The sequence below is a fragment of the Streptomyces sp. NPDC043876 genome, from assembly GCF_056435825.1.
Genome location: NZ_JBWKDV010000007.1, coordinates 340,927 through 397,505 on the forward strand (window position 1 = coordinate 340,927; position 56,579 = coordinate 397,505).

Annotated in this window: 51 protein-coding genes and 1 tRNA gene (1 of these 52 running past the window's edge); 26 read left to right on the forward strand and 26 right to left on the reverse strand. The window is 71.3% G+C overall.

All coding sequences use genetic code 11. The features are described 5' to 3' along the window. Together AC0693_RS23330 and AC0693_RS23335 are read right to left on the reverse strand one after the other, a co-directional pair. A protein-coding gene (locus tag AC0693_RS23330; protein ID WP_478802758.1) for a cystathionine gamma-lyase crosses the window boundary here: on the reverse strand, window positions 1–260 show its beginning. 922 nt of this gene lie to the left of the window's left edge; the window shows 260 of its 1,182 coding nt (coding positions 1–260); the start codon lies at window positions 258–260; its stop codon lies beyond the left edge, outside the window. 48 nt (window positions 261–308) lie between these two features. Then, entirely contained in the window at window positions 309–689 is a 381-nt protein-coding gene (locus tag AC0693_RS23335) for a phage holin family protein (protein WP_356403243.1), read from the reverse strand. Between the two features lie 88 nt (window positions 690–777). On the opposite strand from AC0693_RS23335, the gene AC0693_RS23340 reads away from it, so the two are divergent. From AC0693_RS23340 to AC0693_RS23355, 4 genes are all read left to right on the forward strand, one after another. Further along, window positions 778–1,116 carry a cupin domain-containing protein gene (locus tag AC0693_RS23340; RefSeq protein ID WP_478802759.1) on the forward strand — a complete coding sequence of 113 codons (339 nt, stop codon included), beginning with the start codon at window positions 778–780 and terminating at the stop codon, window positions 1,114–1,116. 141 nt (window positions 1,117–1,257) lie between these two features. Continuing rightward, window positions 1,258–1,482 carry a DUF5326 family protein gene (locus AC0693_RS23345; protein WP_356403246.1) on the forward strand — a complete coding sequence of 75 codons (225 nt, stop codon included), beginning with the start codon at window positions 1,258–1,260 and terminating at the stop codon, window positions 1,480–1,482. A 278-nt stretch (window positions 1,483–1,760) separates the two neighbouring features. Continuing rightward, window positions 1,761–2,498 (forward strand): IclR family transcriptional regulator, encoded by a 738-nt coding sequence (locus AC0693_RS23350; RefSeq protein WP_478802838.1) that lies wholly within the window; start codon window positions 1,761–1,763, stop codon window positions 2,496–2,498. A 97-nt stretch (window positions 2,499–2,595) separates the two neighbouring features. Beyond that, window positions 2,596–3,045 carry an SsgA family sporulation/cell division regulator gene (locus tag AC0693_RS23355; protein WP_356403249.1) on the forward strand — a complete coding sequence of 150 codons (450 nt, stop codon included), beginning with the start codon at window positions 2,596–2,598 and terminating at the stop codon, window positions 3,043–3,045. A gap of 16 nt (window positions 3,046–3,061) precedes the next feature. On the opposite strand, the gene AC0693_RS23360 is transcribed toward AC0693_RS23355, so the two are convergent. Beyond that, the gene (locus AC0693_RS23360) at window positions 3,062–4,459 is read right to left on the reverse strand and encodes a YibE/F family protein (RefSeq protein ID WP_469331027.1); all 1,398 of its coding nucleotides are present in this window, start codon (window positions 4,457–4,459) and stop codon (window positions 3,062–3,064) included. 205 nt (window positions 4,460–4,664) lie between these two features. Here AC0693_RS23360 and thiC point away from each other — a divergent pair, with 205 nt between their 5' ends. Next, complete coding sequence (gene thiC, locus AC0693_RS23365) at window positions 4,665–6,452, forward strand: phosphomethylpyrimidine synthase ThiC (protein ID WP_356403255.1); 1,788 nt, start codon at window positions 4,665–4,667, stop codon at window positions 6,450–6,452. 123 nt (window positions 6,453–6,575) lie between these two features. Here thiC and AC0693_RS23370 read toward each other — a convergent pair whose 3' ends face one another. The 3 genes from AC0693_RS23370 to AC0693_RS23380 form a co-directional block, all read right to left on the reverse strand. Next, a complete protein-coding gene (locus AC0693_RS23370; RefSeq protein ID WP_478802760.1) occupies window positions 6,576–7,379 on the reverse strand; it encodes a hypothetical protein in 804 nt (267 codons plus the stop codon). Between the two features lie 146 nt (window positions 7,380–7,525). After that, the gene (locus tag AC0693_RS23375) at window positions 7,526–8,803 is read right to left on the reverse strand and encodes a metallophosphoesterase (protein ID WP_469319619.1); all 1,278 of its coding nucleotides are present in this window, start codon (window positions 8,801–8,803) and stop codon (window positions 7,526–7,528) included. A gap of 175 nt (window positions 8,804–8,978) precedes the next feature. Next, the gene (locus AC0693_RS23380; protein WP_356403261.1) at window positions 8,979–10,094 is read right to left on the reverse strand and encodes a LacI family DNA-binding transcriptional regulator; all 1,116 of its coding nucleotides are present in this window, start codon (window positions 10,092–10,094) and stop codon (window positions 8,979–8,981) included. Window positions 10,095–10,444: 350 nt separating this feature from the next. Between AC0693_RS23380 and hisC the strand changes: the two genes are divergently transcribed. Then, complete coding sequence (gene hisC, locus AC0693_RS23385; RefSeq protein ID WP_356403264.1) at window positions 10,445–11,527, forward strand: histidinol-phosphate transaminase; 1,083 nt, start codon at window positions 10,445–10,447, stop codon at window positions 11,525–11,527. 67 nt (window positions 11,528–11,594) lie between these two features. Here hisC and AC0693_RS23390 read toward each other — a convergent pair whose 3' ends face one another. Further along, entirely contained in the window at window positions 11,595–11,963 is a 369-nt protein-coding gene (locus AC0693_RS23390) for a cyclophilin-like fold protein (protein ID WP_356403267.1), read from the reverse strand. A 187-nt stretch (window positions 11,964–12,150) separates the two neighbouring features. On the opposite strand from AC0693_RS23390, the gene AC0693_RS23395 reads away from it, so the two are divergent. From AC0693_RS23395 to AC0693_RS23410, 4 genes are all read left to right on the forward strand, one after another. Continuing rightward, window positions 12,151–13,656 (forward strand): cytochrome ubiquinol oxidase subunit I, encoded by a 1,506-nt coding sequence (locus AC0693_RS23395; RefSeq protein WP_356403270.1) that lies wholly within the window; start codon window positions 12,151–12,153, stop codon window positions 13,654–13,656. 18 nt (window positions 13,657–13,674) lie between these two features. After that, a complete protein-coding gene (cydB, locus tag AC0693_RS23400) occupies window positions 13,675–14,676 on the forward strand; it encodes a cytochrome d ubiquinol oxidase subunit II (RefSeq protein ID WP_468466986.1) in 1,002 nt (333 codons plus the stop codon). Between the two features lie 62 nt (window positions 14,677–14,738). Then, complete coding sequence (gene cydD / locus AC0693_RS23405) at window positions 14,739–18,371, forward strand: thiol reductant ABC exporter subunit CydD (protein WP_478802761.1); 3,633 nt, start codon at window positions 14,739–14,741, stop codon at window positions 18,369–18,371. A 104-nt stretch (window positions 18,372–18,475) separates the two neighbouring features. Next, entirely contained in the window at window positions 18,476–20,200 is a 1,725-nt protein-coding gene (locus AC0693_RS23410; RefSeq protein ID WP_478802762.1) for a GAF domain-containing sensor histidine kinase, read from the forward strand. Between the two features lie 50 nt (window positions 20,201–20,250). Here the strand turns inward: AC0693_RS23410 and AC0693_RS23415 are convergent, their stop codons facing one another. Next, window positions 20,251–21,132, reverse strand: a complete 882-nt coding sequence (locus tag AC0693_RS23415; RefSeq protein WP_469319622.1) for a Cof-type HAD-IIB family hydrolase — start codon at window positions 21,130–21,132, stop codon at window positions 20,251–20,253. 54 nt (window positions 21,133–21,186) lie between these two features. Here AC0693_RS23415 and AC0693_RS23420 point away from each other — a divergent pair, with 54 nt between their 5' ends. Further along, window positions 21,187–22,089 (forward strand): LLM class flavin-dependent oxidoreductase, encoded by a 903-nt coding sequence (locus AC0693_RS23420; RefSeq protein WP_356403285.1) that lies wholly within the window; start codon window positions 21,187–21,189, stop codon window positions 22,087–22,089. 57 nt (window positions 22,090–22,146) lie between these two features. On the opposite strand, the gene AC0693_RS23425 is transcribed toward AC0693_RS23420, so the two are convergent. Next, window positions 22,147–22,686 carry an RNA 2'-phosphotransferase gene (locus tag AC0693_RS23425; protein WP_478802763.1) on the reverse strand — a complete coding sequence of 180 codons (540 nt, stop codon included), beginning with the start codon at window positions 22,684–22,686 and terminating at the stop codon, window positions 22,147–22,149. 130 nt (window positions 22,687–22,816) lie between these two features. On the opposite strand from AC0693_RS23425, the gene AC0693_RS23430 reads away from it, so the two are divergent. Then, a complete protein-coding gene (locus tag AC0693_RS23430; RefSeq protein ID WP_478802764.1) occupies window positions 22,817–23,668 on the forward strand; it encodes an aquaporin in 852 nt (283 codons plus the stop codon). A 94-nt stretch (window positions 23,669–23,762) separates the two neighbouring features. Here the strand turns inward: AC0693_RS23430 and AC0693_RS23435 are convergent, their stop codons facing one another. From AC0693_RS23435 to AC0693_RS23445, 3 genes are all read right to left on the reverse strand, one after another. After that, window positions 23,763–24,719, reverse strand: a complete 957-nt coding sequence (locus AC0693_RS23435; protein WP_468466975.1) for a MerR family transcriptional regulator — start codon at window positions 24,717–24,719, stop codon at window positions 23,763–23,765. Window positions 24,720–24,829: 110 nt separating this feature from the next. Further along, window positions 24,830–26,593: an SDR family oxidoreductase gene (locus AC0693_RS23440; protein ID WP_478802839.1), complete on the reverse strand. Its 1,764-nt coding sequence runs from the start codon at window positions 26,591–26,593 to the stop codon at window positions 24,830–24,832. 5 nt (window positions 26,594–26,598) lie between these two features. Continuing rightward, entirely contained in the window at window positions 26,599–27,471 is an 873-nt protein-coding gene (locus AC0693_RS23445; protein WP_478802765.1) for a M24 family metallopeptidase, read from the reverse strand. Between the two features lie 223 nt (window positions 27,472–27,694). On the opposite strand from AC0693_RS23445, the gene AC0693_RS23450 reads away from it, so the two are divergent. The 5 genes from AC0693_RS23450 to AC0693_RS23470 all read left to right on the forward strand — a co-directional run bounded on the left by AC0693_RS23450 (window position 27,695) and on the right by AC0693_RS23470 (window position 31,972). Then, window positions 27,695–28,666 (forward strand): ABC transporter ATP-binding protein, encoded by a 972-nt coding sequence (locus AC0693_RS23450; RefSeq protein WP_356403300.1) that lies wholly within the window; start codon window positions 27,695–27,697, stop codon window positions 28,664–28,666. Beyond that, on the forward strand, window positions 28,656–29,543 hold the full coding sequence (locus AC0693_RS23455; RefSeq protein ID WP_356403303.1) for an ABC transporter permease subunit: 888 nt from the start codon (window positions 28,656–28,658) through the stop codon (window positions 29,541–29,543). Before AC0693_RS23450 ends, AC0693_RS23455 begins: the two co-directional genes overlap by 11 nt. Then, window positions 29,540–30,451, forward strand: coding sequence for an ABC transporter ATP-binding protein (locus AC0693_RS23460; protein WP_469319625.1), 912 nt, complete (start codon window positions 29,540–29,542; stop codon window positions 30,449–30,451). The genes AC0693_RS23455 and AC0693_RS23460 overlap by 4 nt, the downstream gene beginning before the upstream one ends. A 16-nt stretch (window positions 30,452–30,467) precedes the next feature. Further along, entirely contained in the window at window positions 30,468–31,187 is a 720-nt protein-coding gene (locus AC0693_RS23465; RefSeq protein WP_356403309.1) for an ABC transporter permease, read from the forward strand. A gap of 83 nt (window positions 31,188–31,270) precedes the next feature. After that, window positions 31,271–31,972 (forward strand): rhomboid-like protein, encoded by a 702-nt coding sequence (locus tag AC0693_RS23470; protein ID WP_478802766.1) that lies wholly within the window; start codon window positions 31,271–31,273, stop codon window positions 31,970–31,972. A 167-nt stretch (window positions 31,973–32,139) separates the two neighbouring features. Here AC0693_RS23470 and AC0693_RS23475 read toward each other — a convergent pair whose 3' ends face one another. The 9 genes from AC0693_RS23475 to AC0693_RS23515 all read right to left on the reverse strand — a co-directional run bounded on the left by AC0693_RS23475 (window position 32,140) and on the right by AC0693_RS23515 (window position 41,843). Further along, the gene (locus tag AC0693_RS23475) at window positions 32,140–32,952 is read right to left on the reverse strand and encodes an HAD family hydrolase (RefSeq protein WP_478802767.1); all 813 of its coding nucleotides are present in this window, start codon (window positions 32,950–32,952) and stop codon (window positions 32,140–32,142) included. Further along, window positions 32,949–34,238: a serine--tRNA ligase gene (gene serS / locus AC0693_RS23480; protein ID WP_478802768.1), complete on the reverse strand. Its 1,290-nt coding sequence runs from the start codon at window positions 34,236–34,238 to the stop codon at window positions 32,949–32,951. Before serS ends, AC0693_RS23475 begins: the two co-directional genes overlap by 4 nt. A gap of 557 nt (window positions 34,239–34,795) precedes the next feature. Beyond that, entirely contained in the window at window positions 34,796–35,731 is a 936-nt protein-coding gene (gene pheA / locus AC0693_RS23485; protein ID WP_356403320.1) for a prephenate dehydratase, read from the reverse strand. Window positions 35,732–35,773: 42 nt separating this feature from the next. After that, the gene (efeB, locus tag AC0693_RS23490) at window positions 35,774–37,045 is read right to left on the reverse strand and encodes an iron uptake transporter deferrochelatase/peroxidase subunit (RefSeq protein WP_478802769.1); all 1,272 of its coding nucleotides are present in this window, start codon (window positions 37,043–37,045) and stop codon (window positions 35,774–35,776) included. Between the two features lie 5 nt (window positions 37,046–37,050). Then, entirely contained in the window at window positions 37,051–38,985 is a 1,935-nt protein-coding gene (locus AC0693_RS23495) for a copper resistance CopC/CopD family protein (protein ID WP_478802770.1), read from the reverse strand. A 22-nt stretch (window positions 38,986–39,007) separates the two neighbouring features. Beyond that, on the reverse strand, window positions 39,008–39,475 hold the full coding sequence (locus AC0693_RS23500; protein ID WP_478802771.1) for a copper chaperone PCu(A)C: 468 nt from the start codon (window positions 39,473–39,475) through the stop codon (window positions 39,008–39,010). Continuing rightward, window positions 39,472–40,122 carry an SCO family protein gene (locus AC0693_RS23505; protein ID WP_356403331.1) on the reverse strand — a complete coding sequence of 217 codons (651 nt, stop codon included), beginning with the start codon at window positions 40,120–40,122 and terminating at the stop codon, window positions 39,472–39,474. Before AC0693_RS23505 ends, AC0693_RS23500 begins: the two co-directional genes overlap by 4 nt. 47 nt (window positions 40,123–40,169) lie before the next feature. Then, complete coding sequence (locus AC0693_RS23510; protein ID WP_356403334.1) at window positions 40,170–40,886, reverse strand: YcnI family copper-binding membrane protein; 717 nt, start codon at window positions 40,884–40,886, stop codon at window positions 40,170–40,172. Between the two features lie 111 nt (window positions 40,887–40,997). Then, window positions 40,998–41,843, reverse strand: coding sequence for a hypothetical protein (locus AC0693_RS23515; protein ID WP_478802772.1), 846 nt, complete (start codon window positions 41,841–41,843; stop codon window positions 40,998–41,000). 234 nt (window positions 41,844–42,077) lie between these two features. Here AC0693_RS23515 and AC0693_RS23520 point away from each other — a divergent pair, with 234 nt between their 5' ends. After that, window positions 42,078–42,569 carry an ATP-binding protein gene (locus AC0693_RS23520; RefSeq protein WP_356403340.1) on the forward strand — a complete coding sequence of 164 codons (492 nt, stop codon included), beginning with the start codon at window positions 42,078–42,080 and terminating at the stop codon, window positions 42,567–42,569. Between the two features lie 79 nt (window positions 42,570–42,648). On the opposite strand, the gene AC0693_RS23525 is transcribed toward AC0693_RS23520, so the two are convergent. Together AC0693_RS23525 and AC0693_RS23530 are read right to left on the reverse strand one after the other, a co-directional pair. After that, a complete protein-coding gene (locus AC0693_RS23525) occupies window positions 42,649–44,115 on the reverse strand; it encodes an aminopeptidase P family protein (protein WP_356403343.1) in 1,467 nt (488 codons plus the stop codon). A gap of 86 nt (window positions 44,116–44,201) precedes the next feature. Beyond that, the gene (locus AC0693_RS23530; protein WP_478802773.1) at window positions 44,202–45,776 is read right to left on the reverse strand and encodes a PP2C family protein-serine/threonine phosphatase; all 1,575 of its coding nucleotides are present in this window, start codon (window positions 45,774–45,776) and stop codon (window positions 44,202–44,204) included. A gap of 407 nt (window positions 45,777–46,183) precedes the next feature. Here AC0693_RS23530 and AC0693_RS23535 point away from each other — a divergent pair, with 407 nt between their 5' ends. Together AC0693_RS23535 and AC0693_RS23540 are read left to right on the forward strand one after the other, a co-directional pair. Further along, window positions 46,184–46,969 carry a bifunctional DNA primase/polymerase gene (locus AC0693_RS23535; RefSeq protein ID WP_468466953.1) on the forward strand — a complete coding sequence of 262 codons (786 nt, stop codon included), beginning with the start codon at window positions 46,184–46,186 and terminating at the stop codon, window positions 46,967–46,969. A 211-nt stretch (window positions 46,970–47,180) separates the two neighbouring features. After that, window positions 47,181–47,729, forward strand: coding sequence for a hypothetical protein (locus AC0693_RS23540; protein WP_469319633.1), 549 nt, complete (start codon window positions 47,181–47,183; stop codon window positions 47,727–47,729). A gap of 279 nt (window positions 47,730–48,008) precedes the next feature. Here the strand turns inward: AC0693_RS23540 and AC0693_RS23545 are convergent, their stop codons facing one another. The 3 genes from AC0693_RS23545 to AC0693_RS23555 form a co-directional block, all read right to left on the reverse strand. Continuing rightward, a complete protein-coding gene (locus AC0693_RS23545; protein ID WP_478738278.1) occupies window positions 48,009–48,983 on the reverse strand; it encodes a DUF5926 family protein in 975 nt (324 codons plus the stop codon). A gap of 179 nt (window positions 48,984–49,162) precedes the next feature. Beyond that, entirely contained in the window at window positions 49,163–49,765 is a 603-nt protein-coding gene (locus AC0693_RS23550; RefSeq protein ID WP_469319635.1) for an ATP-binding protein, read from the reverse strand. Between the two features lie 85 nt (window positions 49,766–49,850). Further along, the gene (locus AC0693_RS23555) at window positions 49,851–50,687 is read right to left on the reverse strand and encodes a glycerophosphodiester phosphodiesterase (RefSeq protein WP_469319636.1); all 837 of its coding nucleotides are present in this window, start codon (window positions 50,685–50,687) and stop codon (window positions 49,851–49,853) included. Between the two features lie 241 nt (window positions 50,688–50,928). Between AC0693_RS23555 and AC0693_RS23560 the strand changes: the two genes are divergently transcribed. The 6 genes from AC0693_RS23560 (at window position 50,929) to AC0693_RS23585 (ending at window position 55,990) form a co-directional block, all read left to right on the forward strand. Beyond that, window positions 50,929–52,551 carry a S1C family serine protease gene (locus AC0693_RS23560; protein WP_478802774.1) on the forward strand — a complete coding sequence of 541 codons (1,623 nt, stop codon included), beginning with the start codon at window positions 50,929–50,931 and terminating at the stop codon, window positions 52,549–52,551. A gap of 69 nt (window positions 52,552–52,620) precedes the next feature. Next, window positions 52,621–53,526 carry a LysR family transcriptional regulator gene (locus AC0693_RS23565; protein WP_356403367.1) on the forward strand — a complete coding sequence of 302 codons (906 nt, stop codon included), beginning with the start codon at window positions 52,621–52,623 and terminating at the stop codon, window positions 53,524–53,526. A gap of 121 nt (window positions 53,527–53,647) precedes the next feature. Beyond that, window positions 53,648–54,202, forward strand: a complete 555-nt coding sequence (locus AC0693_RS23570) for a cysteine dioxygenase family protein (protein ID WP_478802775.1) — start codon at window positions 53,648–53,650, stop codon at window positions 54,200–54,202. After that, on the forward strand, window positions 54,202–55,254 hold the full coding sequence (locus AC0693_RS23575; protein WP_356403372.1) for a YeiH family protein: 1,053 nt from the start codon (window positions 54,202–54,204) through the stop codon (window positions 55,252–55,254). The genes AC0693_RS23570 and AC0693_RS23575 overlap by 1 nt, the downstream gene beginning before the upstream one ends. Before the next feature lie 77 nt (window positions 55,255–55,331). After that, window positions 55,332–55,418, forward strand: a tRNA-Ser gene (locus tag AC0693_RS23580). A 221-nt stretch (window positions 55,419–55,639) separates the two neighbouring features. Further along, window positions 55,640–55,990, forward strand: a complete 351-nt coding sequence (locus tag AC0693_RS23585) for a DUF6344 domain-containing protein (protein WP_356403375.1) — start codon at window positions 55,640–55,642, stop codon at window positions 55,988–55,990. Window positions 55,991–56,579: the final 589 nt, after the last annotated feature.

Here is a 56,579-nt window from a genome sequence, read left to right on the forward strand (position 1 = left end):
GCCGCCATGCCGGAGGCGAAGACGACCGTGTCCACCTCCTCGCCCGGCGCTTCCAGTTCCCCGATGGCGCGTTCGAGGAGGGTCCAGGTCGGGTTGGTGTCGCGGCCGTAGGTGTAGGGCCCTTCGACATCGCCGGGCAGGTGGAAGTGGGCCGCGAAGACCGGGCCCGGCAGCGTCGGTTCGTTCTTCACGGGATCGGGCAGTCCGGCGCGTACGGCCCGGGTGCCGTCACCGAGGCCGGCTCGGTCGTGGGGGTTCACGGGGTGTGCTCCTTCAGCGCGGTACGGATGGCTGCCGGGCGAGCCCGCTCAGTCCTTGTCAGGGAGGACCAGGTTCACGGCCCAGGAGACGATGGAGATGATCAGAGCGCCGACCACGGCCGTCCAGAAGCCCTCGACGTGGAAGCTGAGGCCGAGCTTTCCGGCCAGCCAGGAGGTCAGCAGCAGCATCAGGGCGTTCACGACCAGGGTGAACAGGCCCAGCGTAAGGATGAACAGCGGCAGCGAGAACAGCTTCACCACCGGCTTGACGAGGAAGTTGACCAGGCCGAACACGAGGGCGACCAGGATCAGGGTGAGGGTCCGGTGACCCATGCTGCTGCCGTCGTTGAGCGTGATGTCCGCGACCAGCCAGATCGCCACGGCCAGGGCCGCGGCGTTGGCGAGCGTCTTGACTACGAAATTCGTCATGTGTCTGATCGTTGCAGAGAAGATCCGGCTGGGACATCAGCGCGACAGCGGATGACAGGCATGAAAGAGCACAAGGGGCGCAAGGACGATGAAGGCATTCCGGCTGGACGAACTCGAGGCCGAGCGACTGGCCAATGACGGCGCCTACCTCCAGTTCCTGCGCGAACGGAACATGTCCGTCGGGCTGTACGCGCTGGACGCCGGGCAGAGTGATCCCCAGCAGCCGCACGCCCAGGACGAGGTCTACTTCGTCGTCAGCGGGCGGGCGTCGATCACCGTCGGGGAGGAGACGACGACGGTCGCGCGCGGCGGCGTGGTCTACGTCCCGGCCGGGGTCCCGCACCGCTTCCACCACATCACCGAGGACCTGAAGGTGCTGGTGGTCTTCTCGCCGCCGGAGGGCCGAGCCGGCTCCGGGGCCGGGTGACCCCCGAGTCCCCGGTGTTCCACGGGCCCGGAGCCCCTAGGGGGCGGGTCAGGGGACTCCAAGGGCTCAGCGGCCCCCGTTGCGTTCCCCCGGCTCCTAGCATCGGAGGCAGGAAGCAACGGACCAGGAAGAGGTTGGGACATGGACGGCATCCGGGAGACATTCGCAGGTATGCCCTGGTGGGTTAAGTGGGTCGCCGTTCCGCTGCTGGCGCTGTTCGTCTTCGGCGGTGTGGTCACCAGCATCCTGGGAACGCTGATCCACCTGCTCTTCAACGTGCTGCTCTTCGTCGGCCTGGTCGCGGGTCTGGTCTTCGTCGTCAAGAAGGTCACCGGCGGTTCCAAGTCCTCGTCGAGCGAGTGGTAGCAACCCGCCACGCGGCGGATTAACCCAGGTGAGGGACGGGAACCGGAACACCGCGCACACGCCGGGGCGTGGCGGATACAGTGAAAAATCCGTGCCGTTCCCTGGGAGCTGAAGCCGGTAATCCGCCCTGACCCGCGGTGATTTCACGTACAGCCGAGTGCGACCCCCAGGAAGCGCGGACACGCGGGGGCGGCCCCCGCGGGCGGGCCGCCCCCAAGGCCCGCCGCCACGCCTGGGGGTGAGCTTTGCCATCGGTTCACAATGCCGGTGTGCCGACACTGATCGGCTCGGTACAGCGTGCTCTGCGGCTGCTCGAAGCGGTGGGTTCCCACAGCGAGGGAGCTCCGGCGAAGCAACTGGCGCGCGAGGCCGGTCTCCCGCTCGCCACCGCCTACCACCTACTGCGGACCCTGACGCACGAGGGTTATCTGCGCCGGGAGGGCGGAGTGTTCGTCCTGGGGGAAGCCGTGGGGCGACTGGCTGGTGGCGGGCTTGAGCAGAAACGTCGCACCATGATCCTGGACTCGCTCGCGCATTTCCGCGAGACGGTCGGAGCCCCCGTCTACTTCGCGGTCTACCGCGACGGTGAGATCGAGGTCGTGGGTGTTTCGGACACCCCGGCCGGCCCCGCCTGCGAGGAGTGGGCCGCCTTCCGCGAGACAGGCCACGCGCACGCCATCGGCCAGTGCCTGCTGGCACAGCTCGACGAGAAGGCGCGCAAGGACCATTACGACCGCCATCCGGTCCAGCCCGTCACCCCGTACACGGTTTCGGACATGCACGCTCTCGAGCAGCGGATCGACTCGCTCGGCCGGATGCAGTCGGTTACGGAGCGTCAGGAGTATTCCCTCGGCACGGTGTGTGCGGCGATCCCGATCACGGCCGGAGACATCGTCGCGACCTTGGCGATTTCTCTTCCGTTGCACCTCGAAGGCCGGTTGCCCTATGCGCTCGCTCGGCTACGGAGTGAAGTAGGCGCGCTGTTGAGTAGCCTCTCGTTCTCTATCAGTATCTGAAAACTCACTCCTTGTGATCTGCAAGCGCTTACACCACTCTTGTCAAGAGGGCCTTGAGGGACCATTCCTGGCCACTTCCACGACAGCGGGGTAGGCAATGCGCGAATCGGTACAGGCAGAGGTCATGATGAGCTTCCTCGTTTCGGAGGAGCTCGCTTTCCGGATCCCGGTGGAGCTGCGGTACGAGGCGCGTGACCCCTACGCGGTGCGCCTGACGTTCCACCTCCCCGGCGACGCGCCCGTGACCTGGGCATTCGGCCGCGAACTGCTGCTGGACGGCATCAACAAGGCATGTGGTGACGGCGATGTGCACATCGCTCCGACCGAACCGGAGGAGCTGTCGGACGTGCACATCCGGCTCCAGGTCGGCGCCGACCGGGCCCTGTTCCGGGCGAGCGCGGCGCCGCTGGTGGCGTTCCTCGACCGCACGGACCGCATCGTGCCGCTCGGTCAGGAGCGCAACCTCGGTGATTTCGAGGAAAACCTGGAGGAGGCGTTGGAAAAGATCCTCGCCGAGGCCCGGCAGAACGAGCAGAACGCGGGCTGAATGCCATCACACAGTGTCACCGCTTACGTCGACGACCGCGTCCTCCGCGGCTCGGCCCCGAGGCCGCCGTGGCAGCCGGGGATCCCGACCGGTCGGCGGACACGACCAGTGCGGCCAGTGCCGTGGTCACCGGGACCGAGGCGACCAGACCGATCGAGCCCACGAGCGTCCGTACGATCTCCTCGGCCACCAGCTCGCTGTTGGCCACCGTTCCCACACTGCTGTTCGCGATGGAGAACAGCAGCAGCAACGGCAACGCCGCGCCCGCGTAGGCGAGGACCAGCGTGTTGACCACGGACGCGATGTGGTCGCGCCCGATCCGGATCGCCGCCCGGTACAGCGCGCGGGGACCCATCGTCGGGTCGGCCTGGTGGAGTTCCCAGACCGCGGACGTCTGGGTGACCGTCACGTCGTCGAGGACGCCCAGCGATCCGATGATCACCCCTGCGAGCAGCAGGCCGCTCATGTCGATGTGCGGATAGAGACCGTGGATCAGGCCGGTGTTGTCGTCGGTGTTGCCGCTGAGGAACGCCCAGCCGATGAACACCGAGCCCAGCAGCCCGATCAGCAGCAGTGAGACCAGGGTTCCGAGGACGGCGACCGAGGTCCTGGCGGTCAGGCCGTGGCACATGTAGAGCGCGATCAGCATGATGGCGCTGGCTCCGACGACGCCCACGACCAGCGGGTTCGAGCCCTGGAGGATGGCGGGCAGGATGAAGAGCGTCAGCACGGAGAAGCTGACGGCCAGCGCGATCAGCGCGAACAGCCCGCGCATCCGGCCGACCACCACGACCGCGAGGGCGAAGATGCCGGCCAGCAGCGCCAGCGGGAGTTTCCGGTTCACGTCGATGACGGAGTACTGCAGTTCGCGGGGGGCGGCCGGCGCGTAGGCGACCACGACTTCCTGGCCGTCCTCCAACTGCCGCGGCGCGCCCGGCTGGACGATCTCCACGAAGGTGCGTCCCTGATCGGGGCCGGTGGAGATCTTCACTGTCGCCTTCTTGCAGTCGCCTGCCCGGGCGGCCTCGGCCGCACCGCTCCGGGGGGCGTCGGAAGGGAGCGGGACCTGGGCGGCGTTGACGGACTTGCAGTCGACCCGCTCGATCGACACCACCGCGCCCTGCTGGGTCTGGCGGTCGAAACCCACGCCGGTGCGCTCGTGGGCGGGGGCGCCACCCGGCCACAGGACGACCATGCCGACCAGGACGGCGGCGGCGAAGGGGATCAGGACCGCCGCGATGACCTTGCGCAGGTGCTTCGAAACGGGAGCTGCCGGTCCGTGACCGTGGGAGTGGGAGTGCCCGTGGGACGGTCCGGGGGAGGCCTCGTGCGGCGACCCGTGGCGGGCGTGGGCGTGACCCGTGTGATCCGTGGGTTCCGTGGGCTCGATGGGGGGCTGCGGCGAGGACGTCACCGACTGATCATCGCAAGAGATGAGGGGGCCCACTGTTCAGCACGCCAGGGATGACGCTAGCGTGGGGGCACCTTTGCACAACGCGGGAGCTCGGAGCACCGGGCTGAGAGGGCGCTGATCACCGTACGTGGACACGTACGGGAAGAGGCTGCGTCGACCGCCGAACCTGTTACCGGGTAATGCCGGCGTAGGGAGATCAGGTCTCATGACCATTCAGGACGCACACACGCCTGCCGTCAGCCAGGACAGCGACGGTCGGGAAGAGCGCCAGCCCGGCTGGCACAAGGGGTACGTCGCGGGTTCCCGCCCCGACCTGCGCGTGCCGGTCCGCCAGGTCCACCTCACCAACGGCAAGGACGTGACGCTCTACGACACGTCCGGCCCGTACACCGACCCGCAGATCGAGACCGACGTCCGCCGGGGTCTGGCACCGCTGCGCGAGAACTGGATCATCGGCCGCGGTGACACCGAGGAGTACGCGGGCCGCCCTGTGCGCCCCGAGGACGACGGCATCAAGCACACTTCGCCCCGCGGCGGCCTCAAGAACCTCGACGCCGTTTTCCCCGGCCGCCCCCGCCAGCCCCGCCGGGGCCGCGGCGGCCAGGCCGTGACCCAGCTCGCGTACGCCCGCCGCGGTGAGATCACCCCGGAGATGGAGTACGTGGCGATCCGCGAGAACGTCGCCCCCGAGGTCGTCCGCGAGGAGATCGCGGCAGGCCGCGCGGTCCTGCCCGCGAACGTGAACCACCCCGAGATCGAGCCGATGATCATCGGCAAGCGCTTCCTGGTGAAGGTCAACGCCAACATCGGGAACTCCGCCGTCACTTCCTCGATCGAGGAGGAGGTGGACAAGATGACCTGGGCCACCAAGTGGGGCGCCGACACGGTCATGGACCTCTCCACCGGCCGCAACATCCACACCACCCGCGAGTGGGTGCTGCGCAACTCCCCCGTCCCGATCGGCACCGTTCCGCTCTACCAGGCGCTGGAGAAGGTCGACGGCCGGGCCGAGGAGCTGACCTGGGAGATCTACAAGGACACGGTCATCGAGCAGGCCGAGCAGGGCGTCGACTACATGACCGTCCACGCGGGCGTGCTGCTGCCGTACGTGCCGCTGACCGCGCGCCGCAAGACGGGGATCGTCTCCCGCGGCGGCTCGATCATGGCCGCCTGGTGCCTCGCGCACCACAAGGAGAACTTCCTCTACACGAACTTCGAGGAACTCTGCGACATCCTGGCCGCGTACGACGTCACCTACTCGTTGGGTGACGGCCTGCGCCCCGGTTCCATCGCCGACGCCAACGACGCGGCGCAGTTCGCGGAGCTGAAGACGCTGGGCGAGCTGAACACCATCGCCAAGCGGCACCACGTGCAGACCATGATCGAGGGCCCGGGTCACGTCCCGATGCACAAGATCAAGGAGAACATCGACCTCCAGCAGGAGATCTGCGAGGAGGCCCCCTTCTACACCCTGGGCCCGCTGACCACGGACGTCGCTCCCGCGTACGACCACATCACCTCGGGCATCGGCGCGGCGATGATCGCCTGGTGGGGCACCGCGATGCTCTGCTACGTGACGCCCAAGGAGCACCTGGGTCTGCCCAACCGTGACGACGTCAAGACCGGTGTCATCACGTACAAGATCGCCGCGCACGCCGCCGACCTGGCCAAGGGGCACCCCGGCGCTCAGGAATGGGACGACGCGCTGTCCGACGCGCGCTTCGAGTTCCGCTGGGAGGACCAGTTCAACCTGGCCCTCGACCCCGACACGGCGCGCGAGTTCCACGACGAGACCCTTCCGGCCGAGCCCGCCAAGACCGCGCACTTCTGCTCCATGTGCGGCCCGAAGTTCTGCTCGATGAAGATCTCGCAGGACATCCGTCGCGAACACGGCGGGGACCTGAAGGCGGACGAGATCCAGGCGGGCATGGCGGAGAAGTCCGCCGAGTTCGCCGCGGCGGGCAACCGCGTCTACCTGCCGCTGGCCGACTGACACGGATGGCCCGGCGTCGTCCCCGAGGTCGGTCCGCCTCGGGAACGGCGCCGGGCGCCGGGTGCCTGTCCTCCGTGTTCCACGCGCCGTCGTGTTTCACGTGAAACATCCACCCCTGCGGCATCAGCTCGGCTCGTGCTCCGGTCCGCCGAAGTCGGGACTCGTGAAGTCCGGCGGCGTATAGCCGGGATGGGGGCTCTCGGAACTTCCCGGGCTGCTGAAATCGGGAGCGCTGTAGCCCAGTTGCGGGATGCGCCGGGGCCGGCGGCGCGGTATCGGAGAGCCGGTCCCGGCACTGGGATCCGCCAGCGCGTCCTGGAGGAACGGCATGATGCCCCGCTCCAGCAGTGCGTGCCGCCACGCCTCCCGGGCGCGCGAAACCTCGTCGGGGACGGTCTCCGCCACGTCCACCGTCACCTCGGTCGCGCTGTTGCGGACCGCGGTGACCAGCAGACCGATCGCGGCGATCAGGATCGCCGCCGCCGTGAGGGCGCCGAAGAGCCAACCCGCCGTCAGCATGGTTTCCGCGAAGGCCGGTTCGGGCTCGATCATCTTCAGGGTGTAGCCGACCAGCAGGAAGATGAGCATGGCGGTGCCGGCCAGCACCGGTGCCAGGACCGCCACCACGGCGCCCACCCCCGCGCCGCCACCGCTCGTGTCGTCGTCCGGCGCGTGGGCATGCGTGGCCGCCGTCTCGTCGCGCAGCTCACCGCGGATCTTCACGTAGTGGTCGTACTCGGCCGCGGCGGCGGCCGTCAGCAGCGCACTGGCATCGAGGGCCATGGTGCGCAACTGTTCGGCGTTCAGTCGTTCGCCGAGCGTCGCGAGTTCGGGCCGTTCGTGCGCGGTGCGCAGCGCCTCGTCGAGGATCCGATCGAACTCCGGTCGGTCTTCGGTCAGCAGGTGCGGAGCGCTGGTCATGTGCATCCCCCGATGCTCCGTGGAGACCGGTGAGCCCGTGTGGACCGGGCACCGGCACAAACGGAGGAGAGCCTGCTACGGATAGTGCGATGGTAGAACGCCCCCGCCACGCGGTGACAGGGGCTTTCCGAAATACCCTGCTCCAGGAACCCTCAGTCGGTCAACGGGAGTTGTACGACCAGCAGTTTCCCTGCCATCGTGACCCCCCCGTCCATGGCGATGGCGAGGCCCTCCGCGTAGACGTGGGGGCCGTCGATGGTCTCCGGACCGTGGGTGCGCTCGCCGTCCTCGGTCCCCACTTCGCCCAGCAGGTACGGGATCGGACTGTGCCCGTGCACCACGCGCCCGCCGCCGTAGGTGCCGAGGAGCTCGCGCACGGCCTGGGGGCCGGTCTCCTGGTCGCGGAAGGCGAAGCGCTTGGTGAACTTGCGGAACAGGTCCCACGTCTCGTCCGCGTCGTGCTGGTTGAGCAGTTCGTGGACCTTGTCGTTGACGTCCTCGATGGAGTCGCCGTAGTCGAGGTAGGCGGTGGTATCGGAGTGCAGCAGCAGGTGGCCGTCCTCCAGGGCGGCCGCGTCCAGCCGCGACATCCACTGCAGGTGTACGTCTTGCAGGCGCTCCATGTCGGTGCGCTGGCCGCCGTTGAGCAGCCAGGCGGCCTGGAAGCTGGCGGTGCCCGCGCCGGACACGACCGGGGTGTCGCCGAACCGCTTGGCTCCGATGAGCAGGAGTTCGTGGTTGCCCATGAGGGCCTTGCAGTACCCGCCCGCGGCCGCGGCCTCGGCGGAGAGCCGCATGACGAGGTCGATCACGCCGATGCCGTCGGGACCGCGGTCCGTGAAGTCGCCGAGGAACCACAGGCGCGCGTTCCCGGCGGACCACCGGCCGTCGGCGTCGATCAGGTGCTGGGCGTGCAGTTCGGCGATCAGCTCGTCGAGGTAGCCGTGGACGTCGCCGACGACGTAGAGCGGCCCGGGCCCGTCGGCGGGGGCGTCCTGGGGGACGTACTGGACCTGGACGGTGTCGCCCGGTCCGCCGCGGCTGATGATCGGGAGGTCGCGCTGCGTGGGCGTGTAGTCCTCGGACTCCGCGGCCGGCTCGGAGGGACCGTGCTGTTCCGCGTGTACGGGCGCCGCCGTGCCGCCGGGCGGGCCCGCGTCCGGCGCGGGGGGCGGACCGGGAGCGTGCACCGGGGTGGGGGCGTAGGCGGGCCGCGGCGGCGGCACCGACGCGCCTTCGTCGTAGTACGCCGGGTACTCGCCGTAGACGGGCACCTCGCCGGGTACCGCGGGCGTGGGTGCGTCCGTGCCGTACGCGACGGGAGGGGCGGCCGGAACCCGGAAGTCCCGCAGCGTCTCCGTCCGCATCGCGGGTCCCTGACCGGCCCCCTGAGTCATCGACCCCTCCACCACCGTCGCGCTGCCGTACATCTGCGGACCCTCCTGACCTCCAGGATCGGAGGGTCCGTGATGTCGTGCGCCCATCATAGGAATGCGGCTCGCGCTCTGTGACGCACCAGGGGTGGTGAATCCTGGCCGGAGCCGACCCTTCCTACCGTTTTCAACCGATATGCGTGTTGCGGGATGGTGCGGAAATACCCGGAGGTCAGTCTCCGGACGGGGATCGGGGCGGACTGACGGTGGTGCGCGGCTGCCTGCGCTGTGACGAAGTTCTGACGATCAGTTCGGTCGGGACCACCTGTTCGACGGGTCGTCCGGTGTCGACGCCCTCGATCGCGTCGATGAGCAACTGCACGACGGCGGTGCCGATGCGGCGCGGTTTGAGGGAGAGGGTGGTGATGGGGGGTTCGGTGGAGGCGTACACGGTGGACTCGCTGCAGCACACGAGCAGGAGGTCCTCGGGCACCCGCAGGCCGTAGCGCCGCGCGGCGGCCAGCAGGTCGGTGCCGTTGGGGTCGAAGAGTCCGTAGACGGCGTCGGGGCGGTCGGGCCGGGCGAGCAGCCGGTCGGCCGCCACGGCTCCGGCGCACGGATCGTGGGCGGGGTAGGACTCGTAGACGGGGTCCTGGCCGACGCGCTCGCACCAGCTGAGGTAGGCGGTGGTGGAGAGCCGGGTGTAGGTGTCCGTGGTGGTGCCGGTGAGGAGTCCGATGCGCCGGGCTCCCGCGGCGGCGAGGTGGTCGAGCAGGTTGAGGACGGCGGCCTCGTGGTCGTTGTCGACCCAGGCCGTGACGGGGAGGGTGCCGGCGGGGCGGCCGTCGGAGACCACCGGCAGGCCCTGGCGGACCAGCTCGGTGACGACGGGGTCGTGGTCGGAGGGGTCGATGACGACGGTCCCGTCGAGCGCGACGTTCGACCACACGTCGTGCCGGGAGGTGGCGGGGAGGATGACCAGGGCGTAGCCGCGCGCGAGCGCGGCGGAGGTGGCGGCTCTGGCCATCTCGGCGAAGTAGGCGAACTCGGTGAAGGTGAAAGGTTCATCCCCGTACGTCGTCACGGTCAGGCCGATGAGGCCGGACTTGCCGGTACGGAGGGTTCGGGCGGCGGCGGACGGGCGGTAGCCCAGCCGGTCGGCCACCTCGCGGACGTGGCGGCGGGTGGCGTCCGGGAGCCGCCCCTTGCCATTGAGCGCGTCGGAGACGGTCGTGATCGAGACGCCGGCCGCGGCGGCCACGTCCCTGATTCCCGCGCGGCCCGGACGGCCCGCGGTCCGCCGGGGGGTCTCGGTCCGGCTCACCTGATGCTTCCCTGCTGCTGTCATGGCGAGCCGATAGTAGGGCTCGGGGGCCTGGTTGGTCCGTATGCATATGCAGGCGTTGACAGACACGTTTCTGCATGGTGCGCCACCCCAAATGACCTTGGAATACAAGGCATTTGGTAGCCGTAAGTGATCGTGGCGCTTGTCGTCGGGTCCGAGCATGCCAAAGTGATGAGGTCTCGGACCGGTCTCAACTCACCTGCACGAGGGACGCGCGCCACGGCGCAGGCCACCGGCGCACGCATATATGCACGCGCTCCCCCTCTTTCCTGGCGCCCACCATTCTCGGGACGACGGAATCCTCATAAGGTGAGCAGTATTGAGTTGCACGGGATGGTCGAGGAGGACCTGCGGTGAGCGAGAAGAGCCCGAGGCTGCGCGCCGAGCTGGATGGCATTCCCACGTACAAGCCGGGGAAGCCCGCCGCCGCCGGAGGCCCGGTGGCGTACAAGCTGTCCTCCAACGAGAACCCCTACCCGCCGCTGCCGGGGGTGCTCGAAAGCGTCGTCGCGGCCGCCGGGGACTTCAACCGCTACCCCGACATGGCCTGCACGGCGCTCGTCAACGAGATCGCGGAGCGCTTCGGGGTACCGGTCGAACACGTGGCGACGGGCACCGGGTCGGTCGGTGTGGCGCAGTCGCTGATCCAGGCGACCGCCGGTCCGGGCGACGAGGTCATCTACGCCTGGCGCTCCTTCGAGGCGTACCCGATCATCGTCCAGATCTCGGGCGCGACCTCGGTCCAGGTCCCGCTGACCCCGGGTGACGTGCACGACCTGGACGCGATGGCGGACGCGATCACCGAGCGCACCCGGCTGATCTTCCTGTGCAACCCCAACAACCCCACCGGCACCGTCGTGCGCCGTGCGGAGCTGGAGCGGTTCCTGGACCGGGTGCCCGCGGACGTCCTGGTGGTGCTGGACGAGGCCTACCGCGAGTTCGTGCGCGACACCGAGGTGCCGGACGGGATCGAGATCTACCGGAGCCGGCCGAACGTCGCGGTCCTGCGCACCTTCTCCAAGGCGTACGGCCTGGCCGGCCTGCGGGTCGGGTTCGCCGTGGCGCACGAGCCGGTGGCCGCCGCGCTGCGCAAGACGGCGGTTCCCTTCGGCGTGAGTCAGCTCGCGCAGGACGCGGCGGTCGCCTCGCTGCGGGCCGAGGACGAGCTGCTGGGCCGGGTGGGCTCGCTCCTCGGGGAGCGGACGCGGGTGTACGAGACGCTCATCGCCCAGGGCTGGTCGGTGGTTCCCGAGACCCAGGCCAACTTCGTGTGGATGCGGCTGGGCGAGCGCACCGCCGACTTCGCGGCGGCCTGCGAGAAGGCCGGTGTGGTGGTCCGGCCCTTCGCGGGTGAGGGCCTGCGGGTCACGATCGGTGAGACCGAGGCGAACGACCTCTTCCTGCACACGGCAGAGGCGTTCTTCAAGGAGCTGTAGGGCTGTAGGAGCTGTAGGAGCCCTGGATGCCGAGGTGGCCGAAGGGGCTGGTGGGGCGCGGCGCGGTTTACGCCAGTTCCACGCGGACGGGGTCGCCCTCGCGGACGGTGGCCAGCAGGCGGGGGTCGCCGTCGAACGAGCCCAGGATGTTGCACGGGCTCGCCAGGCGGCTCTCGCCTCCCCGTGAGATGGGCGTGGGGCCGTAGGGGAGCGCGAGCGCGTCGCCCTCGGTCCAGAAGGCGACCGTGCCCGGTTCGACGACCTGCCGGGCGTCCTCCTCGAGCGCGACCGAGACGCCGGTGTCGAAGTAGACCTCCTCGCCCCAGAGGTTGGCGGAGGCGGAAATCGGCAGGGCCTGCGTCAGGGCCTTGGCGGTCGGGGTGTCGTCGAGGGTCGCGGTGAGCTGGCCGGAGGGCCAGGAAATCCGTATCTGCATGGGCGGCATTCAACAATCTGTTGAAGATGTTGGCTAGGGGGACCCCCCTCGGCGCGGTCCCACACCTGTGCGACATAATGCTTGTGAATGTGAACGCGTTCACAAGCGCATCCCCTTCCTCCCTGGATGGGTGGTTGTGAGACGCACGCAGCAGCGGTGACCACGCCGACGCGAAGGAGAAGACGACGTGGACCTGGCTTTGGCACCGGAGACCCTGGCGCGGTGGCAGTTCGGCATCACCACCGTCTACCACTTCCTCTTCGTCCCCCTGACGATCTCGCTCGCCGCGCTCGTCGCGGTCCTGCAGACGGCATGGGTGCGAACGGACAAGGAGAAGTACCTCAAGGCCACCAAGTTCTGGGGCAAGCTCTTCCTGATCAACATCGCGATGGGTGTCGTCACCGGCATCGTCCAGGAGTTCCAGTTCGGCATGAACTGGTCCGACTACTCGCGGTTCGTGGGCGACGTCTTCGGCGCCCCGCTGGCCTTCGAGGCGCTCATCGCCTTCTTCTTCGAGTCGACCTTCATCGGTCTGTGGATCTTCGGCTGGGACAAGCTGCCCAAGAAGATCCACCTCGCCTGCATCTGGATGGTGTCGATCGGCACCATCCTGTCCGCCTACTTCATCCTCGCGGCCAACTCCTGGATGCAGCACCCCGTCGGGTACCGCTTCAACAAGGAGACCGGCCGCGCCGAGCTGACCGACTTCTGGCTCGTGCTGACCCAGAACACCGCGCTCAGCCAGGTCTTCCACACCCTGACGGCCGCCCTGCTGACCGGCGGCGCCTTCATGGTCGGCATCGCCGCCTTCCACCTGCTGCGCAAGAACCACATCCCCGTGATGCGGACCTCGCTGCGCCTCGGCCTGATCGCCGTCGTCATCGGGGGCCTGCTCACCGCGATCAGCGGCGACACCCTCGCGAAGGTGATGTTCAAGCAGCAGCCGATGAAGATGGCCGCCGCGGAGGCGCTGTGGGACGGGGAGCGGAGCGCGCCCTTCTCGATCTTCGCCTACGGGGACGTCGACAAGGGCCACAACAAGGTCGCCATAGAGGTCCCCGGCGTCCTGTCCTTCCTCGCCGACAACAACTTCGACTCGTTCGTCCCGGGCATCAACGACGTCAACAAGTCCGAGCAGGAGAAGTACGGTCCCGGTGACTACCGGCCCGCGATCCCCGTCGCGTACTGGGGCTTCCGCTGGATGATCGGCTTCGGCATGGCGTCCTTCGCCCTCGGCGCGGTGGGGCTCTGGCTGACCCGACGGAAGTTCATGCTCCCACCGGCCCTGCGGACGGGTGAGGACGAGCGGCCGCACCTGGTCCTCTTCAAGAGCGCCCTGAGCCCGCGGCTGACCCGTCTCTACTGGCTCGGTGCGGTCTGGACGCTCGGCTTCCCGCTGATCGCCAACTGCTGGGGCTGGATCTTCACCGAGATGGGCCGCCAGCCCTGGGCCGTCTACGGAGTCCTGCGCACCGCCGACGCCGTCTCGCCGACGGTCTCGCAGGGCGAGGTGATCACCTCGATGGCCGTCTTCACCGCGCTCTACGCCGTCCTCGCCGTGATCGAGGTCAAGCTCCTCGTGAAGTACGTCAAGGCCGGTCCGCCGGAGCTGACCGAGGCCGACCTCAACCCGCCCACCAGGATCGGCGGCGACCACGCCGACGCCGACCGGCCGATGGCCTTCTCGTACTGAGGCCGGGGAGACCACACCATGCAACTCCATGACGTCTGGTTCGTGCTCATCGCCGTCCTCTGGACCGGCTACTTCTTCCTGGAGGGCTTCGACTTCGGAGTCGGCGTCCTGACCAAGCTGCTGGCTCGCGACCGCACGGAGAAGCGGGTCCTGATCAATACGATCGGACCGGTCTGGGACGGCAACGAGGTCTGGCTCCTCACCGCCGGCGGTGCGACCTTCGCCGCCTTCCCGGACTGGTACGCCACCCTCTTCTCCGGCTTCTACCTGCCGCTGCTGCTCATCCTGCTCTGCCTGATCATCCGCGGCGTGGCCTTCGAGTACCGGCACAAGAGGCCCGAGGACCGGTGGCAGTCCAACTGGGAACACGCCATCTTCTGGACCTCCCTGATCCCCGCCTTCCTCTGGGGCGTCGCCTTCGCCAACATCACGCGCGGCGTGAAGATCGACGAGCACAAGGAATACGTCGGTACCCTCTTCGATCTGCTCAACGTCTACTCGATCCTCGGCGGCCTGGTCACCCTCACCCTGTTCACCTTCCACGGCGCGGTCTTCACCTCGCTCAAGACGGTGGGTGACATCCGGGACCGCTCGCGGAAGCTGGCGACCCGGCTCGGTGTGGTGACCGCGGTACTCGCGCTCGTCTTTCTGGTGTGGACCCAGGTCTCCCGGGGCGACACCGCGAGCCTGGTCGCGATGGCCGTCGCGGTGCTCGCGCTCCTCGGGGCGCTCGGCTGCAACCTGGCGGGCCGCGAAGGCTGGTCGTTCGCGCTGTCCGGGATCACCATCGCGGCCGCGGTCGCCATGCTGTTCCTGACGCTCTTCCCGAACGTCATGCCCTCCTCGCTGAACGATGCCTGGAGCCTCACGGTCACCAACGCCTCGTCCACGCCCTACACCCTCAAGATCATGACCTGGTGCGCGGGCGTGGCGACTCCCCTCGTCCTGCTCTACCAGAGCTGGACCTACTGGGTGTTCCGCAAGCGGATCGGTACGCAGCACATCGCCGATACGCACTGAGCCCGGGTCACCGGCCCGTCCGGCGACCCTCCTGCCCGACCCTGCCTTGGGGGATGTTTCACGTGAAACCGATCGACCCGCGCCTGCTCCGGTACGCCCGCTCCACCCGCCTCTTCCTGGGGGCGGTGGTGGCCCTCGGCCTCGCCGGAGCGGGGCTGGTCGTCGGCCAGGCCATGCTGATCGCCGAGATCGTGGTCGGTGCCTTCGAAAAGGGTCTCGACGGCCAGGCGTTGCGGACACCCCTGCTGCTCCTCGCGGCGGTGGCCCTGGGGCGGGCGCTGGTGGCCTGGCTCACCGAGCTGGCCGCCCACCGGGCCAGCGCCGCGGTCAAGTCGGAGCTGCGCGGCCGGCTGCTGGACCGGGCCGCGGACCTGGGGCCGTCCTGGCTGAGCGGGCAGCGGACCGGTTCCCTGGTGGGCCTGGCCACCCGGGGCGTGGACGCGCTCGACGACTACTTCTCCCGGTACCTGCCGCAGCTCGGACTCGCGGTCGTGGTGCCGGTGGCGGTCCTCGCGCGGATCGTCACGGAGGACTGGGTCTCGGCGGCCATCATCACGGGCACGCTGCCGCTGATCCCCGTCTTCATGATCCTCATCGGCTGGGCCACCCAGTCCCGGATGGACCGCCAGTGGCGGCTGCTGTCCCGGCTCTCGGGGCACTTCCTCGACGTCGTCGCCGGGCTGCCGACGCTGAAGGTGTTCGGCCGGGCTAAGGCGCAGGCCGAGTCGATCCGTACCATCACCGACGACTACCGGCGGGCCACGATGCGCACCCTGCGCATCGCCTTCCTCTCGTCCTTCGCGCTCGAACTGCTCGCCACCCTCTCGGTGGCGCTGGTCGCCGTCACCATCGGCATGCGGCTCGTGCACGGTGACCTCGACCTGTACACGGGACTGGTCATCCTGATCCTGGCGCCCGAGGCCTACCTGCCGCTGCGCCAGGTGGGGGCGCAGTACCACGCGGCGGCCGAGGGGCTGGCGGCGGCGGAAGAGATCTTCGAGGTGCTGGAGACCCCGCTCGCGGACGCGGGCGGTACGGCCGCCCCGGCCCCCGTCGCCTCCGCCGAGCTCCGGTTCGAGGGCGTCGCGGTCCGCTACGAGGGCCGCGCGGCCTGCTCACCCGGCCCGGTCTCGCTGACCGTCGCGCCGGGAGAGTGCGTCGCGCTCACCGGTCCCAGCGGGGCGGGCAAGTCCACCCTCCTCCAGGTGCTGCTCGGATTCGTGGCGCCGAGCGAGGGGCGGGTGCTGATCGGGGGCGTGGACCTGGCCGAGCTGTCCCCGGAGCGGTGGCGCGAGCGGATCGCGTGGGTGCCGCAGCGCCCGCACCTGTTCGCCGGGACCATCGCCGAGAACGTACGCCTCGCCCGTCCGGACGCCTCGGACGAGGAGGTCGCGCGGGCGCTGCGGGACGCCGGGGCGCAGGAGTTCGTAGCGGCGCTGCCGAACGGGGCGGGGACCGCGCTGGGCGAGGGCGGGGCCGGCCTGTCCGCGGGCCAGCGCCAGCGGCTCGCGCTGGCCCGGGCCTTCCTGGCGGACCGGCCGGTGCTGCTCCTGGACGAGCCGACGGCCGCGCTGGACGGCGAGACCGAGGCCGCGGTGGTCGACGCCGTACGCCGGCTGGCCGCCGGGCGGACGGTCCTGCTCGTGGTCCACCGGCCGGCGCTGCTGGCCGTGGCGGACCGGGTGGTGGCCGTGGGGGCCGTGGACGCCGCAGAGCCCCGGATCCCGGTGCCGGATCCCGGCCCCGGTTCCGCGCTCCACGCGCCGAACGGGCCGCAGGGGGAAGCCGGAGGATGGATCCTCGGCGAGGCCGACGACGGCGCGGAGCGCCCGGAGCACACGGAGCGCCCTGGGGACGCGGAGCGCCCCGAGCACGGGGAGCCGGCCCGGCGGCGGCCCGGCGGGAAGGCGCCCGTCTCGGCCGGTGGCCGCGGCGGGCATCCGCTCGCGCGGGTACGGGCGGACGCCGCGCGGTGGCAGGGCCGGTTCCGGCTCGGGCTGTTCCTGGGGGCGCTGGCCGTCGGGTGCGGGGTCGGTCTGATGGCCGTGTCCGGCTGGCTCATCTCCCGGGCGTCCGAGCACCCTCCCGTCCTCTACCTGATGGTGGCCGTCACCGCGACCCGGGCCTTCGGACTGGGACGTGCCGTCTTCCGCTACGCGGAGCGGCTGGTCTCCCACGACGCGGTGCTGCGGATGCTCGCGGAGCTGCGGGTCTCCGTGTACCGGCGGCTGGAGCACATCGCGCCCGGCGGGCTGCGCGAGCGGCGGCGCGGCGATCTGCTGACCCGTCTGGTGGCGGACGCCGACGCGCTCCAGGACTACTGGCTGCGGTGGCTGCTGCCGGTCGGTACCGCCGTGCTCGTCGGGCTGGGCTCGGTCGGCTTCACCGCCTGGCTGCTGCCCGAGGCGGGCGCGGTCCTCGCGGTCGGGCTGCTCGCCGCCGGGGTCGGCGTGCCGCTGGTCAGCGGTGCCTGCACGCGACGGGCGGAACGCCGGCTGGCGCCCGCCCGGGGCGAACTGGCCACGCGGGTGACGGACCTGCTCTCGGGCACCGCCGAGCTGACCGTCGCCGGAGCGCTGGGCGGACGTAAGGAACGGGCGCGGGAGAGCGACCGGGTCCTCACCCGGATCGCCGCCCGCGGGGCCGCTGCCACCGGGATCGGCGGTGGGCTGGCCGCCCTGGTCTGCGGGCTGACCGTGGTGGCGGCCGCCGCCGTCGCTGCGGGCGCGGTGGCCGACGGCCGGCTCGGCGGGGTGGCGATGGCCGTCGCCGTGCTCACCCCGCTCGCCGCGTTCGAGTCGGTCAACGGACTCCCGCTGGCCGTCCGCTACCGCCAGCGGGTCCGGCGCAGTGCCGAGCGGGTGTACGAGGTGATCGACGCTCCGGCGCCGGTCGCCGAGCCGGAGCGGCCGGGCCCCGCGCCCGCGTCCCCGTTCCCGCTGCGGCTGACCGGGCTCGGCGCCCGTCACCCCGGGCAGGAGCACGACGCGGTACGGGGGATCGACCTGACGCTCGACGCCGGCCGCCGGGTCGCCGTCGTGGGGCTCTCCGGTGCGGGCAAGACCACGCTGGCGCAGGTGCTGCTGCGCTTCCTGGACGTGCGCGAGGGCGCGTACACCGTCGCGGGCGTCGACGTACGGACGCTGGACGGGGACGACGTACGCCGGTTGGTCGGCCTGTGCGCGCAGGACGCGCACCTCTTCGACAGCTCGGTCCGGGAGAACCTGCGCCTCGCGCGGACCGGGGCGAGCGAGGAAGAGCTGCGCGAGGCGCTCGCCGCCGCCCGGCTGCTGGAGTGGGCGGACGGGCTGCCCGACGGGCTGGACACCCTCGTCGGCGAACACGGCGAACGGATCTCGGGCGGGCAGCGCCAGCGGCTGGGCCTTGCCCGCGCGCTGCTGGCCGACTTCCCGGTCCTGGTCCTGGACGAGCCGGCCGAGCACCTGGACGTGGCCACCGCGGACGCGCTGACCCGGGACCTGCTGCGCGCGACCGAGGGGCGGACCACGGTGCTGATCACGCACCGGCTGGCCGGGCTCGACGCGGTGGACGAGATCCTCGTGCTGGACGGCGGCCAGGTTGTGCAGCGCGGCCCGTACGACCTGCTCGTGGGCGTCGAGGGACCGTTGCGGCGGATGGTGGACCGGGAGCGGGAGGGTGACCTGGCCGCGACGGGCCGCCGGGGAACGGCGTGATCGGGCGGTGGGACGGCCTGGACCGGCGGTCCCCGGTGAGTCGGGCCGACTTTCCCCGTCGGCCCGACTTTCCCCGCCAAAAGGGACTAACTAGTCTCAAGGGCATGTCAGTGCAGGAGTCGCAGGAACCGCGGGACACGTCGGACCCGCTGGAGGCCGCCACCAAGGCCACCCGCAGTCTGCAGGGCCTGTCCACCGAGCTCACCGCCCGGGTGCCGCAGCTGCTGGAGGCGATGCGGTCGGTCGGCACCGGCCTCGAACTGCACTCCACGCTGGACCGCATCTGCGAGACCGCCGCGGAGCTCGCGGACGCCCGCTACGCGGCCATCGGCGTCGTGGACACGGAGGGCCGCGGCCTGTCCGATTTCGTCACCCACGGCGTCGGCCCCGAGACGGCCCGGCTCATCGGGCACCGCCCCGACGGCAAGCGGGGCCTGCTCGGTGCGCTGATCCGGCACCCGGACCCGGTCCGGCTGGCCGATCTGGCGGACGACCCGCGCGCGGCCGGGTTCCCGGCGGGCCACCCGCCGATGAAGACCTTCCTGGGCGTACCGATCCGGGTGCAGGGGGAGATCTTCGGCAATCTGTACCTCGCCGAGAAGAACGGCGGCGTCGAGTTCAACGACTACGACGTCCACATGGTCCGGGTGCTGGCGACCGAGGCGGGCATCGCGATCGGCAACGCGCGCCTGTACGAGGCGGCCACCCAGCGCGAACGCTGGATCGACGGCTCGGTGGCCGTCACCACCGCGCTCCTGTCGGGCGGGGACGCCGACGACGCGCTCGCCGTCGTCGCGGAACAGGCCCGCCGGCTGGCGGACTCGGCGGCCGGGATCGTGATGCTCCCCGCCGAGGAGGGCGGGATGGAGATCGTGGCGGTCTCCGCCGACCACCCCGGCACCTCGCTCGGCGTCCTCATCCCGGGGGAGAGCCCCGTGGTGGACAAGCTGCTCCGCGGCGAGCCGGTGTTCGTCGACGACGCGTCCTCGGATCCCCGCACGATGGGCCGCCTGACCAGCCAGTACGGGCCCTGCATGATGCTCCCGCTGCACAGCGGCGGGCGGGTGCTGGGTGCGCTCGTGACGCCGCGGGCGCGCGGGAAGCGGCCGTTCACCGAGGCCGAACGGACGCTCGCCACCCAATTCGCCTCGCAGGCGGCGCTCGCGCTGATGATGGCCGAGGCGCAGCGCGACCGGGAGCGGCTCGCGGTCTTCGAGGACCGCGACCGGATCGCCCGTGACCTGCACGACCTGGTCATCCAGCGGCTGTTCGCCACCGGGATGATGCTGGAGGGCGCCCAGCGCCGCTCCATCGTTCCCGAGGTGCGCGACGGGGTCGGCAAGGCCGTCGACGAGCTGGACGTGACGATCCAGGAGATCCGCACCGCGATCTTCGCGCTCCATCAGGGCCCGGCGGAGGCCCCGTCCGGGCTGCGCACGCGGGTGCTGCGCGAGATCAACATGGCGGCCGTGCCACTGGGCTTCAAGCCCGCGCACCGCTTCGTCGGGCCGGTCGACGCGGTGGTCGGCGAGCTGGTCGGCAAGAACCTGATCGCCGCGCTGCGCGAGGCGCTGTCGAACGCCTTCCGGCATTCCGAGGCGGAGCGGATCGAGGTGGTGCTGGACGCGACGATCACGCTGGCGGACGGCCGGCCCGGCGTCCGGCTGGAGGTTGCGGACGACGGAGTGGGCATCCCGGAGGGCGGTCGGCGCAGCGGGCTGCGGAACCTGCGGCGCCGGGCGGAGTCGCTGGGCGGCTCGAGCTCGTACGGCCCGGGGATCGGCGAGGACGGCGGCGGGACGACCCTGGTGTGGGAGGCCCCGCTGTAGTCGGTGTGCCCCGGACGCCGTACCCGCGCGCCGCCGGGGCCGTGCGCTCGTCAGTCCCGGCGGGGCAGGTCCGCCAGGATCCGCTCGATGACGAGGGCGACCCCGTCCTCGTTGTTGGCGACCGTACGTCCGGACGCGGCCGCGATCACGGCCGGGTGGGCGTTGCCCATCGCGTACGAGGTGCCCGCCCAGCTCAGCATCTCGACGTCATTGGGCATGTCCCCGAAGGCGACGACCTCGGCGGGGGAGATGCCGCGCTCGGCGCAGCAGTGCTCCAGCGTGCTGGCCTTGGAGACGCCGAGGCCGCTGATCTCCAGCAGCGCGGTCGGACTGGAGCGCGTAATCGCGCCGTGCTCTCCCGCGACGGCGCGCGCCAGGGTCAGGAACGCGTCCGGGGACAGCTCGGGGTGGTGGGAGAGCAGCTTCAGCACGGGCGCCGCCGCCGTGGACGGGTCCTCGTACAGCAGCTTCTCGGCGGTGGCGACCGTGGCACCCGGGTCCTGGTAGAAGGGCGGGTACGTGGGCTCGTAGTGGATGCCGGTGGTCAGCTCGACAGCGAACGAGCTGCCGGGGGCGGCGGCGCGCAGCGCGTGCACGACGGCCAGCGCGTCGGCCCGGGGCAACTCCCTGACCTGGACGAACTCCCGTCCCGCGTGCAGATCGACCACGGCCGCGCCGTTCGCGCAGATGGCCAGGCCGTGGCCGTGCACGTGCTCGGCGACGACGTCCATCCAGCGGGCCGGGCGGCCGGTGACGAAGAAGACCTCGATGCCCGCCGCTTCGGCGGCCGCGAGGGCGGCGACGGTCCGGTCGGACACGGACTTGTCGTCGCGCAGCAGGGTCCCGTCGAGGTCGGTGGCGATGAGGCGGGGCGTGGGGGTTGGCCCGTCCGGGCGCTGGGGAGCCGAGGTCACGGCTCCATCTTCGCCCATGGACCCGTCCGGCCGGACCAGGGATGCCGGACGGATCCCCGTAGGCTCTCGGGCATGAGCCTGCGTCTGAGCACTGTGATCCTTCCGGTACGTCCCTGGCACGACGGCGGCCGTGACCAGTGGCTGCGAGCCGAGGAACTCGGCTTCCACGCCGCCTACACCTACGACCACCTCACCTGGCGGACCTTCCGCGACGGTCCGTGGTTCGGTGCGGTGCCCACCCTGACCGCCGCGGCCGCCGCGACCGGGCGCATGCGGCTGGGCACCCTCGTGACCTCGCCGAACTTCCGGCACCCGGTGACCCTCGCCAAGGACCTCATGTCGCTGGACGACATCTCCGGCGGCCGGATCACCCTGGGCATCGGGGCGGGGGGAAACAGCTTCGACGCGACCGCGCTCGGGCAGGAGGCGTGGACCCCGCGCGAGCGGGCCGACCGGTTCGCCGAGTTCGTCCCGCTGCTGGACCGGCTGCTGTCCGAGGAGGCGGTGACGTACGAGGGCACCTTCTACTCCGCGAACGAGGCCCGCAGCATTCCCGGCTGCGTCCAGCGGCCCCGGCTGCCCTTCGCGGTGGCCGCGAACGGACCGCGCGGGCTGAAGCTGGCCGCCCGGCACGGGCAGGCCTGGGTGACGACGGGCGATCCCAAGCTGTTCGAGACGGGCACGCCGGAGCAGTCGGTCGAGGCGCTCCGGGGCCAGATCGAGAAGCTGGGCAAGGCTTGCGCCGAGATCGGCCGGAACCCGGAGTCGGTGGAGAAGATCCTGCTGACCGGCTTCACCCCGGAGGCGAACACGATGCTGCGCTCGCTCGACGCGTTCGTCGACTTCGTGGGACGCCACCGTGAGCTGGGCTTCGACGAGCTGGTGATCCACGCGCCGATCCCGGACACCGAGTTCGCCGCCGACCAGGACGTCTTCGAGAAGATCGCCACCGAGGGGCTCGCGCAGCTGGGCTGAGGTGAGACGTGGCGGGGTGGGGCCGCGCCGGGGCGCTCGCCCCGGCCGCCCCCAGCACTAGGGCAGGCGCAGGAACTGCGGGGGGACGGCGTCCCCCAGCCACACCCCGTTGGCGCTGATCCGGAACACGTACCCTGCCACCCGCATTGCGCCCGCGTCCACGGCGAGGACGATCGGCCTGCCGCGCCGGGCGCCCACCCGGGTGGCTGTCTCGCGGTCCGGGGACAGGTGGACGTGGTGGCGCCGCATGGGGCGCAGGCCCTCGGCGCGGATCGGGCCGAGGGCGGCGGCGACGGTGCCGTGGTAGAGGTATGCGGGCGGTTCGGCCTCGGGCAGCTCCAGGTCGACGTCGACGGTGTGGCCCTGGCTGGCCCGGATGCGGGTGCCCGCCACGGCGAAGCGCTGCTTGTCGTTGGCGGCGACGACGTGGTCGAGTTCCGCCCGGGTGAACGGGAAGCGGTGCTCCGCGGCCGCGCGCAGCAGGTCGTCGATCTCTACCCAGCCGTGGGCATCGAGCACCAGCCCGATCCGTTCCGGCTGGTGCCGCAGGTGTTTCGAGACGTACTTGGACACCTTCACGGCGCGTTTCTCGTCCATGGAGGTCAGGTTGCCCGGTGGAGGGCGCCCTGCCAAAGGCTTTACGTCCCCGGGCTCCGCCGAGACGCCTCTTCCGTGTTTTCGGTATACGGAATACTTTTTCCGTTGTACTCGACTCCCGGGAGACACCATGACCGCATCGGCGATCACCGCGCCAGCAGTGACCGCACCATCCGACGCCGCACCCGCCGCCACCGGATCCACCGTCGTCACGACAGCCTCGCTGTCGCGCCGCGCCGCAGCCGAGCTGATCGGAACCTGCGGGCTCCTCGTCGTCGTCATCGGTTCCGGCATACAGGCCGCGGCCCTCAGTCGGGACGCGGGCGTCGCCCTCGTCGCCAACTCGCTCGCCTCCGCGATCGGCCTCGGTCTGATCATCACCCTGCTGGGGCCGCTGTCCGGAGCGCACCTCAATCCCGTCGTCAGCCTCACCTCCTGGTGGGCGCGGCGCGGCGGGGGCGAGGGCCTGGCCGGGCGCGAGGCCCTCGTCTACACCGCGGCCCAGACCGCGGGCGCCGTCGGCGGCGCGGTGCTTGCCGAGGCGATGTTCGGGCGTGTGCCCGGCACCTTCGCCACGCAGGTCCGGGGCGGCGGGCACCTGCTGGTCGGCGAGGTCGTCGCCACCGCCGGGCTGGTCCTCGTCATCCAGGGGCTGGGGCGGATCGGGCGGCCGAAGCTGATCCCGGCCGCGGTGGCCGCGTACATCGCCGCCGCGATCTGGTTCACCTCCTCGGGCTCCTTCGCCAACCCGGCGGGCACGGTCGGGCGCGCCTTCAGCGACTCCTTCACCGGGATCGCGCCGCGGTCACTGCCCGGATTCGTCGCGGCGCAACTCGTCGGCGGGGCCGTGGGCCTGCTCGTGGCGAGCGTGCTCTACGGGCGCCGTACCGCGCCCGCCGCCGACGCCGACCCGGCAGCCTCCGCCGCGCCCGCCGACACCGCCGACGGCACCACCACGAACGCCGGCGCACCCACCGGCTGAGCAGCCACCGGACGGGATGTCCACAGGGTGGACCCACTTGTCCACAGCCGTTTCGGCGGGTTTTGTCGGCAAACGGGTGACCCGCCTGTGGAAACTAACCGCCCCGCCGCGCCAGCTCGTTCATGGTCCGCGCCTGCAACTCCCGCTCCGTGGCGGCCCGGACGAAGGCCGCCACGTGGTCGGCCCCGACCAGCTCCTGGACCGCCCGTACGGTCTCGGCCGGCAGCACCACGGGAGCGGGCCCCGGCGGCTGCGGCGGGCCGGCCGCGCCCAGGTGCCGCTGGAGGTGCCGGGTCGCGAGCAGCCGCATGGCCCGGGCCAGCTCGGCGTCCACCGTCTGCTGGGCCAGGGGACGCAGCCTGCGCACCATCGCGGCGGCGGCGGTCGCCGCCGCGTCCGTCAAGGTCAGTTCGACCGCGCAGGCGGGGTCGACGGCGGCGGTGGCGTCGGTGTGGTGGCCGAGGTAGCGGGCGAAGACGTGCTCGGTCGTGAACTCCAGGAAGCGCGAGGCGATGTGCTCCACCTGGCCGCGCAGCTCCCGCAAGTGGCCGGTGATCGCCGGCAGCGGCACCCCGGCCGCGTACAGCTCGGCGGCCACCGCGAGTTCCTGCGGCGACGGGACCAGGAACTCGTCCGCCCGTCCCGGGATCCGCTCCAGGACGCCCAGCTCGCAGGCCTCGTCCACCGCCGTGTCGTCCGGCGTGCCGCCGAAGCGCTCGTCCAGTTCGGCCCGGCTGATCCGGGCCGCCTCCTCGTCCGTCCACGGACCGTGCACCTCGGCGACCAGGCCGAGTACGCCGCCCAGGCCGCGCCCGGCGTCCCAGGCCTCCAGCAGCTCCTTGATGGAGGCCAGGGTGTAGCCGCGGTCCAGCAGGTCGGCGATCTGGCGCAGCCGCGCCAGATGCGTGTCCCGGTACACGTTGGACCGCCCGCGCCGCTCCGGCTTCGGCAGCAGGCCGCGGTCCTGGTACGCCCGGATCGTGCGCACCGTCGCCCCGCTGTGGTGCGCCAGGTCCTCGATCCGGTACTCGGCTACCGCCTGATCGGACAATCCCACTCCCTACGACAGGCCCACGCGCGGTGAGCCCTCCTGCGAGGGATGGTACGACCGCCGGAAGGAGCGGGATACGGCTGCGCCCGGCTCTCTCCGGGTCGCCCCGCTCACAGCCGCGGCTCCAGCTTCGCGAAGGCCCGCAGCGCGCCGGGCGCGAAGCGGGACATCCACAGGGCGCCCTTGGACTCGGGCGTCACCGGCACGACCGCCTGGTTCCTGACCACGGCCAGCAGGATCGCGTCCGCGACCTTCTCCGGCGGGAAGTTGCGCAGCCCGTACAGCCGCGAGGACCGCTGCTGGCGGCGCTTCTCCTCCGCCGCGTCCACCCCGGTGAACCGGGAGGTGGCGGTGATGTTGGTGTTGACGATGCCGGGACAGATCGCCGAGACGCCGATCGACTTGTCCGCCAGTTCGGCGCGCAGGCACTCCGACAGCATCAGCACCGCCGCCTTCGAGGTGCTGTAGGCGGGCAGGCTCTTGGTGGGCAGATAGGCGGCTGCGGAGGCGGTGTTGACGATGTGACCGCCCTGCCCGCGGTCGGCCATCTGCTTGCCGAAGATCCGGCAGCCGTGGATGACGCCCCACAGGTTGACGTCGAGGACCTTCTTCCAGTCCTCCGAGCTGGTCTCCAGGAACGGCCCGGAGAGCCCGATGCCGGCGTTGTTGACCAGCACGTCGACGATGCCGTACTCGGCGGCGACCTTCTCCGCGAGCTTCTCCATCGCCTGCTCGTCGGCGACGTCCACGCATTCGCCCCAGGCCTGCGGGGCACCCACCAGACGGGCCATCTCGGCGGTCCGGGCGGCCCCTTCACCGTCGCGGTCGACGGCCACCACCCGGGCGCCCGCCTCGGCGAACGCGAAGGCGGTGGCCCGCCCGATGCCGCTGGCGGCGCCGGTGACCAGGACGAGCTGTCCGCCGAACCGGTCGGCATGCCTGCCCGGAGCCTTCTGCTCCGGTGCCCGGGTCGCGGGCTCCTCCCGGGAGGTGACGAACGCGCCGATCCAGGCCGCCAACTGGTCGGGCCGGGTCCGCGGTACCCAGTGCTTGGCCGGCAGGGTCCGGCGCAGCAGATCGGGCGCCCACTGCTCCAGGTCGTCGTAGAGCCGCTCGGACAGGAAAGCGTCGCCGGTCGGGGTGATCAGCTGGACCGGTACGTGCGCGTACGCGTCGGTACGCGGGCGGCGCATCCTCGGCCGGACGTTGTCCCGGTAGAGCCAGGCGCCGTGCGCCGCGTCGGAGGGCAGGGAGTCGGTCGGGTAGTCGCCCGCCGGTACCTTCTCCAGCCGCTCCAGGATCGCGGGCCACCGCTTGCCGAGCGGTCCGCGCCAGGCCAGCTCCGGCAGGAGCGGGGTGTGCAGCGCGTACACGTACCAGGACTTGGCGCCCTGGCCCAGCAGCTGCGCGGCCCGGCGGGGTGTGGGCCGGGACATGCGCTTCTTGATCCAGTGCCCGAAGTGGTCGAGCGAGGGACCCGACATCGAGGTGAACGAGGCGATCCGCCCCTCCGTGCGCCGCACGGTCGCGAACTCCCAGCCCTGTACGGACCCCCAGTCGTGCCCGACCAGGTGCACCGGCCGGTCCGGGCTGACCGCGTCCGCCACCGCCAGGAAGTCGTCGGTCAGCTTCTCCAGCGTGAAGCCGCCGCGCAGCGGCACGGGCGCGGTGGACCTGCCGTGTCCGCGCACGTCGTAGAGCACCACGTGGAAGTGCTCCGCCAGGCGCTCGGCGACTTCCGACCAGACCTCCTTGCTGTCCGGGTAGCCGTGCACCAGCACCACGGTCGGCCGGTCGGCGTCGCCCAGTTCCGCGACGCACAGCTCGACCCCGCCCGTGCGCACCCAGCGCTCCCGCGCTCCCGCCAGTCGCATCTCGCTCACGCCGCCTTCTCCTCCGCCCAACGCCGCACGTGCGGCAGATCGTCATCGAGCCAGAACGCGCTCTCTTCGGGGTCCTGCGAGTCGGTCACGACCAGGATCTCCTCGAACTTCGCGCCGGTGCCACGGAAGCCCAGGTGCGGCTCCACGGCCCACAGGCCCGGCTGCGGCGGGTGGTCGGAGAAGGAGTACGGGCTCCACAGCGGGGACCATCCTTCGCGGTGCCCGTGCAACGCGTCGCTCGCGAGCCCCTTCAGGGCCTGCGTGCCGAAGCCGAAGGCGGTCGGCGACCAGCGCCGCTCGGCGACCCGGTCCACCTTGTGCGCGATCACGCCGAAGGGATACGCGCGGTGCCGGTTGGCATAGCCCTGGCGGACCATCAGCCGCTCGACGTCCTCGTAGATGTCGCGCAGCGAGCGGCGCTCGCGCACCTGCTCCAGGATCAGCTCGCGGTGCGCCCGCAGGTCCGAGAGCAGCAGGTCGTGCACCGGATTGAGCCCCAGGCAGCTGGAGTAGCCGACATCGGCCGTGTACCCCTTGTAGACGGGAGCCATGTCGAGGATGAACGGCATCCCCGGTTCCAGCTTCCGGTGCGTGGGGAAGAACTGGAGCGGTATCCGGAAGTTCACGAAGGCGGTGCGGTCGCCGAACCAGGCGAAGGGCAGGTGGAACCAGTCCCGCACCCCGCGCTCGCGCAGCCAGTCGCGCTGCATCCGGGCCGCCTCGCGCTCGCTCACGCCGGGCCTCAGCTGCGCCGCGACCGCTTCGGCGCAGGCGTACGCCAGGCGCTGCACTTCCCTGAACCCGTCGAGATCGGTGGCCCGTGGTCCGGCCGCCCGCCCGGTGCTCCGCTGCTTGGTCTCCCCTGACATGCCAGCCGTCCGTCCGTGTAGCCCTACGCGTCCGTAACTTGACACTGATGAATGTGACAATGGTTGGAGACGACGTCAAGGGGCGTGCACGGACCTGTGGAAAAGTCCTGCGATGTGGACGACCCTGTCAGCCTTCCGGCACCTCGTGTACGCCTCAAGGCGGAGACGGGGTCCCGCTCCAAGGCTGACGTTCCGCGCCGGCGCGCGCACTAACGTCACTCCCGTGACTGTCATCGCGACCGAAAGCCTGAGCAAGCGGTACCCCCGAGTGACCGCCCTCGACCGGCTCTCCCTGGACATCGGGCCCGGCGTAACCGGACTCGTGGGCGCCAACGGAGCCGGCAAGTCCACGCTGATCAAGATTCTGCTGGGACTGTCCCCCGCCACCGAGGGCCGCGCCGCCGTGCTCGGGCTCGACGTCGCCACGCATGGCAGCGCCATCCGTGAACGCGTCGGCTACATGCCCGAACACGACTGCCTGCCACCCGACGTCTCGGCCACCGAGTTCGTCGTCCACATGGCCCGCATGTCGGGGCTGCCGCCGACCGCCGCCCGCGAGCGGACCGCGGACACGCTGCGCCACGTCGGGCTCTACGAAGAGCGCTACCGCCCCATCGGCGGCTACTCCACCGGTATGAAGCAGCGCGTCAAGCTCGCCCAGGCGCTGGTCCACGACCCGCTGCTGGTCCTCCTCGACGAGCCCACCAACGGCCTCGACCCGGTCGGCCGCGACGAGATGCTCGACCTGATCCGCCGCGTCTACACCGACTTCGGGATCTCGGTCCTGGTCACCTCCCACCTGCTCGGCGAGCTGGAGCGGACCTGCGACCACGTGGTCGTCGTCGACGGCGGCAAGCTGCTGCGCTCCAGTTCCACCAGCGACTTCACCCAGACCACGACGACCCTCGCGGTCGAGGTCACCGACACCGACGCCCACCCCGACGGGACCTCCGCGCTGCGCAAGGCGCTCACCGAGGCGGGCCTCACCCTCCACGCGGGCGAGGAGCAGGGGCTGCCCGGCGCGGGCCACATCCTCCTCGTCGAGGCCGCGGGCGAGGAAACCAACGACACCATCCGCGACACCGTCGCCGCTCTGGGCCTCGGCCTGGTCCGCATGGAACAGCGCCGCCACCACATCGCGGAGGTCTTCCGCGACCACGACCAGCAGAAGGGAGCCGGTTCCGATGGCGCCTGACACCTCGACCCAGATCCACAACATCGGCTACCGGTCCTACGAGGGCTCCCGGCTCGGCCGCGCCTACGCGCGCACCTCGCTGTACTCGCAGTCCCTCCGCGGCTCCTACGGACTCGGCCGCTCAGCCAAGTCCAAGGTGCTCCCCATGATCCTCTTCGGCGTGATGTGCATCCCCGCGCTGATCATGGTCGCGGTGGCGATCGCGGTGCCGGGCAACACCGACCTGCCGATCAAGTACACGACGTACGCCGTCACCACGCAGGTGATCATCGGGCTGTACCTCGCCTCCCAGGCACCGCAGTCAGTCTCCCGTGACCTGCGCTTCAAGACGGTCCCGCTGTACTTCTCGCGGCCCATCGAGCGCGTCGACTACGTGCTCGCCAAATTCGCGGCGATGGCCTCCGCGCTCTTCATCCTCACCGCCACCCCGCTGCTGATCATGTTCGTCGGCGCGCTGCTGGCCAAGTTCGACTTCGCCCACCAGGCGAAGGGATTCGGGCAGGGACTGGTGTCGGTACTGCTGCTCTCGCTGCTCTTCTCCGGCCTCGGGCTGGTCGCCGCCGCGCTCACCCCGCGCCGCGGCTTCGGCGTCGCCGCCGTCATCGGCCTGCTGGTCATCCCCTACGGCGCCGTCTCCACCGTGCAGGCCGTCGCCTACAACACGGGGTCGGCCGACGCCGTCCAGTGGATGGGCCTGTTCTCCCCGATCACCCTCATCGACGGGGTCCAGACCGCCTTCCTCGGCGGCGCCTCCGCCTTCCCCGGCGGCGAAGGACCCTCGACCGGCGTCGGCATCGTCTATCTGCTGGTCGTACTCGGCCTCATCGTCGGCTCCTACGCCGCGCTGATGGCCCGCTACCGGAAGGCCGGGCTGTGAGCATCATCGACATCGACCACGCTTCGCGCTGGTTCGGGAACGTCGTCGCCGTGAACGACGTGACCATGCGGATCGGCCCCGGCGTGACCGGCCTGCTGGGCCCCAACGGCGCCGGGAAGTCCACCCTCATCAACATGATGGGCGGCTTCCTCGCCCCCTCCACCGGGACCGTCTCCCTCGACGGGGCGCCGATCTGGCGCAACGAGCAGATCTACAAGAGCGTGGGCGTCGTGCCCGAGCGCGAAGCCATGTACGACTTCCTCACCGGCCGGGAGTTCGTCGTCGCCAACGCCGAGCTCCACGGGCTCGACGACGCGGCCGCCCAGCGGGCGCTGGCCACAGTCGAGATGGAGTCCGCCCAGGACCGCAAGATCTCGACCTACTCCAAGGGCATGCGCCAGCGCGTGAAGATGGCCTCCGCCCTCGTCCACGACCCCTCCGTGCTGCTCCTCGACGAGCCCTTCAACGGCATGGACCCGCGCCAGCGCATGCAGCTCATGGAGCTGCTGCGGCGCATGGGCGCCGAAGGCCGGACGGTCCTGTTCTCCTCCCACATCCTGGAGGAGGTCGAGCAGCTGGCCTCCCACATCGAGGTGGTCGTCGCCGGACGGCACGCCGCTTCCGGGGACTTCCGCAAGATCCGCCGCTTGATGACGGACCGCCCGCACCGCTACCTGGTCCGCTCCTCCGACGACCGGGCGCTCGCCGCGGCCCTGATCGCCGACCCGTCGACCGCTGGGATCGAGGTCGACCTCAAGGAGGGCGTCCTGCGGATCCAGGCCGTCGACTTCGGGCGCTTCACCGAGCTGCTCCCGCGGGTCGCCCGCGCGCACGGCATCCGGCTGACGACGGTCTCGCCCTCCGACGAGTCCCTCGAATCGGTCTTCTCCTACCTCGTCGCGGCCTGAAAGGAGCTGGCACACCATGTACAACCCCACCGTTGCCCGGCTCACCTACCGAGCCCTGCTCGGCCGCCGCCGCGCGCTGATCCTCTTCGCGCTGCCCGCGCTGCTGATCATCATCTCCATCGCGGTGCGCACCTTCACCGGCGTGGACGACAAGGTCGCCGCCGACCTGCTCGGCGGGTTCGCCCTCGCCACCATGGTCCCGCTGATCGGCGTCATCGCCGGTACGGGTGCCATCGGCCCGGAGATCGACGACGGCTCGATCGTCTACCTGCTCGCCAAGCCGGTGAAGCGGCCCACGATCATCATGACCAAGCTGATCGTGGCCGTCGCCGTCACCATGGCGTTCTCCGCGATCCCCACCCTTATCGCCGGGTTCATCCTGAACGGCAACGGCCAGCAGATCGCCGTCGCCTACACCGTCGCCGCGCTCGTCGCCTCGATCGCCTACAGCGCGCTGTTCCTGCTGCTCGGCACCGTCAGCCGGCACGCGGTCGTCTTCGGTCTGGTCTACGCCCTGATCTGGGAGTCGCTCTTCGGCAGCCTGGTCTCGGGCGCCAAGACCCTGAGCGTCCAGCAGTGGGCGCTCGCACTGGCCGAGCGCGTGGCCGGTCCCGGGTACGTCGACTCCTCGGTCGGACTGACCACGGCGGTGATCCTGCTCGCCGTCGTCACCGCGGGCGCCACCGTCTACGCCGGTCAGAAGCTGCGCCGCCTGACCCTGGCGGGCGAGGAGTAGGGCCCGCCGCCCGTCGCGCGAAGCTGTGCCCCGCCCGGCCCACGTGCCGGGCGGGGCACAGCTTCGCGCGTCATGATCGGGGCATGCAGCCGCACACCGAGCCCGAGCGATCCAGGCCCCTGCGGTCCTGGATCCGGGCCTCGCCGGGTACGCACGCCTGGCTGCTGATCATCGCCGTCACCAGCGTCATCGTGGCCATCGCCCCCGAAGGCGTCGACCACTTCCTGTTCCACCGCAACAGCAGCAACATCCAGCAGCTCGTCAAGCACCCGTTCCAGGCCCTGGTCGGCAGCGCCTTCTGGATCGAGAACCCGGCCTCGCTGGCCCTCTACGCCGTGCTCTTCGAGGTGTTCCACGCGTCCGTGGAACGCTGGCTCGGGACCCTGCGCTGGCTGGCGATCGTCGCCACCGCCCATGTGGTCGCCACCCTGATCAGCCAGCAGCTCGTGCTGACTGCGATCCGGGACCACCGCGCTCCGCGCAGCATGGCCCACGTCGTCGACATCGGGGTCAGCTACGGGCTGGCCGCTGCCGTGGGCGTCCTCACCTACCGGCTGCCGAATCCCTGGCGATGGCTCTACCTGGCCGGCACCGTGGCCTTCTTCGGGCTCCCCCTGGCCACGGGCGGGACCTTCACGGACGCCGGGCACGCCATCGCGCTCTCCATCGGCCTGCTCGCCTGGCCGCTCACCCGGAACCCGCATCCGCACGGGCATGGGCACGAGCACGGGCATGGTCACGGGCACGCAGACGCGCACGCTTCTCATGTTTCACGTGAAACATGAGGAGGCTGACGCGGAGCCGGCCGGGCCCGACCCACGGTTATTCGCTGGTAGAAGCCACCGGCCGGGGGCAGAGTGACAGTGCGGGGAGCAACAAAAAGGTCCGGGACGGCCACTTCGAGCGCGCCTCGCGGCGCGGGCCGTTCCGGACCTTCTCGCGGTCGTTCCGCTCAGGCGGCGCCGAGCAGGTGCTCCAGCACCACCGCGATGCCGTCGGCCTGGTTCGAGGTGGTCACCTCGTCGGCCACGGCCTTCAGCTCCGCGTGCGCGTTGGCCATCGCCACACCGTGTGCGGACCACGCGAACATGGGGATGTCGTTGGGCATGTCTCCGAAGGCGATCGTTTCCGCCGCCTTCACCCCCAGCCGGCGGGCGGCCAGCGACAGGCCGGTGGCCTTGCTCAGACCGAGCGGCAGGATCTCCACGATGCCCGGACCGGCCATCACCACGTCCACGAGGCTGCCGACCGTCGCGCGGGCGACCCGGACCAGTTCGTCGTCGCCGAGGCCCGGGTGCTGGATGTACAGCTTGTTCAGCGGAGCCGTCCAGACCTCGGTGGTGTCCCGCAGGTACACCGCCGGAAGGCCTTCCTGCACCTGGTAGCCCGGCCCGAACAGCACTTCGCCGTCCAGCCCGTCGCGGCTCGCCGCCAAGGCCAGGGGGCCGACCTCGGCTTCGAGTTTGGCGAGCGCCAGACCGGCCAGCTGCCGGTCCAGCGTCACCGAGGTGAGGAGCCTGCCCGCTCCGGCGTCGTACACCTGAGCACCCTGCCCGCACACCGCGATCCCCTTGTAGCCGAGATCGTCGAGCACGTGCCGGGTCCAGGGCACGGCCCGGCCGGTGACGATGATGTGCACCGCCCCCGCCGCGGTGGCTGCGACCAGTGCTTCGCGGGTGCGTTCCGAGACCGTGTCGTCGTCACGCAGCAGCGTGCCGTCGAGATCGGTCGCGACGAGCTTGTACGGGAACGGTGCCGGGCTCACTTGGCGATCGGCTCCAGGACTTCGCGACCGCCGAGGTACGGACGCAGGACCGGGGGCACCCGTACCGAGCCGTCGGCCAGCTGGTGGTTCTCCAGGATGGCCACGATGGTGCGGGGTACGGCGCACAGGGTGCCGTTGAGCGTGGACAGCGGGCGCATGGCCTTCTTGCCGTCCTTGGTCTCGCGCATGCGCACCGACAGGCGGCGGGCCTGGAAGCTGTCGCAGTTCGAGGCGGAGGTCAGCTCGCGGTACTTGCCCTGCGTCGGGATCCACGCCTCGCAGTCGAACTTGCGGGAGGCCGAGGACCCGAGGTCACCGGTGGCGACGTCGATGACCTGGAAGGGCAGTTCGAGAGCGGTGAGCCACTGCTTCTCCCAGCCCAGGAGACGCTGGTGCTCGGCCTCGGCATCCTCCGGCGCGACGTACGAGAACATCTCGACCTTGTCGAACTGGTGGACGCGGAAGATGCCGCGGGTGTCCTTGCCGTACGTACCGGCCTCGCGGCGGAAGCACGGCGAGAACCCGGCGTAGCGCAGCGGCAGCTGGTCCGCTTCCAGGATCTCGTCCATGTGGTACGCCGCCAGCGGTACCTCGGAGGTGCCGACGAGGTAGTAGTCGTCCTTCTCCAGGTGGTACACGTTCTCCGCGGCCTGGCCGAGGAAGCCGGTGCCCTCCATGGCGCGCGGGCGGACCAGCGCGGGGGTGAGCATCGGGATGAAGCCGGCCTCGCCTGCCTGCGCGATCGCCGCGTTGACGAGAGCGAGCTCCAGCAGGGCGCCGACGCCGGTGAGGTAGTAGAAGCGCGAGCCGGAGACCTTCGCGCCGCGCTCGACGTCGATGGCGCCGAGGGACTCACCGAGCTCCAGGTGGTCCTTGGGCTCGAAGCCCTCGGCGGCGAAGTCGCGGATCGTGCCGTGGGTCTCCAGGACGGTGAAGTCCTCTTCGCCGCCGACGGGGACGTCCGGGTGCACGATGTTGCCGAGCTGGAGCAGCAGCTTCCTGGCGGTCTCGTCCGCCTCGTTCTGCTCGGCCTCGGCGGACTTGACGTCGGTCTTGAGCTGTTCTGCCTTCTTCAGCAGCTCGGCGCGCTCGTCGGGCGAGGCCTTGGGGATGAGCTTGCCCAGGGACTTCTGCTCATTGCGCAGCTCGTCGAAGCGCGAGCCGGAGGACCTGCGGCGCTCGTCGGCGGAGAGCAGGGCGTCGACGAGGTCGACGTCTTCTCCACGGGCGCGCTGCGAGGCGCGGACACGGTCAGGGTCTTCACGGAGCAGCCGGAGGTCAATCACCCCACCAGGCTACCGGCCTGACTTCCGGGGCTTGAACCGATATAACGCTGCGTGTCGCTATGTCCTGAATGCCGCGAATGCAAAACTCCTGCCGTGTGGCCGGAAGCCGACCTTCCCACCGGGCCGGTCCCCGCCTGACGATGGGCCTGTAAACCGGCCCGAATCCCCGAAAAGGGGCGCCTCGCGCGGCTGTGGACGGGCGGCTGAACAGCGGCGAAGCGGCCTCTTGTCCACAGGAATTGCGTTCCGGGACGTCTTATCCACAGGCTGTGTGCCGTATCTGTGGACACGAAAGGAGATCGCTCCCGATCGTCGGCAAGCCGGAGCGAATCAGGGTTCAAACCCCCCTCACACACTCATTCGGGTGGGAATGGCTCGCCCCAAAGAGTTGATCAGTGATACGGAGGTGACGCCGTTCACCTTCCGCTCCCTAGCGCGAAACCTGAGCCCCCGACCGATTTGTCGACCTTGTCGTGCCGCACTGTCGACTTGTCCCCAGGTCTTCAGCGTCCCCTGTGGATAACTCTGTGGATAAAGCGCGTCTCGCTGTGAGCGGTCTACGCCCGGCCGTCGAGGCAGCGGGTCAGCCAATCGGAGGCGGCCGTGAAATCGCCATCCGAGGTGCCGGGCCGCGCGTCGCGCACCTCACTCAGAGCGACGCCCGCGCGCGGGTAGGAGCCGAGGAAGCGTACCTGCGGGCACGTGCGCTTGAGCCCCATGAGTGCCTCGCTCACCCGCCGGTCGGAGATGTGGCCCTCGGCGTCGACGGCGAAGCAGTAGTTGCCGATGCCCTCGCCGGTGGGCCGGGACTGGATCAGCATCAGGTTGACCCCGCGGACGGCGAACTCCTGGAGGAGTTCGAGCAGGGCGCCGGGGTGGTCCTCGCCGAGCCAGAGCACGACGGAGGTCTTGTCCGCGCCGGTCGGAGCCGCGGGCCGGGCCGGGCGGCCGACGAGGACGAAGCGGGTTTCGGCGTTCTCCGCGTCGTGGATCTCGGTGACGAGCGGTTCCAGTCCGTAGGTGGCGGCGGCGAACTCACCGGCGAAGGCCGCGTCGAAGCGGCCCTCCTGGACGAGGCGGGCGCCGTCCGCGTTGGACGCGGCGGATTCCCACAGGGCGTCCGGCAGGTTCGCCCGCAGCCAGTTGCGCACCTGCGGCTGGGCGACCGGGTGCCCGGTGACGGTCTTGACGTCCGACAGCTTCGTCCCCGGCCGCACCAGCAGCGCGAAGGCGATGGGCAGCAGCACCTCGCGGTAGATCATCAGCGGCTCGCCGGAGGACAGCTCGTCGAGGGTGGCGGTGACCCCGCCCTCCACCGAGTTCTCGATCGGAACCAGCGCTGCCGCCGCCTCCCCGTTGCGTACGGCGTCGAGCGCCGCCGGGACCGACACCATGGGAACGAGTTCCCGGGTCGCGGCTTCCGGCAGTGTGCGCAGGGCGGCTTCGGTGAAGGTGCCCTCGGGACCGAGATACGTGAAGCGGGTGGCCGACATGTGATCAGCCTAATGCCGCGGCCCCCGGCCCCGGGGTGCTGTTCATCCTTCGAGCAGGGGCTGGCCCACGTACTCCTCGGGCCGGGGGCCGCGCGGGACGGCGTACAGCCCGCTCGCCTCGTGGCGGATGAAGTCGGACAGGGCGTCACCCCGGTCGAGCTTGCGCTGGACCGGGACGAAGCCGCGCAGCGGGTCGGCCTGCCAGCAGATGAAGAGGAGGCCGGCGTCGGGAGTGCCGTCCGCGCCGATTCCGTCGTGGTAGGAGAAGGGGCGCCGGAGCATCGCCGCCCCGCCGTTCTGCGCGGGCGCGGAGATGCGGGCGTGGGCGTTGGAGGCAATGACCGGCTTCCCGTCCGGACCGATCTTGTCGAGGTCCGGCTTGGTGGTCTCCGTGCCACCGGTCAGCGGCGCCCCGTCGGCCTTCTTCCGGCCGATGACCTGCTCCTGCTTGGCGAGCGACTGCTTGTCCCAGTCGTCGAGGAGCATCCGGATGCGCCGCACGACGGCGTACGACCCTCCCGCCATCCACGCGTGTTCGGCGGGACCGGGTCCCGTGGCGGGCACGAAGATCCGCCGGTCGAAGTCGGCGTCCGACGGCTTGGGATTGCCCGTGCCGTCGATCTGGCCCAGGAGGTTGCGGGCCGTCATCGCCTTGGCCGTCGCCCCGGGGGTGCGGTTGAAGCCGTTCATCTGCCAGCGGACGCGCGCGGCCTCCCCGGCGTCCTTCTGGAGGGTGCGCAGGGCGTGGAAGGCGACGAGCGCGTCATCGGCGCCGATCTGGATCCACAGATCGCCGTTGCCGCGCTGGGGGTCGAGCCGGTCCGCGGAGAACTCCGGCAGCGGGTCGAGCGCCACGGGCCGCCGGGCGGTGAGGCCGGTGCGGTCGAAGAAGGAGTGGCCGAAGCCGAAGGTGACGGTGAGGGAGCAGGGTCCGGCGTCCAGGGCGATCCCGGAATCGGCGGCCCCCGCTTCCTGACCGGCCATCAGCCGACGCGCGCTGTCGGACCAGCGGCGCATCAGCGCGACGGCCTCTTTGCGGCCCGCGCCGGGGGCCAGGTCGAAGGCCAGCACATGGCCCTTGGCCTGGAGCGGGGTGGTGATGCCCGCTTGGTGGTCGCCGTGAAAGGCGACCGCGGTGGCGCCTAGGGCGGCGGACGGGCCGGCTGCGCCGCCGCTCCCTTCGGACCCGGCGAGCGCGGAATGCGCCAGGGCGCCACCGGTGGCGCCGAGTGCGAGACCGGCGGCGCCCGCGGCGCCCACGGTGCCCAGCAGGCGGCGTCGGGAGATCTCGATGTCGGGGTTGCTCTCGGTCACGCTGTTCAGCCGATCTTGACGGTCTTCTGGACGGTCGTCTGGTCGATGTCGGAGGTACGGACGCTCACGTCGATGCGCCATTCACCCGCCAGCGGCAGCTGGACGCCGGAAGCGCTCCAGTGTCCGGGGGCGGCGTGGTCGGGGGCGAGCGGCAGGGGTCCGATGTCCTTGGCGGGGAGGGTGAAGGCGACCTTCACCTCGGGGATGTCGAAGGGGCGGCCGTCGGGAGCGTCCACCCAGACGTGGAGGCTGTTGGCGCCGACCCTGCCCGGATCCAGCTCGATCCGGACGCTGCCCTTGCCGTTCTGGCCGCCGGTGTCGAAGGGCAGGGTGACCTTGACCGGCCGGTTGGGTACGGCGGTGACGGAGCGGCCGCTCTCCAGTTCGGCGGCCCTGCCGGGCTCCGTGCCCGTCAGCAGGGTGGCGACGGCCAGCAGCACGACGGCCACTCCCGCCTCGGCGAGCACGGAACGACGCAGACCCGCGCGGTCGGGGTCGGCCTCCCGGCGCTGCCTGTCCCGCGCGTTCTCACGGGCGGCGCGCTGCCGGGCCAGCTGGGCGGCACGCTTGGCACTCGGCGGCACCGTGACCGAGGCCTCTGTTTCACGTGAAACATCGGCCGGGGCGAGGACCTGCGCGATGTGACCGCTCGTGTCGTCGGCCAGTCGGCCGGTCCACTTGCGGGACACGGAGGCGACGGCGACCAGGATGGCGACCAGGCACACCTTGACGAGCAGGTACCGGCCGTACTCGGTCCCGGTCAGCGCGGACCAGCTGCCGAGCTGACGCCAGGACTGGTAGACGCCCGTGACGGTGAGGGCGAGGACGCTGACGAAGGCGACCCGGGAGAAGCGCCGGACCGCCGCGCGCTCGATGTCGGGGACCTTGTGCAGGGCGACCAGCAGGGCGGCCAGCCCGCCGAGCCAGGTGGCGACGGCCAGCAGGTGGACGATGTCCACCGGCATCGCGATGCCCGGCTGGATACCGGTGGAGGCGTGTTCGGACAGCGACCAGGTGGCGGCGATGCCACCGGCGACCACGGTCCCGCCGATGGCGAGGCCGAAGGTGAGGTCGCTGGTGTCCTTGGCGTTGCCGTCGCTCTCGTCGCCGCCCCGTACCGTGCGGGCGAAGGTGCCGAAGAGGACCGCCATGAAGAGGGCCACGGCGCCCAGCAGCAGGAGCCGCGACACCAGGGACGCCCCGGTCTTGGTCTCCAGGACGGCCTTGAGCCCGGCGAGGTCGAAGACGTCGGAGAAGTCGCCCGACCCGGTATAGGGGTTGCGCAGCACCAGCATGGCCAGCGTGGCCGCGGTCAGCGTGACCCAGGCGCGCAGGACGAGCTTCTGCAGCGGCCGCTCGGCGGCGCCCCGGCGCCAGCACAGCAGGATGAAGGCCGCGCCGCCGACGAGCACCGCGAAACCGCCGTAGGCGGCGTAGCGCGCGAGGCTGTAGGCGATGCCCACGGGGCCGCCGCCCGCCACCTGGGTGGGCAGCGAGACGCTGGTGGCGGAGGGGGCGCCGATGGAGAAGGTGAAGGCGCCGGAGACCGGGTGACTGTCGGCGGAGACCGCCTGCCAGGCCACCGTGTACGTGCCGTCGGGCAGTCCGACGTGCAACGCGGTGCCGTAACGGATCGTGGAGCCGCTGCACAGGTCGCGCAGTTCGCCGGTGTCGACCCGCTTGCCCTGCGGGTCCATGACCCGGATCGAGTCGCCGTTCATGGCGACGGCTTCCGAGAACGAGAGCGTGACCTGGGCGGGGGCCGTGGCGACCACCGCCCCGTCCCGGGGATCGCTCGCGGTGAGCGCGGCATGCGCCGAGGCCGGTCCGGCCGCGGTGAACAGGGCCGCGACCAGGGCCGCGAGGACCAGCAGGAGCCGCGGCAGCCGGGCTGCCGCGGTCGTGCGGGCCGTGGAGGGGGCGGGGGCGGTGGCCGTCATGGCGTGTCAGTCCCTCGGTCCGTCAGCCGGCGTTCTGCGGGTTGTACGTGCGTTCCTTCACGTCCAGCTCGACCTTGACCGGGTCGGCCTTCTCGAAGCGCAGCTCGACGGTGACCTTGTCGCCGACCTTCGGCTGGTTCTTCAGGCCCATGAACATGACGTGGTCGCCACCGCGGGCCAGCTTCAGTTCGCCCTTGGCCGGTACGTCCAGGGCCTGGACCTGCTGCATCTTCTGGTTCTTGGTCTCGTGGATCGTCACGTCGCCGGAGAGGTCGCTCGTGACGGCGGTGAGCTTGTCCGCCGTCCCGGAGCCGTTCTTGATGACCATGAACGCGCCGGCCATCTGGGCGTCGACCGGTTCGGGCATGTAGCCGCCGCTCACGGACAGCTTCGGCTTGCCGTCGCCGGAGTCGGAGGAACAGCCGGATATGGCGAGGGCTGCCGACAGGGAGAGGGCGGCGGCGAGGGTGCGGGTGGTGCGGCGGTTCACGGGTTCTCTCCCTTGATGATCTTCGGCAGGTCCTTGGTGTAGTCCTCGACGGTGGCCGACTCCCCGTAGAGGACGTAGCCCTCGTCGGTCTTGGGGGAGAAGGCGATGACCTGCGCGCCGTGCATGGAGACGATGGCGCCGTCGGCCTCCTTCTTGGCGGCCTCGATGCCGATGCCGAGACTGCGAGCGCCTGCCTGGATGGTGGCGAAGTCCCCGGTGAGCCCGGTGAAGGCGGGGTCCTGGGCCTTGAGCCACTTGCCGAGGGACTCGGGGGTGTCCCGGTCGGGATCGGTGGTGACGAAGACGACCTGGAGGTTGTCCTGGTCGGCCTTGGGCAGCGCCTTCTTCGCGACGGCGAGGTTGCTCATCGTCAGCGGGCAGACGTCCGGGCAGTTGGTGTAGCCGAAGTAGATGAGCGTCGGCTTGCCCTTGGTCTGCTCGCGCAGGCTCCACGGCTTGCCGTTGGTGTCGGTCAGCACCAGGTCCGGCTTGGCGAAGGGGCGGTCGAGAACGGTGCCGGGCTTGCTCTTGGCGGGGGCGTTGACCTCCGCGAGCGACTTGCTCTTGCCGTTGTCACCGCCGCAGGCGGTGAGGGCGAGTGCGGCCGCCGCCACGAGGGCGGCGACCGTCACACGTGCGGTGCGCATGGGTGGTCCCTGGGATCGGGGGTGGTTCGGATGGCTGCGTACGTCGGTCAGGACGTGCGGCGGCGCGAGGCGACGCCGAAGGCGACCCCGCCGAGGCCGACGACGATGCCGGCGATGCCGAGGGCGCGCGCGGTCGTGTCGGAGCCCGAGGCCGCGGAGTTCTCGGCGCCGTCGTGGTGCTCGGTGTTCTTGGCCTCGTCGGCCTTCTTGTCACCGTCGTGGTGGTCGGCCCCGGTGGCCGCGGCCGTCAGCTTCAGCACGGGCGCCGGGTTCTGCGGCTCGGCGGCGCCGTCCTTGGCCTCTTCGATCCACCGGACGACCTCGTTGTTGTCGTACGTCTGGACGGCCTTGAAGACGAGCTTGTCGACGTCCGTGGGGAGCTGGCCGACGGAGAGCGGGAACTGCTGGAACTTGCCGGGCTCGATCTTGCCGCCGGTCCAGGTCACCTTGGTCACGGCCTCGTTGATCTGCTTGCCGTGCACCGTGAGCGGCTTGTCGAGCTTGCTCTTCTCGACGCTGACCGTCCAGCCCGGGACGTCCTGCGGCATGACGGACGAGAGGGGGTGGTCGGTCGGGAAGCTCACTTCGAGCTTGTTGGTCGAGGCGGCGTCGCGCTCGTTCGGGACCTTGAAGTTGATCGTCGCGTAACCGCCCTTGGCGGCCTCGCCCGGCTGGACGCCGACATGGGCGAAGGCGGTGCCGGACAGGACGAGGACGGTACCGGCGGCGAGGGCGGCGGCGAAGGAGACGCGCGAGGTCTTCATGGCAGGAACACTCCGTGGGAAGCAGGGGTGACGGTGGCTCCGGCGCTCGGGTGCGCGCGGAGTTCGCGGCACCGGTGCTCCCCCGGGTGTCCCGGGGAGGGAGGTGCCGCGTCAGGCTGCGAGGGAGAGGGCCACGGGCGGGCCCCGCCTGATCACCGTGTGCTGGAGTGCCGTCCGGCCGGGTGCCAGGGCCCGGTCCGGGGTGGTGCGCGGCGCGCGGGGGACCCGTACGGACGTACCCGCGAGCCCGGCGCCGAGGGCGAGGACGAAGGCCAGGGCGGCGCGCAGGGCCCGGACCGGGGCGGTCGCCGCGGCGAGCCGGGAGAGTTCGACGAGCCGGAACAGGGCCGCGTCCCCGCGGCCCAGCAGCCAGCCCGCGGCCAGCGCGGCCAGCAGGTGGCCCAGCACCATCGGCAGGCTGAACAGCCCGGTCGAGGGGGCGGTGGCCGCCTGGGCCAGGTGCGCGTGGGCGTCGTGGCCCGCCGCACCGAGCGCGGCCGGGTTCAGCCCCGCGGTCTCCAGCACCTGCCGGGCGTCGGCCGGGCTGAGCGGTACGGAGTTGCCCCCGCAGATCAGCCGGGCGGCGAACGCCGCGAGCGAGGCGTCGGAGGCGGCCTGCGCGGAAGCGCCCGCGGTGTCGGCCGCGGCCGAAGCGGAGGCCGCGGACGCGGTGACGGAGGCGGCGCCGTGCTGGCCGAGGCCGAACAGCGTGTGCAGACCCAACTGGCCCACGGCGAGCGCGCCGGCGAGGCCCGGCAGCGTGCGCCGGCGTCCCGCCAGCGGAACGGCGACGGCGAAGACGGCCAGGAAGCCCGCGCAGAGCGTCCACCAGGGAACGGTGGCGCAGGAGGCGAGGGCGTGCCCGACGGCGGACAGCACGACGCAGACCGCGGTGAACACCGCGGCCCGCAGGGTCAGGAGCCCGGCTCCTGCACGCGTCGTGTGGGGGGCAGTCATGGCCGGGCCATCATCGCACTGTGCCGGGGCTTCCCATACGGCAGGTCCGGAAGGTCCCTTGAGTCCCCCTGGACGCGGTGCGCCCCGGGATGCTCCGGTGGGGGACGGCGCCGCGGCCCCGTGCTCGCACCCCCGCCGCATACAACGGTGTCCGGGCGGGTCGCATCGGCCGAACGAGCGCTCTGACGGGCCTTCGGGGCTTACCCGGTGCTGCGGACGGCAATAGGTAACGGTATGAGCATCTGGTGGTCCCTCCACTTGAGGCGCGAGGCCGCGAGCGTGCCGCTCGCCAGGCGGCTGTTGATCGGGACGATGGAGACCGCCGGGGTGGACCCCGACATCTCCTTCGACCTGTCGGTGGCGCTGAGCGAGGCGTGTGCGAACGCGGTGGAGCACGGCGGACCGGTGGCCGGGGCGGTGGCCGGCGGCCGCGCCGAAGGCGACGTGCCTGCTCCTCCCGCTCCGGCGGCCTGTGCGGCGTACCGCGTCACGGCCTTTCTCGACGGCGACCGCTGCCGGATCGAGGTGGCCGATTCGGGCCCGGGCTTCCCGCCCGCGACGGTGTCGCGCCGCAGACCCCCGCTGGCGGAGCACGGCCGGGGTCTGTCCCTGATCGCCGAACTGGCCGATCACGCCCGGTTCCGCAACCGCCCGGGCCGGGGAGCCGTCGTCAGTTTCGACAAGGTCCTCAAGTGGCGCGACGGAGCGCTGCTGGAGGCGTCCTGACCCGCCGATGGGCGGGGTCCCGGTACAGGGGACCCCGCCCATCGGCGGTGGTACGGGAGGCGGCGAAGGCCCGGGGGCGCTAGCCCTTCAGCGCCGCCATCCAGCTTTCGACCTCGTCGGACCGGCGCGGAAGGGCCGCCGACAGGTTCCGGTTGCCGTCCTCGGTGACCAGGATGTCGTCCTCGATCCGCACGCCGATGCCGCGGTACTCCTGCGGCACGGTCAGGTCGTCGGCCTGGAAGTACAGCCCGGGCTCGACGGTGAGGCAGACGCCCGGCTCCAGGGTGCCGTCGACGTAGGCCTCCGTGCGGGCGGCCGCGCAGTCGTGGACGTCCATGCCGAGCATGTGACCGGTGCCGTGCAGCGTCCAGCGACGCTGCAGGCCCAGCTCCAGGACCCGCTCGACCGGGCCCTCGACCAGACCCCACTCGACGAGCTTCTCGGCCAGCACGCGCTGTGCGGCGTCGTGGAAGTCGCGGAACTTGCCGCCGGGCTGCACGGCGGCGATCCCGGCCTCCTGGGCCTCGTACACCGCGTCGTAGATCTTGCGCTGGATGTCGGTGAACCGGCCGTTGATCGGCAGGGTGCGCGTGACGTCGGCCGTGTACAGGGAGTGGGTCTCCACACCGGCGTCCAGCAGCAGCAGCTCGCCCGAGCGGACGGGGCCGTCGTTGCGGACCCAGTGCAGGGTGCAGGCGTGCGCGCCCGCGGCGCAGATCGAGCCGTAGCCGACGTCGTTGCCGTCGACGCGGGCGCGCAGGAAGAACGTGCCCTCGATGTAGCGCTCGCTGGTCGCCTCCGCCTTGTCGAGGACCTTCACGCAGTCCTCGAAACCGCGGACGGTGGAGTCGACGGCCTTCTGCAGCTCGCCGATCTCGAAGGCGTCCTTGACCACGCGCGCCTCGGAGAGGTTCACGCGCAGCTCGCCGTCGCGCTCGGCGGTGACCTTGTCGGCCAGGGCCGCCTCGATGACCGCGTCGTGCCCGCGGACGACCCGGACGGGGCCGGTGGCCTCGGTCAGGGCGTCGGCCAGGGTGCGGACGTCCTTCGCGGGAATGCCCAGGAGCTGCTCGGCCTCGGCGAGGGAGTGGCGGCGGCCGACCCACAGCTCGCCCTGGCCGGACAGCCAGAACTCGCCGTTCTCGCGGTCGGAGCGCGGGAGCAGGTAGATGGTCGCCTGGTGGCCCGTCTCGCCGGTGGGCTCCAGGACCAGGACGCCGTTCTCGCTCTGGTCGCCGGTCAGGTACGCGTACTCGGTGGAGGCACGGAAGGGGTACTCCGTGTCGTTCGAGCGCGTCTTGAGGCGGCCGGCGGGGATGACGAGGCGCTCACCGGGGAAGCTCGCGGACAGCGCGTCGCGGCGTGCGGCCGTGTGCGCGGCCTGGGCGATGGGCTCCAGGCCGTGCAGCTCGGTGTCCGCCCAGCCGGTGCGCATGTTCTCGGCGAGTTCGTCGCTGAGCCCCGGGTACAGCCCGTTCTTGCGCTGCTTGTGCGTCTTCTTGGGCTGCTCTTCTTCCGGGGTCTCCGGGGTGAGCTCGTCAGCCACGTCATCTCCTCAGCTACGACAGGACCGGGTACGGACCCCATCCATCGTATGTGCGAGAGGAAGTGGCCCCGACGGGCTGTGATAAATCAGTCAAACCGGGCAGCCAGCAGGACGATGTCCTCACCGAGGCCGAGCCCGGGGCCGGCTCCGGTCCCGCCGCCGTCCGCTGCGTCCGCCGCCCCGTCCCCCTCCGGCAGCACGCTCCGCAGGACGTGGTCCACGATCGCGGCCGGGTCCTCGCGCAGCGCCCGCGGCACCGAGGCAGCGGCCGCGTGCAGCCGGGCGTACGCGCGGTCCATGGGGTCACCGGTCCGGCGCAGCAGCCCGTCGGTGTACAGCAGCACCGTTTCTCCCGGGGCGGGCTCGATCTCCACGCTCGGGGCCTCCCAGCAGGCGAGCATGCCGAGCGGCGCGGACAGGGAGGTCTCCACGTACTCGGTCCGGTGCTCACCGATGAGCAGCGGCGGGGCGTGTCCGGCGCCCGCCAGGACGATCTTGCGGGCACCCGGCTCGCAGTAGGCGAAGAGCGCCGTGGCCGACCGCGCGGGTTCGGTGAGCCGCAGCAGCAGCTCCAGATCGGAGAGGACCGCGACCGGGTCCTCGCCCTCCATCACGGCGTACGCGCGCAGCGAGGCCCGCATCCGGCCCATCGCGGCGATCGCACTGGGACCGGCGCCGGTGACCGAGCCGACGGCGAGCCCGAGGGCGCCCTCGGGCAGGGGCAGGGCGTCGTACCAGTCGCCGCCGCCGCGCGGACCGGTGTGGTGCAGTGCGGCGAGGCGGACCCCCGGCACCCGGGGCAGCCTGCTGGGCAGCAGTTCCTCGGCGACGTCGGCGAGCCGTTCCCGGGCCCGCTGGGACTCCAGCACCCGGGCCAGGTGCTCCGCCCCGTGCCGCACGTAGAGCCCGACGAGGTCGCGCTGGCGGTCGCTCGGCTCGACCTGTTCGTCGTACAGCCAGACGATGGCGCCGAGCAGGCCGGTGGCCTCGGCGGTCAGCGGCAGCGTGTAGCTGGCGGCGTACCCCAGACGGGCTGCGACCTCGCGGTGCCGGGGATCGACCGGGGTCGCGTACCCCCCGCTCCCGGGGATCGCGCCGACGTCGGGGAGGACTTCGGAGCCGCCGACGGCACCCGGGATCCCGTCGAGGATGCGGCCGTACGAGGTGGCACCGCGCGGCACGGTCTCGATGTGGCCGAGGTCCGCGCGGGCCAAACCGAGGCCGAGCGTGGTGGCGGGGCCGAGTCCGTCGGAAGGCTCCAGCACGATCAGCCCGCGACGGGCGCCGACCAGGGCGGCTCCGGCGCGCAGGAACTCCTGGAGGCAGACGTCGAGCCCGGCGGCCCGCGCGAGGCGTTCGGTCAGCTCGTTGAGGGTGGTCAGGTCGGAGACCATGCCCGCCAGCCGGTCCTGGATCAGGGTGCTGGGGGCAGGGGCGAGGGCCGGTGCGGGAGCGGTGCGCGGGGGCACGGGTGCCGCAGTGTGAGGGGAAGACGTAACTACTGAATCGATTCCAGCCACTTTCGGCGGATGCGGGGCGCTCATGGCGTCCGGCTTTCCACCTGGTGCGATTCGCTGAATAGCATCGCAAACCCCCAGATCGTTCTGCGCCGCCATCAATGGATCCACATCTACACGCACACGTGGAGCGATGTCCAGCATTGCCCAGGTGGGAATCCTGGTGTCCGTGGGACGACAACTCACCGTCCGGTCAAGGGTAAAACTTGGCCGGAAAAGGTTGGATGGGATGCCTTTTTGCGGTCGACTGGGCAGGCGCCACCGTCGGCGCGGGTACGTAAACGGTGGTGCACGGGGTGAGTTGACGCCATCCCGGACCCGCCGGGAACCGCCCGGCACGGGCCGCCGTCCTTAACGGGGGCGGCCGGGCGCGGCCCGTCGGGGGCCGTGTACCGCCCTTGCCGGACGTTCCATGGACCCGTACGACGACTGCACGAACCGTGTGAACCTGCTTCTGGCGGACTAGTGACGCGAAACGTGTACGTGTGGTGAAACACCGCATACGTGGTGTGATGTGGCCCTCGGCGTTCAACGGAAAGGAACGAGCGCTCATGCGCGAGATCCTCGGAAGGCGTCTCCAGCGGCTCCGCAGCTCCCTCCAGTCCCTCCGGCCCCTGCCGTCTCTCTGGTCTCTCCCGACTCTCCCGGCCCTTCGGCCCCTCCAGTCCCTCCGGCTCGGTTCGCGGGCCGCGTCCCGGCCGGGTCCCGCCGCTCTCCACCCCGGGCCCCTCGACGCCGCATTGATGTGCGCCACCGCCTGGCGGTGGCCCGTCCTGCCCGGGGTGGGCCGGGTGGCCCCGGACAGCGCGCGCTGCGCCTGCCCCGATCCGGACTGCGTCGTTCCCGGTGCGCATCCCTTCGACCCGGGCCTCCTCGCGGCCACGACCGACCCGCGCATGGTGGGCTGGTGGTGGACCAACCGGCCCGCCGCGCCGCTGCTCCTGGCCACCGGCGGGCACGCTCCCTGCGCGGTGAGCCTGCCGGCCACGGCGGCCGCGCGGGCGCTGGTCCGCCTCGATCAGCGCGGCATGCGGCTGGGCCCGGTGGTCGCGACGCCGACTCGCTGGTCGCTGCTGGTGGCGCCGTACTCGCTGGAGCGGCTCGGTGAACTCCTGTACGCCAAGGACCACGTGCCCTCGTCATTGCGCTTCCACGGCGAGGGCGGCTACCTGCTCCTGCCGCCCTCCGCCGCGTCCTGCGGGGGGCAGGTGCGCTGGGAAAGGGAGCCCTCGGCGCAGGACGGGCCGCCCTGGCTGCCGGAGATCGAGGCGGTCGTGGACGCGCTGGTGGAGGCGAGCACCGGAGCCCCGGGCGGCGGCAGCCGACTGGCGTACTGACGGGCGCCCGCGGGGCGTTCGCCGGTCCGGGGTGCGTGCGCCGGGCGTTCGCAGCTCCGGCGCCCGTCCACCGGCCGTCCGTACGTCGCGCGCTCGCCCTTCACTCCATCGGTTCGCCGGATCACTCGAACGGGTGCCACCGACGCCGGTTTCCAAGGGAATTGGGCGCGGGGATCTCCGTGCCGCATTCCCACATCGCTATCTTCGGCGAATGAATCTCCGCCTGATCGGTATCGGCGCCGGTGTGCTGATCATCTTGACGCTTCCGCTCGCGGGTGCGATCGCCGGACCGGACTTCGCCGCTCGGGACGACGCAAAGGGCGGTGGACTGCTCACCACGTTGGGTCTGTCGGACCCTTCCGGCCGGCCTTCCGCGGTGCGGGTCGCGCCACCCGGTCCGCCCGAGCAGCCCCGTACGGACGCGCACTGCGGGCCCGAACTCTCCTCTCCCCAGGGGGTCGAGGCGCAGACGTGCGTGCTGACCGGCGAGGGGCAGAGCTGGGGGCGCAGTTACTACCGCAACACGAGCGGGCGCGTCCTGGAATCCGTACTGACCCTGATGGGGCCGGCGGGCCGGACGGTGCAGATCCGCTGCGCGATCGGAGCGGGTGACGAGCCGGGGCTGTGCGAGACCCCGCACGAGAAGTCCCTGGGTCCGGCGGACCGGTACACGGCAGTAGCGGAGTTTGCAGTTCCGGATACTGAAGGGCCCCTGCTCCTGCGGTCCGGGAGCAACTCACCGGGACCGAGCGGCGGTTAGTGCCACCGGAAACACAAGGGCCCGGTCGCTGGCGACGGGGGATGCACCAGCGACCGGGCTACAAGAACGGTAACAAGAGATCGCCTGTTCGCAAATTCGATCTCTGATATTCAGACAGCGATTTGCAGACGATTAGCGGGAGTTGTGACTCCGGTCACCGCCCGGGGCGGGCCCCCGGAGCGCCCGCGGGAAGCTGCTCCGGAGGGTCGGCGGAGCGCTGACGGCCCGTCGGCGGACCCGCTGCCGGGTCCACCGCCGGGCCGCGGGGCCGGCCCCGGGTCAGCTGAGGGTCACCTGGCGGTTGGTGAGCCCGCCACGCGCCCGGCGCTCCTCCGTCGTCAGCGGCGCGTCCGTGGTCAGGGCCTTGGCGAGGCGCTCGGCGAGGCGGGCCGCCGGCTCCTCCACCTGGTCGGCGGTGACGCCGACGGGCAGGTCCCACACCGGGACCATCAGGCCGTGCGCGCGGAAGGACCCGACGAGCTTGGTGCCCTCGCCGAGGGTCGACTCGCCCGCCGCGGTCAGCCGCGCCAGTGCGTCGAGCAGCTGCTCCTCGGGGTGCGGCATGACCCAGCGCAGGTGGTTCTTCTCCGGGGTCTCGCACCAGTAGGCCGCGTCGACGCCGGTGAGCTTGACGGTCGGAATGGCGGCCGCGTTGGCGCGCTCCAGCGAGGCGGCGATCTCCGGAGAAGCAGCCTGGGCGCTCTCCGCATCCGGAATCCAGAATTCGAAACCGCTGTGGACAACCGGCTCGAAAACGCCGTCCGGGTCCAGGAGGTCCTGGAGCCGGGGCCCTTCGGCGGGAACGCGGCGGGCCGGAACCGGATTACCCGGTTCCGCGACGAGCGCGCGTTCCAGGGTGTCCGCCAGGTCCCGGGAGAGGTTGCCGCTGGACGACTCGTTCTGCAGGCCGAGCAGGACGGAACCGTCCTCGCGGCGCAGGGCGGGCCACGCCATGGGCAGCACGGTCACCAGCGTGACGGACGGGACGCCCTCGGGCAGGCCGCCCTTGAGGGTGAGCGGGATGGTGGCGGCCGGCACCAGTTCGCGCAGTGCCACCCAGTCGCATTCGGAGGGCAGTCCCTCGAAGGGGCGCTGCACCAGTTCGGTGACGGCGTGCGAGGCGGCGGCGCCGTGGCAGGCCTTGTAGCGGCGCCCGGATCCGCAGGGGCAGGGCTCGCGGGCGCCCACCACGGGAATCTCCCCGTCCTTGAGCTGCGGCTTTGCAGTCTTCGCTGCGGGGCGCTTCTTGGCCATCGTGGGTGTCTCCCGGTTGCGGCGGTGCGTCGTTACGTGACGGCGCGAGCCTAGCCGTTCGTACCGCCGCAACCGGGTGGGTGCGGCCGGGAGCGCGGTCGGCGTGCGCTCCCGGACGGCCGCCGACCGTTCGTGGCCGGACTCCTGCCGCGGCCGCTCTCCGCGTCGGGAACCAGAGTTCAGGGATCCAGATCGTCGAAGGGCCCGGTGAAGTCGATCGCGGGCGCAGCGACGCGCGTAGCGAAATCGTCGTGCCGGGGCCCGCACGCGACCGTCACCCATACGGTGACCTCGCCGCCCGCGCCGTCCCGGACGCCCCAGTCCTGGGCCAGGGCGCTGATGATGTTCAGCCCGCGGCCGCCGCGCGCGGTGACCGAGGGCGTGGCCGGAACGGGGCGGGTGGGGCCGCCTCCGTCCGTGACCTCGACCGTCAGCCGCCCCGCCTTGTCGACGCGCCACGCGGCACGTATCTCCCCGTCGCCGATCTCCCGCGCGCCCAGGGGCCTGCCGTGCCGGCAGGCGTTGCTGAGCAGTTCGGAAAGGATCAGGACGGCATCGTCCACGACTGAATCGGGCACTCCGCCGATACGCAATTGCTCACGCATGCGATGCCTCGCCGTACCCACGCCCGCAGGGCCATGGGGTACGGCCATGCACGACGACGTGGGCACCTCCTGTGCCACCACCAACGCCACCCCCGGAACCTCCTTAGCCCCACGCCAAGGTCTGGATGCCCCCTTGGCCTGGACCGGAAACCGCCGCGGCGAAGACCCCTGACGCATTCATGACGACCGAATGCGGACCGGATGCGCCGGGGCACACCCTGTGACGAGAGGTGAAGGGGTGACGGGTGAGCGAATAGGGACGTCAGCGCCCAAGTTGGGACAGAACTTGGCGGGGTCGGTTCGTAATGATCGCTTCCACACCCAGATCAGCGCAGAGCTGAACGTCTTCGGGTTCGTTCACCGTCCATACGTGCACGGAGTGGCCCGCGGCCTGCAGTTTGCGGATGAAGCCGGGGTGGTTGCGGACGATCCGCATCCCCGGCCCCGCGATCCGCACCCCGGCGGGCAGCCGTCCGTCCCGCATCCGCGGCGAGACGAACTGCATCAGGTACACGGTCGGGATCGTCGGGGCGGCCGCGCGGACGCGGTGCAGCGAGCGGGCCGAGAAGCTCATGATCCGCACCGGGTGCGGGCCCTCGGCCGGCGGCGAATCCAGCCCGAAGCGCTTGAGGAGGAACAGCAGCCGCTCCTCCACCTGTCCGGCCCAGCGGGTCGGGTGCTTCGTCTCGATCGCGAGCTGTACCGGCCGCCCGGCGTCCGCGACCAGCTCCAGCAGCCGCTCCAGGGTGAGGACGGAGGTGCGCTCCGGATCGGGCTCCTTGCCGTACTCCCCGGCGGCGCCGGTGCCGGCGTCCCAGTCGGGGGACTCGTCGCGGTCCTTCCAGGAGCCGAAGTCGAGCGCGGTGAGGTGGGCCAGCTCCAGGGCCGAGACCGCGCCGCGGCCGTTGGACGTGCGGTTCACGCGCCGGTCGTGCACCAGCACGAGATGCCCGTCGGCGGTGAGCCGGACGTCGCATTCGAGGGCGTCGGCTCCGTCCTCGACGGCTTTGCGGTAGGCGGCCAGGGTGTGCTCGGGAGCGTCTTCCGAGGCGCCGCGGTGGGCGACGACCTGGATGGGGCGCGGCGTTGCGTGGGTCACCGGGTCATGGTGCCACCGCGCGCAACCCCGGCGCCGGGCGGGACCTTGGAGATGCGTCCGAAATGCCCGGGATAAAGGATGGGGGCGGGACGCACAGGTCCGGCTTACAGTGCTCTGACGGTTGATGGTAAAGGCTTTGCCCAGGAACTTGTATGACTGCTCGAACGTTCACCCGGACCGATGGTCCGCCGGATGTACCGTCCGAGATCCAGCAAGCCGTGTGTGACGAGGAGAGAGCGCTGTGAGCACCGAGAACGAGGGCACCGCGGCCCCGACGCCCCCCGCGGCCCCGTCCGCACCTCCCGTGCCGGTGGCCGCGCCGACCCCCGGGCCCGTGGCTCCGGCGGACGTGGCTCCGGCGGATCCGCGCCCCGTGGACGCGCCCCCCGTGGACATGGGCAAGACCCCGGCCGCCGCCGATCAGGGGTACGTCACCGGGCCCGTGCCGGGCGAGCACGCGACCCAGCAGTTGCCGACGACCCCGGCGGCCGACGCGCAGCAGACCGGGCAGCTGCCGCCGACTCCCCCCGCGGATCCGTACGGGACCGCTCCCGCGGCCCCCGTGACCGCCGCGTCCGGGGACCCGTACGGCGCACCCGCTTCTCCCCCTGCCGCACACGGCGCCGGGGCCTGGCCGCCGCCCCCGCCGACCGCCGCGGGGTACGCAGCCACGGGCCACGGTGGTGGCAACGGCGCCGGTGTCTGGGGCGCTCCCCCGCTCGGCGGCGCTCCGCAGCCCAAGCCGAAGGGCCGGGGCGGCCTGATCGCGGCCGTGGTGGCGGCCGCCCTGCTCGCCGGCGGGGTGGGCGGCGGCATCGGTTACAAGCTCGCCGACGGCGGCCTCGACGGCGCCGGCTCCACCACGGTCAGCTCTTCCGGCGAGACGCCCAAGGACCTCAAGCGCGAGCCCGGCTCGATCGCGGGCCTGGCCGCCAAGGCGCTGCCCAGCGTGGTCACCATCGAGGCTCAGGGCGGCGATGGCGAGGGCGGCACGGGCACCGGCTTCGTCTACGACGAGCAGGGGCACATCCTCACCAACAACCACGTGGTGGCCTCCGCCGCCAACGGCGGCAAGCTCTCCGCCACCTTCTCCAACGGCAAGAAGTACGACGCCGAGGTCGTGGGCCGCGCCCAGGGCTACGACGTGGCCGTGCTGAAGCTGAAGAACCCGCCCGCGGGGCTCGTCCCGCTCGCGCTCGGCGACTCGGACAAGGTCGCGGTGGGAGACACGACCATCGCGATCGGCGCCCCCTTCGGCCTGTCGAACACCGTGACCACCGGCATCGTCAGCGCCAAGAACCGCCCGGTGGCCTCCGGCGACGGCGCGGGCAACAAGAACTCCTACATGAGCGCCCTCCAGACGGACGCCTCGATCAACCCGGGCAACTCCGGCGGTCCGCTGCTGGACGGACGCGGCGCGGTCATCGGCATCAACTCCGCCATCCAGTCGGCGGGCAACGGCGGCTTCGGCGGCGGCCAGGCCGGTTCGATCGGCCTCGGTTTCGCCATCCCGATCAACCAGGCGAAGAACGTCGCCCAGCAGCTCATCAAGACGGGCAAGCCGACCTACCCGGTGATCGGCGTCTCGGTGGACCTCCAGTCCAAGACGGACGGCGCCAAGATCTCCGAGCAGGGGGCCTCCGCCAACGAGCTGGTCGACCCGGCCGGTCCGGCGGGCAAGGCCGGCCTCAAGCCCGGCGACGTGATCACCCAGTTCGGTGACAAGCCGATCGACAGCGGCCCGACGCTCATCAGTGAGATCTGGACGTACAAGCCCGGCGACACGGTGAAGCTGACGTACCTGCGCGGCGGCAAGGCGACCACGGTCGACATCACGCTCGGATCGCGGGTGGGCGACAAGTAGTCCCGTCGGGAGGGGGCGGGGGCGGAATTCCGTCCGCGCCCCCTCCCAACATCCGCTTATGCTTCGGACGTGTTCGATTCGCGGCACATACGGACTTTTCACGAGGTGGTCGCCTCCGGGTCGTACTCGGCGGCCGCCCGCGTCCTGGGCTATACGCAACCCGCGATCACCCAGCAGATGAAGGCCCTCGAAAGAGCCGTCGGCACCCCTCTGTTCACCCGGGTGGGTCGCCGCATGCAGCTCACCGAGGCGGGGAACTCCCTGGTCCGGCACGCGGAATCGATCCTCGGCTGCCTCTCCGCCGCCGAGGCGCAGATGAAGGCCTACGCCCGGCTGCGCGCGGGGAGGGTGCGGCTGTGCGGATTTCCCAGCGCCAACGCCACTCTGGTCCCCGAGGCCTTGTGCGGGCTGGCCAAGGACCATCCCGGGGTCCAGGTCGAGCTGCTGGAGGGCGAGCCGCCCGACTCGCTGCGCAGGCTGGAGCGGGGGGAGTGCGACATCACGCTGGCCTTCACCTACCCCGGGCTGCACGAGGAGGTCCCGGAGGAGGTGGCCGAGGTCAGGCTGCTGGAGGACCAGCTGACGGTCCTGCTGCCGACCGGCCATCCGCTGGCCCGGCGCCGGGCCGTGCACCTGGCCGACCTGGCCGAGGAGCGGTGGATAGCGGGCTGTCCGCGCTGCCGGGCCAACCTGCTGCACGAGTGCGCCGAGCTGGGGTTCGTTCCCGACATCCGGTTCTCCACCGATGACAACCTGGTCGTTCAGAGCCTGGTGGCCCAGGGGCTCGGGGTCGCCATGATGCCCGCGCTGGTACTGCCGTCGCTCTCCCTGAACAAGGTGTGCGGACGGCCCCTGGCGCCGGTGGCCCGCCGCCACATAGCGGCCTACGTCTACCGGGACCACCTGCGCATACCGGCGACGGTCGCCGTCCTGGACGAACTGAAGCGCGTCGCCGCCAACCGCGTCGGCTGCTGACCGGCCCGGCGGCCCGCTGCCCCGCACCGCCCGCGCCGCTCCCCCATCCATAAGCGCGCCTTGGAATTTCGGGTAAAAACTGTCGTTGGACGTGATGAATCGGCTGGCGGACGCTGCCGGTATGACCACCACCACGCCGGCCCGTACCACCGCGAGGATGGCCGCCCTCGTCGCTGAGATCCGTACGGTCGTGGACCGGGGGCTGGCCCCCGACCTCACCGCCTACCTCGTCGGTGAGCGCGTGGCGCCCCAGCTGGGGACGCCCGAGCTGCTCACGCCGGAGCAGTGCGAGGGGCACCCGGACCGGTACCGGCAGCACGTCCTGCACGCGGAGCCGGACGGCAGCTTCTCGGTGGTGGCGCTGGTGTGGCTGCCCGGGCAGGAGACGACCATCCACGATCACGTCTCCTGGTGCGTGGCCGGGGTGCACGAGGGCGAGGAAAGCGAACTGCGTTACCGGCTCGTCCCGGCGACGGGAAGCCGGGGTGCCCGACTGGTGGCGACGGAGAAGGTGGTCAACGGCCCGGGGGACGTCTGCGGCTTCGCCCCTCCCGGCGACATCCACAAGGTGCGCAACTCCTGTCGCACCAAGGCGATATCCCTGCACGTCTACGGCGCCGACGTGGCCCGGCTGGGCAGCAGCGTCCGCCGTGTCTACACGCTCCCCATCGACTGATGGCGCTGCTGAACCGGCCCGCGCAGCGCGCCGGAGCGGTCCGGCCTGTTTCACGTGAAACGTCCACCCCTTGGCCCGGGTTGGCGACCGCCGTGGCCGGGGCGGCGATCGCGTGGGGCGTGCACCGGATCCTGCCGGCCGTGCCCTGGCTCACCGCTTCCGTGGTGCTCGGCATTGCCGCCGCCCATCTCCCCCGGGCACGGACCTTCGTCCGCGGCACCGCCCGGCCGGGCCTGTCGCTCGCCGGACGGCGGCTGATGCGGATCGGCATCGTCCTGCTGGGTCTGGGACTCGGTCTGGACGACGTGCTGGGGCTGGGCTGGGCCACGGTGGCGATGGTGGTCGCCGTGGTCGCGGCGACCTTCCTGGGCACGCTGTGGCTGGGCCGGCGGCTCGGGCTGCGCGGCGACCAGCCGCTGCTGATCGCGACCGGCTACTCGATCTGCGGGGCCTCGGCTATCGGTGCGGTCAGCGAGGTCTCCGGCAGCGACGAGGAGGACGTGGCCGCCTCGGTCGCGCTCGTCACCCTGTGCGGAACCCTCGCGATCGCGATACTCCCGCTGCTCCAAGGGCCGCTGGGCCTCACCGACCCGGAGTTCGGCCGCTGGGTGGGGGCCGGTGTGCACGACGTCGGCCAGGTCGTGGCCACCGCCCAGACCGCCGGGCCGGACGCCCTCGGGGAGGCCGTGCTCGTCAAGCTGATGCGCGTGGCCCTGCTGGCCCCGCTGGTGGCGGCCGTGGCCTTCTCGCTACGGGCCCGGCGGCGCGGGGTGCGGACCGCCTCGGGTCGGCGCACGACCCCGGTCCCGCTCTTCGTCGTGGGATTCCTGGCCGCGGCCGCGCTGCGCGCCACCGGCATCCTGCCCGGCGCCGCGCTGGAGGGGGCGCACGTGGCCCAGGAAGCCCTGCTGGCCGCCGCGCTGTTCGGGCTGGGGAGCGCCGTCCACCTGCCGACCCTGGCCCGGACCGGCGGCCGGGCCGCGGTGCTGGGGCTCAGCGCCTGGGTGGTGGTGGCGGGGGTCTCGTACGCGGGCGTGCTGCTCACGATGTAGCCCCGGCGCGCGGCGCTTGATCGATCCGCGCCCACGGCCTCCACCCGCCCCACCCGGCCGGTACTCTGTACGCGCCAGGTGGGTTGCCCGAGCGGCCTAAGGGAACGGTCTTGAAAACCGTCGTGGCAGCGATGTCACCGTGGGTTCAAATCCCACACCCACCGCAGGTGAACGGCCCCTGACCGGACGTCCGGTCAGGGGCCGTTGTGCGTGTGGTGGGGGTTCCGGTGCGGGTGCCGACGGGGTTCCGCACGTGGTGATGGGCCGACCGAGTGGTGTTTGTCGGAAGATCGGCGCGGGTGTCGGACGCGCTGCGGTTGCGGTCACATCATGACGAATGTATTCAGATCCACCCGTCGGAACATCCTGGAATGAGGGGTTCGTCATGGCCGGCACCACCATCTTCACGTCGATCTGGACCAGTGTCCTCGCCGCACTCGTGGCGCTCTTCGCAGCCCTGGGGCTCGGTGGCAGCGCGGCTGCGCCGGCCGCCGCTTCGGTCTCCGCTCCCGCCGCTCCCGCCGTCCCGGCCGGATCCGTGGCGCGGACGATGGCGGCGCAGGCGCGGCGGAGCTGGCGGGCGATGATGCGGGGCGGATCGCTGCCGCCGACCATCGCCCAGCGGATCCGTGCCGAGGCCCACGGTTCGACGCCTTCCGTACGCCGCCGCTCCACGACCGCCGCGTCCCACGCCCAGTCGGACCGGTCGCTGGATGCGCTGGAGCTCGTCGCCTGACGTGGGGCAGGAGGAGCGCGGAAGCCGCTGAAATCGGCAGGCAATTGAGCGGCCGGCATTGAGCGATCGGTCCGCAGTTGAGCAGCAGGCCGCAGGCAGTAGCCGGTAGGCAAGTGGTCAGTGGGCCCGATGTGGTGGTGCGCCCGGTAGCGCGCACGGTCGGGCAGGGGCCTCGGCAGAGGCCTGGGTAACGGCGTAGGGCAGAGCCTCCAGCAGGCCGCCCGATGTGGCACGCATTCGGCACGGACTTCGGACGGACATCAGGCCGGCGAGAGCGCCCACGGGGCGTACCGCTCGGCTGCCCCGGCGAGCGCCGGGGGCGTGCAGGGGGCGCGCGAGCGCGTGTGCAGGACCGCAGACCCGGGAGACGGTGGGGTTCCCGGACGGAGCGGTCCTCTTTGGCATGCCCGGGGCCGGTGGAATTGGCGAAACGATTCGCCTCTTGTGTGTCGGGAGTTACGCACGGTGCGCCTGCTGTGTTCTGGGGCACCGGGGGCGCGAAGAGGGTTTATCCGATGTTGCTCATGCTTGCGGGGGAATCGTGGGCTCCGGGGTGGTTCGCCGGGGATTCGGTGGGCAACTCTGGTCC

Bases quoted from the DNA above. Each gene is read 5' to 3' on its own strand.
- AC0693_RS23335 (WP_356403243.1), bottom strand. From the start codon at position 689: ATGACGAATTTCGTAGTCAAGACGCTCGCCAACGCCGCGGCCCTGGCC.
- AC0693_RS23340 (WP_478802759.1), top strand. From the start codon at position 778: ATGAAGGCATTCCGGCTGGACGAACTCGAGGCCGAGCGACTGGCCAAT.
- AC0693_RS23345 (WP_356403246.1), top strand. From the start codon at position 1,258: ATGGACGGCATCCGGGAGACATTCGCAGGTATGCCCTGGTGGGTTAAG.
- AC0693_RS23355 (WP_356403249.1), top strand. From the start codon at position 2,596: ATGCGCGAATCGGTACAGGCAGAGGTCATGATGAGCTTCCTCGTTTCG.
- thiC (WP_356403255.1), top strand. From the start codon at position 4,665: ATGACCATTCAGGACGCACACACGCCTGCCGTCAGCCAGGACAGCGAC.
- AC0693_RS23370 (WP_478802760.1), bottom strand. From the start codon at position 7,379: ATGCACATGACCAGCGCTCCGCACCTGCTGACCGAAGACCGACCGGAG.
- AC0693_RS23375 (WP_469319619.1), bottom strand. From the start codon at position 8,803: ATGTACGGCAGCGCGACGGTGGTGGAGGGGTCGATGACTCAGGGGGCC.
- AC0693_RS23380 (WP_356403261.1), bottom strand. From the start codon at position 10,094: ATGACAGCAGCAGGGAAGCATCAGGTGAGCCGGACCGAGACCCCCCGG.
- AC0693_RS23390 (WP_356403267.1), bottom strand. From the start codon at position 11,963: ATGCAGATACGGATTTCCTGGCCCTCCGGCCAGCTCACCGCGACCCTC.
- cydB (WP_468466986.1), top strand. From the start codon at position 13,675: ATGCAACTCCATGACGTCTGGTTCGTGCTCATCGCCGTCCTCTGGACC.
- AC0693_RS23410 (WP_478802762.1), top strand. From the start codon at position 18,476: ATGTCAGTGCAGGAGTCGCAGGAACCGCGGGACACGTCGGACCCGCTG.
- AC0693_RS23415 (WP_469319622.1), bottom strand. From the start codon at position 21,132: ATGGGCGAAGATGGAGCCGTGACCTCGGCTCCCCAGCGCCCGGACGGG.
- AC0693_RS23420 (WP_356403285.1), top strand. From the start codon at position 21,187: ATGAGCCTGCGTCTGAGCACTGTGATCCTTCCGGTACGTCCCTGGCAC.
- AC0693_RS23425 (WP_478802763.1), bottom strand. From the start codon at position 22,686: ATGGACGAGAAACGCGCCGTGAAGGTGTCCAAGTACGTCTCGAAACAC.
- AC0693_RS23430 (WP_478802764.1), top strand. From the start codon at position 22,817: ATGACCGCATCGGCGATCACCGCGCCAGCAGTGACCGCACCATCCGAC.
- AC0693_RS23440 (WP_478802839.1), bottom strand. From the start codon at position 26,593: ATGCGACTGGCGGGAGCGCGGGAGCGCTGGGTGCGCACGGGCGGGGTC.
- AC0693_RS23445 (WP_478802765.1), bottom strand. From the start codon at position 27,471: ATGTCAGGGGAGACCAAGCAGCGGAGCACCGGGCGGGCGGCCGGACCA.
- AC0693_RS23455 (WP_356403303.1), top strand. From the start codon at position 28,656: ATGGCGCCTGACACCTCGACCCAGATCCACAACATCGGCTACCGGTCC.
- AC0693_RS23465 (WP_356403309.1), top strand. From the start codon at position 30,468: ATGTACAACCCCACCGTTGCCCGGCTCACCTACCGAGCCCTGCTCGGC.
- AC0693_RS23470 (WP_478802766.1), top strand. From the start codon at position 31,271: ATGCAGCCGCACACCGAGCCCGAGCGATCCAGGCCCCTGCGGTCCTGG.
- pheA (WP_356403320.1), bottom strand. From the start codon at position 35,731: ATGTCGGCCACCCGCTTCACGTATCTCGGTCCCGAGGGCACCTTCACC.
- AC0693_RS23495 (WP_478802770.1), bottom strand. From the start codon at position 38,985: ATGACGGCCACCGCCCCCGCCCCCTCCACGGCCCGCACGACCGCGGCA.
- AC0693_RS23505 (WP_356403331.1), bottom strand. From the start codon at position 40,122: ATGCGCACCGCACGTGTGACGGTCGCCGCCCTCGTGGCGGCGGCCGCA.
- AC0693_RS23510 (WP_356403334.1), bottom strand. From the start codon at position 40,886: ATGAAGACCTCGCGCGTCTCCTTCGCCGCCGCCCTCGCCGCCGGTACC.
- AC0693_RS23515 (WP_478802772.1), bottom strand. From the start codon at position 41,843: ATGACTGCCCCCCACACGACGCGTGCAGGAGCCGGGCTCCTGACCCTG.
- AC0693_RS23520 (WP_356403340.1), top strand. From the start codon at position 42,078: ATGAGCATCTGGTGGTCCCTCCACTTGAGGCGCGAGGCCGCGAGCGTG.
- AC0693_RS23530 (WP_478802773.1), bottom strand. From the start codon at position 45,776: ATGCTGGACATCGCTCCACGTGTGCGTGTAGATGTGGATCCATTGATG.
- AC0693_RS23535 (WP_468466953.1), top strand. From the start codon at position 46,184: ATGCGCGAGATCCTCGGAAGGCGTCTCCAGCGGCTCCGCAGCTCCCTC.
- AC0693_RS23540 (WP_469319633.1), top strand. From the start codon at position 47,181: ATGAATCTCCGCCTGATCGGTATCGGCGCCGGTGTGCTGATCATCTTG.
- AC0693_RS23545 (WP_478738278.1), bottom strand. From the start codon at position 48,983: ATGGCCAAGAAGCGCCCCGCAGCGAAGACTGCAAAGCCGCAGCTCAAG.
- AC0693_RS23550 (WP_469319635.1), bottom strand. From the start codon at position 49,765: ATGCGTCAGGGGTCTTCGCCGCGGCGGTTTCCGGTCCAGGCCAAGGGG.
- AC0693_RS23570 (WP_478802775.1), top strand. From the start codon at position 53,648: ATGACCACCACCACGCCGGCCCGTACCACCGCGAGGATGGCCGCCCTC.
- AC0693_RS23575 (WP_356403372.1), top strand. From the start codon at position 54,202: ATGGCGCTGCTGAACCGGCCCGCGCAGCGCGCCGGAGCGGTCCGGCCT.
- AC0693_RS23585 (WP_356403375.1), top strand. From the start codon at position 55,640: ATGGCCGGCACCACCATCTTCACGTCGATCTGGACCAGTGTCCTCGCC.